The sequence below is a fragment of the Rhizobium sp. PEPV16 genome (assembly GCF_008919455.1).
Lineage (GTDB): Bacteria > Pseudomonadota > Alphaproteobacteria > Rhizobiales > Rhizobiaceae > Rhizobium > Rhizobium leguminosarum_Q.
Window position 1 is genome coordinate 6,465 of record NZ_VSZV01000345.1, and the last position, 42,014, is coordinate 48,478.

Below are 42,014 nucleotides of genomic sequence, written 5' to 3' on the forward strand. Positions count from 1 at the left end.
CGAGTGGGGGAGCCGATTTTGTCGAAGTGAAGGGGACCGGAGCGGAGGCAAAATTGGGGGTACCGATCGTCCTTGGGGCCTTCATGCCGCCATGGCACCCTAGGACGGACTGAGCAGACCCTCCCTCTCCGTATGCCACCGGAAAAGCCGGTAACGGGCTCGATGCCCATTGCCGGCTCGAATAACAACAAGGCTCGCGGCAGAGACATTTTGGGAGCCGGCCCCGTTGCCGGGACCGGCTGCTGTGCGGCTCAGGCCGGGTTGTTCCAGAGGATAACCTTGCGGTTCGGCTCGCCGCCGGGCGCCGGTGCGACGTTGCCGAAGATCACGCCGATCTCCGGCGCTTCCAGCTTCACCGAGAGATATTCCTCGCCGGTCAGGCGGGCGATGCGGTTCCAGCCCGCGCCGATCTCGAAGCCGGTCTTGCGGTGGATGATGCGGTAGTCGGGAGCTTCCTCGCTCGCCTTGTTGGCATTCGGGACGATGGCGATCGGGGCGTTGACTCGGATGGTAGCGAAAATACCTTCGAGGGTGCCATCGCTCTTTGCGGTGAGGATTGCGATCGTGGTAGCCATGGTGGTGTCTCCTTCGGTTGCTCGGGACCATTCCCGATGGCGCCCGAAGAAGGGGCCGAGCCGCAGGCGTCACCGGAGCGCCCGCGCAGGGGAACCCCTTGCGGGTTGACGCTGATGGCGGCCGGCCTCTTAAAAGGCGACATGGAGAACGGGAATGGTCTTGAATAGCAGCCGTCAGCGGAGACAGCAATCCATGCTATCCGATTGCTGCCTCGCGGATGGGCCCTGCCCCGGATGTCTTACACAGCGACAGGTCCTCCTTCCGCATATCTGCGCCGGGCGGCAAGCCATCTTGCACGCCACAGCGGGTTGCGATCCGGCAGGACGGCGGGGAAACTTGGGGCGGCGAGAGGCGGGCTGGTAGGTGTTGAGCGAAGACCAGACGCCGAGCCGCCGTCCGTTGAGGCATCCAACCAGGATGCTAGGCATCTAGCGAACGAAGGACGATGCAACAGGGCTGAGCCGTTCGAAGCTGTCTGCGACGAGGCCGTAGGGTAAGCGATTCTTCGACGCGACCCTAGGAACATCCCGCTCGAAGCACGGTTAGCGAACATCCAGGCAGTGGCGGTGAAAGGTGCTGGGCTCGATTGATGACACCATAAAAAAACGAGGACGGAGGTTCCGGTAGGTCGGCTCAAAGCTGGGCGGGAAGGCAATCGCCGGTCATGCTTTCCTGCGGTAGATGCGCCAATTCGTTGTCTCCCGCACCTCATTGTAATGGCGGGCGATATAGTGAGCAAAAATGTCGCGCATGCCATTCGCCGTCCAGATTTCGATGGGCCATTTGGGATCGAGGATCAGGTCGACGTCGGCAAACATCTCCTCCGCGGGTGGATGATATTCGGGACCGAGCGTCCGTCCCCAGTGGTACCAGACGCTGTCGCCAACGGGCGGCGGGAGCGCCAGGCCGGCCGAGAAGGGGTTGACGAAGTCCAGCACGGCGACAGTCGCTTGGCGAGCGCCCAACTGGGACAGCACGTCCGACGCCTCAGCCAGAGTGCGATTATACTGCACAAAGTAGTCGTACTGACCAGCACTCCATGTCTCGACAAGCCGAATTCTCGAAAATTCTGGCAGCGGCATAGGCTCGCCCTGCCCGGCAATGGCGTAACGGGCATGAATGGCGACAGCCGCGGAATTGCTTATCGCCGCCGGCACAAGCAGATATGCCAGCAGTAGCGGCAAGACGAGGCGAGCCTTCCGGTGCAGTCGGGAAAGCTTGGCCTTCAAAAGAGATTGAGTGATGACAGCAGCGCTCGGCCCCAGCGTCAGGATGCCCGCACGTTGAAAATTTTGTTCAATGAGCAGCACCCCGGTTACGCCGCAAAAAACTATAAAAAAAAGATTGCGGTAGCTTGGTGCGAGGACAAGAAAGATACCAGCGACAAGTGCGTAGACAGTAAGGTCAGCGAGATTATTCAGCAAGACGTGCCCCAGAGCGTCGAGCGTCGCGAGGCCGCCGCTATTCTCGCCCGCAAGGCGCAGATCCGCGAGATAGTTGAGGCCACCGCGCCAGAGAAGTTCGATGGCAAGGACGCTGCTCGCGATTATCCCGAGGGCCAGCGCCGTCCAGCCGATTTGACGTCGGTCGGTCGCCAGGAAGACCAGAAATGCAAGCTCTACGACGCCGTAGGTGATCTTTGTGTAGATCATGAGCAATACGAGGAAGCTTGCACATGCGGCATCCACGGCCTTGCTCCCAGCGCTGAATAGGCGGGGCAAGTACATGACCAAAAGGAGACCGAGCGAAGCCCAGCCCAGTCGATTGTAGAACATAGCAAATGTGAGATCGCCTATCCGTTCTCCCGGATTGGCAGGAGCCGCGACGAGCAAAAGCAGAAAAGCTGCCAAGGGCAAGCCGAGCGCCTTGTGCATGCGGCTGCCGAGGATCTCCGCGGCAACGGCTGCGAACAGCAGGATGACTATGGCCATTCCCACTGGCATCGCGCCGCCCATACTTCCCGAAAGGCCATAGCCGGCAGCGGGAATATAGAAGGTGAGCGCGCCAAGCGACGTATGGAAATCAACGTTCGGAACTTGTCCCGACCAGATGCGATGCGCACCGTCGAGGAAAACATATAGATCGTTGACGTATTTGCTGGTGACCGTCTGGTTCGGCAGAGCGAGAAGAGCTGAAAGTACCAGAGCAAATGAGGCGATGGGGGTCCACCAGAGGTATTGGCGGCCCAGCCCGCCCGTGGCGATGCGCCTTCCTGCTCCGGCATCGACCTCACTGCCTGCGTCACCGCGCCTCGCTTTCCAACGCGGCCTGTGGTCGCTGGTAGATCGTCCATTCCGGCGTTTTCTGCACCATGTCGAAATTCTTCGAAATGAACGGTCCATACAGCTCCTGTAACGGCAGGCTATTGATGCCAGTCTTCGGCACCATCACGATCTTCACGTCGGCGAACAGGGCTTCTGGTGGGATATAAGCCTTCTCATTGATGTTGCGGTTCCAGTGGAACCACGCAGTGTCACCTGAGGGAGGACGTATCCCGAGCCCCGCTGAAAAGGGGTTGACGAAATCGAGCACGAATACCCGCTCGAGCGGAATCGGCAGGGCCTGAAGTAGAGCCCCCCCACTTTCGATACTATCGAGGTAGCGCTGAATGAAATCAGGCTCGCCACCGGGCGGGTCGATTTCCCGGACGTCCTCAAAAAGCGGAGGGCCGAGGGGCTTGCCCACATTCTCCGCCGCAAGTGCCGTGTGGAGAGCGATCGCCTCTCCGTGGTGGACGATGGGCGGCAACAGAAAGAAGATTAGAAGCAGCGGCAGTGCAGCTGCAAGACGAGCAGGCCTCTCCATTTGCGCGCTTTGGTCGCCAGATTGAAAGCGCCGTGCCTTTTCCGCCAGGACGGCCGCTCCGCAATAGAGAGTGATGATACCCCAGCTGTGGGCGTTCTGGTTGATGATTGCCAATCCTGCACCCACGCAGAAGCCACTGTAGAGGAGGTCTCGAAGGCTGCGGATGTGCCAGAAGGCAACCAGCGCAAACACCGTGAAAACCACCAGATCCGACAAATTCTCACGGACATTTTTCAGTATGCTGCGGACGTCATGATCACCACTGACCCGTGCGGCGGCCCGCAGATCCTCTATATGCTGAAGCGTGCCGCGCCAGAAGAACTCGATTACGATCATTGCCAATGCAGTCAGGAGCAGACTGACCAGGATCCAGGAACGTTGCTGCCGGTCCAGCAACAGGAAGATCAGAAAGGCCACGCCGCAAAGTCCGTAGGTCGCCTTCGTGTAGAATTGGACAAGTAGAAGAAAGGCCGTCGCGAGACTGTCTGCAACGTCGTTGCGCGCGTCGGATCTCGGCTTCAGGTACATCACCAGGATGAGCCCGAGAGCGACCCAGCCGATGCGATTATAGAACATCGCGAAAGAAAGAAGCCGGACCGGACTTCCGAGATTGATCGGGACAGCGAGAATAAGAATCAGGAATATGCCCAAGGCGATGGCTGGGGGTGAGCTGAGGCGCGAAAGAAGGATACGGATCATCGCAGGCATGAACGCGACGATCAGGAGCGCCATTCCCATCGGTATCGCGGCGCCGAAATTTCCGGACAGGAGGTATCCCAAGGCAGGGATATAGAAGACCAACGGTCCGAGCGCCGTATGAAAATCACGGTTTGGCACCTGCCCGACAGCGATACGATGCGCTCCATCAATGAAGATCAAAACGTCGTTGATGAAAGCGGTGTTGATGGTCCGTCCAGGAAGGGCAAGCATGGCGGCACAAATTGCCGCTACCACCAGGAGCGCAACTTGTGCGGAAAAAAGGCGGCGCCTCATCTCGACCCCGTCCTTCCCGAGGGCAGGCCTTGATCCGCATCGGCGCGCGGAAAAAGCGGATCAACAAGATGGAACATGCGGACGACGAAGCGGCCAGGGCAATCTCTATCTCCTATCCCCGAGGTTTCGATCACAGCCGCAACCTCTTGAAGATCGGTTCCGGGATGCCTCGGATTATCGCCATGAGCGGATACCAAATCCGCCGGACATAGACGACGTCCCCTCCCTTGCTGCCATCGGCAACGGCGAAGATCCTTTGAGCGACCTCTGCAGGCTCGGCGGTAAGCATGGGTGGAAGCTTCATTCCATCAGTCATCCGCGTTCGGACAAAACCGGGTTTAATGGTGAGGACGCGTACCCCGGCGGTGGATAGTCTGTTCCTGAGACCGGACAAGAACGCCGTCAGGCCAGCTTTCGCGGCGCCATAGACATAGTTTGATCCTCTCCCACGGTCGCCGGCGACCGAACTTATGCCGACGATGGTGCCGGACCCGCGCGCGGCAAAGCGGCTAGCCAGGAGGCCGAGCATCAAAGCCGGTCCTTCGAAGTTTGTCCGCATCACCATGGCGGCGTGTTCGAGTTCCCTTTCGGCGCGGGCCTGCTCGCCGAGTTCGCCGACGACGCAAATGGCCGTGTCGGGCAATGGCGACACGATGCCCAGGAACTCTTCGAAGCGGCCGGTATCAAGAATATCCAGTTCATGGGCGGTGACGGCGGCGGCGGTGCGCGTGACGATGTCATCGGCTTCGCGTTGGACAAGCTCACGCCTGCGTCCGACCAAATGAATGTCCCAGCCCGCCTCGGCATAGACCAAGGCAGTCGCACGACCAATATCCGACGTCGCGCCAATCAGGAGCAGTGTCTTGCCGATGGCTTTCATATGCCAAGCCTTTTTCCCAGCTGGGAACTAAAGTGACGGTCGGCTCCCGTAGTTCGTCGCAGCTCTTTGAACGCCTGCAGTTGGGGGTAACCGGCTTCGAATGTATGACGGGATTGCCTTGCATCCTTGGCGAGATAGAGCCGCCCTCCCGCCGCGACAACCAGCTTGTCAATTTCGTCTAACAGCTGGAACACGTCGGGTGCGACTGGCAGGTCGAGTGCAAGGGTATACCCTGGCGCCGGAAATGACAGAAGGCCTGCGCCACCCCTCAGCCTTTTCAGCACGGCCAGGAATGAGGCTTTCCCAGAAAGAGCGAAACGATCGAGCATACTGCTCAGAACCGCAAGTGCGTTTTCGTCAGGCACCACGCATTGATGCTGCAGGAAGCCGCGCTTGCCGTACAGGCGGTTCCATTCGAGAAGACCGTCAAGCGGGAAGAAGTAGCTGTCCCAGTGGACCAAAGAGACTCGGGCTGCTTTGCGGGCACCCGCCCGATAATAAAGATCGTTGAATGCGGAAACACTCGTTCTGTTGAGCGCCCAACCAGGCAGGTCGACCGGCAGTGAAAAACGGGCTGCCTTGAAGGGAGGCAATAGCGCTGCTTTTGGCATTTGAGCGATGTCGCTCGGGCTGGCGTGCTCGCCGACAAAGATCAGCGAGCGGCCGAGCGAAGCGCCCCGCGAAAGGCAATCAATCCAGGCAACGGAATAGGTTGCGTCGTCTGTTTGCTTCAAGGCTTGCAGCGTATCGCCGAGGTTTTCTGTCACGACCGTCTTTTGAACAATCCAGCCGGTACTGATGGGCCTCAGCCTAAAGGTGGCTTCGGCGATGATGCCCGTCAGGCCCATACCGCCGAGCGTCGCGAAAAAAAGCTCTGAATTCTGGGTTCTGCTGCAGGTGAGGATTTCACCGCTGGCGATAACCAGCTTGATTTCGCGAACGTGGTCGCCGAACCCACCGTCGCGATGATGGTTCTTCCCGTGCACGTCGGAGGCGATCATTCCTCCAACAGTGACGAACTTCGTTCCTGGGACCACGGGGGGAAAATAACCTCGGGGGGTGAACGACCTGAGAATCTCCGACAGCATGACGCCACCTTCGACGGTCAGCGAGGCGTCCACCTGATCGAAGCTTTTCATCCGGCTCAATGCACCGCAGGTCAAAGTGAGATGCTCACCGATCGCGGCGTCGCCATACGAGCGGCCGTTGCCGCGAGCAATCAGACCCGCGCGCGATGACACCGTTCCAGGCAGCGCTTCCGGCAGCCTGCAATCAAGCACTTCACTATCATGGCGTGGATAACGTCCCCATCCCTCGATCATTCAGTCACGCCCCCTCCAACTTGAACACGAATTTTCGGTCGAGCGCGAATTTTGAGACGTAACCGATCGCCAAACCGATCGCCCCGCCCGCATACTTCGCAAGATCCGTTCTCCAGACCGTCCAGAAGACAATTTCGAACCCCCAGAATATGATCGTCGTCAGGACGCTGAACAGGCCGTAAAGGACGATCTTGAGCAATTCGTCACCATGCGACTCGTATCGGTCAAAGAAGATCCACCTTTTGTCGAGGAAGTATTTGAGCCCGAACCCGGCGGCGGTGCCTGCGAGCATTGACGGCATAAGGCTTTGCGACGGGTAGATTTCCACGACAGCCGCCTGAACCGCAAAATTTGCCAACGTCGAGAGAATCGCGAACGCCACATAGCGAACAGCGATGCGGGTCGGAATCCCTTCACGCACGTCATGGGACCGCATCTCGCTACCTCATAGCGCGGCGACAACAAAGGCGCCGGCAACGCCCAGCGTCGCGAGGCTCACCTTATCTTTGATCGCAAATACGACCGGATCGTCATGCATCAGTCCCCTATGGGCCAGCAACAGGATGCGGGCAATCCAGCAAGCCAGGATTGGTCCCACCAGCCATAAAACTCCTGGCCGGGTGTAGAGATCCTGCACGCTGTCGCTTGCAGCGTAGAGCGCATACAATGTGAGGGCATTCATCCCGGCCCCCGCCGCCAATGCGCCGATCATGCCGACGTCTCCATTCTTGTAATCGCGGCTCGTGGAGTCGGGTAAGTTCGCGGCTCGGCGCGAAATGAGCTCCGTATATCGCTTGACGAGTGCAAGCGATAGGAACCAGCTCATCATGAAGGCGAGCAGCCAAGGAGAGGGCCAAACTGAAATCGCCGCTGACCCTCCTACCACGCGTGCGGTGTAAAGAGCTGCAAGGGTCACGACATCGAGGATCATCTTCCGCTTCAGAAAGAACGAATAGGCGGTGGTCAATGTAAAGTATCCGGCGAGCACCAAAATGAAGGCGGGTGAAATCGTCAGGGCGACCATAAACGACAGCAGAAGGAGAAGGGGGATCGCCATGAGCGCGTGTGAGAGCGGGATCTCGCCGCAAGCGAGTGGCCTGCGGCATTTACTGCGATGTCCGCGATCGTCCTGAAGGTCGACCAGGTCATTCAGCACATAGACGCTCGACGCGCAAAGCGAGAAGGCGACCAATGCCAGAGCGGCATTGGCGAGACTATGGACGTCGAAGAGCTGATTTGTCAGCAACGGGATAAAAACAAGCCCGTTTTTGACGTATTGGTGTACCCGCAGCAATCGCGCCCAGGTCCGCCAGGTCGGCTTGTCGTGCGCAAGATGTTCGACATTGTCGCATTGGCGCGACAGTTGCCTCGCGACCCCGGCCGACGTCCGAATTGCGTATGATTTTCCAGCGTGACGCCATACAGGCAGATCTGCGGCGTCGTTGCCAACATAGTCGAAACCGCCATGGCCAAAGGCCGCAACGAGCTTTTCCGCCTTCACCTCGGCGGCGCAGTTTGTCGTCTCGTCCGTTGCAAACCAGCCGTTGAAGACACCTAAATGGTCGGAAACGCGGGAGACAAGGCGCTCGTGCGTCGCGGACGCGAGATAGATCTGACGTCCCTCTTCCCGCGCCGTCTTGATCAAGTTCAAAACCTCGGGATCAAAGGGCAGGATAGCCGGATCGAAATCCGTCGGTGTGGAAAGACGGTGCTTGAGGCATGCCTTTCCTCTGCACGTTGCGAGGGCAAGGTCAACGACGGAAAAAGGGCGGTGCCCGAGTTCCAAAAACGCGGTCTCGATCAGGAGGTCGGATCGGACCAAGGTGCCATCCAGGTCGATGACCAGCGGGCGCAACGAATCCGACCTTTGCGGTGTCGACGAGCCGCCGAGCGTTGACACCGCTCGGCGCAGTGCAATCCACTCGTCCTCCTGGGCCGCCGGCAGAAAATCTCTTCGAAGCTCAAACTCCTGGCGCAATTCGCTCAAAGGATTTCCCTTTTCACTCGGGTCGGTGCAAATCACCGAACGACGGCTACGCCACTTAGTTCCATGGCACCAAACCGCTGGCGTCCTGACGGCTTGCAGGACGTTCCTTGACCTCCAGTTTCAAACTGCAGCGAATCTCCTTGCGCGAAGAATGATCAGTGCTCAACCCGGCACTTGCTCGTTGCCGTGCATGGGCTGGCTGCGCTGAGCGATGTACCCTACCGGACGGAGTTTCGACGGCCGGAACAAACCGCTGATGTACCGGTTGGAGTGCCCTACACGCAAAGACCGGATGAGCGAAGCGATGAACTTGGCACTTGTTTTTGGGACATTGACACTGACCTGCTGGATGGTCGGCGGGGCTATTGCCGTCTTCGGAAATGCAGAGCAATGTCACCCCCACCGTCAGCAGATCAGCGAGTTCGTCACGCTCGGCTTGAACATCCTCGGACTCGTCTGCGCCAGCCTGATGGGAGCCGTTCTGGTCGCGCCGTGACGGCGACGTGATTGAGCTAGCGCGCCTCGAACAGCGGGTTGTGAACTTGCGCGAGATCTACACCCGTCTGGCTCGTGTTCAACTCACTCTACGGATCCTTCTTGCCAACGCACTGGCAATGCTCAGGGTGACCAGCATGGGGCGTATCTTTGCCCCACGGTTCCGAACCTAAGGCTCTATTAGGCTCAAAGGAGCACAAGGCGGCCACTCGGGCCCGCGCGTGGCCCCGGTCTTCAGACGGATGCTGGTTTCAGATTCACAAGCGCCTTAATCGGCAGATGGTCGGACGCGACGCGCGCGAGCGGCGTATCATGCGCTTCGACTTCGGATATGATGCCTTTGCGGTTGGCGATGATGCGGTCGAGCGCCAGAAGCGGCAGGCCGGCAGGAAAGCTTGGCACGGCGGGCGGCAGCTCGCCGAAGGCGGATTGGAAGGTGTTGAGCGAGGACCGGTCGCCGAGCCGCCATTCGTTGAGGTCGCCGAGCAGGATGGTCGGCATCTCGTGCCTGTCGTTGATGAGCTCCACCAATGTGCGGGCCTGCTGTGCTCTGTTATGGCGCAACAGACCAAAATGCGCGGCAATGATGCGCAGCACCCCGCCCTCTTCGAGCTCGATCTCGGCAACCAGCGCGCCGCGCGGCTCCAGCCCCGGCAGCTTGACCTGATGCACGTCATGCACCAGCCCCTTCTTGAAGAGCACGACATTGCCGTGCCAGCCATGCGCCTTCGCCATGCCGGCAACCGGTACCGCGATCAGTCCCGTTTCCCGCTCCAGCCGCCCGAGATCGAGAATGCCGGTGCGCTCGCCAAAGCGCGTGTCGGCCTCCTGCAGCGCGATCACGTCGGCGCCGATTTCGTGGATGACGCGACTGGTGCGCTCCGGATCGAAGCGGCGGTCGGTACCGACGCATTTGTGCACGTTATAGGAGGCGATCAGCGTTCCCGCACTGCGCGGCCTTGCCTCCGTATAGGCCGCGTCGAGCCGCTTTTTCCTGCTCCTGATCGAGGCGAGAATGCTTGCGGGAAGGCTGTCTTTCCTGGCGTGCATCGGGCGGCGCACTTGTTCCGTTGATCAAAAGGGCTACTCATTCGGCAGTATAGGCAGCCGGACGGAACTTGCCATGTCAGAATGCAAAAAATCCGTCAGAGATAGGGCGACCCCAGCCACAGCACCTTCTCCAGCAGCCGCACCGCGAAGGGTCGCGCCTGCAGCCCCTCAAGCGTCACCGGCGTCGCCGATTTCAGGGTTTCCTCGATGTGCTCGTCGATCTCGGCGGCGAAGCCCTCGTTCAGCACTTCGAGATCGACCTCGAAGTTCAGCCGCAGCGAGCGCGGGTCGAGATTGGAAGAGCCGACATAGGCCCAGGTGCCGTCGATCGTCAGCAGCTTCGAATGGCTGAAGCTGCCGGTGGAGCGCCAGATGCGACAGTAGTTCTTGAGGATCTGATCGAATTGCGCCGTCATCGCCCGGTCGACCAGCACGAGGTTGTTGACCGCGGGCACGACGATATCGACTTCGACGCCGCGCCGCGCAGCCGTCACCAGGGCGCTGATGAGTTCACGGTCCGGCAGGAAATAGGGCGACATGATGCGGATCGATTGGCGCGCCACGGAAAAGGCGCCCATCAGCATTTTGTGGTTGGTCTCGACGCTGCGGTCCGGGCCGGAGGCGACGACGCGCATCAGGATGGGGTCGCCGGGGCTGCGCTGCGGCGGTTCGATACGCCAGGGCTCGTCGTTCAACAACTCCTGCGTTGAGAAGCGCCAGTCCTCGGCGGCGAGGTCGAAAAGATCGGCCACGACAGGGCCGGTGACGCTGAAATGCGTGTCGTGGGCAAAGCTCTCGCCCGTCGCCTCCTCGCTGAAGCCCGCCCTGATGTTCATTCCGCCCGTCAGCGCGATTTTCCCATCGACGATCAGGATCTTGCGGTGGGTGCGCAGATTGGCATAGGGCAGCCGCAGCCCCATGATGACGTTGCCGTTGAAGACGGCGACGGTGACGCCGCTCTCACGGAGATGGCCAAGAATGCTCGGCACCGAATAACGCGCGCCGACCGCGTCGATCAGCACCCGGACCTCCACACCACGCCTGACCGCCGCAATCAGCGCATCGGCGATGCGGAGGCCGACCGCATCGCGGTCGAAGATATAGGTTTCCAGCAGGATGCTGCGCGTCGCCTCGTCGATGCTTGATTTCATCGTCGCATAGGCCTCGTCGCCGGTCTCCAGCATGTCGATCGTATTGCCTGAAGTCAGCGGATTGCGCGTTACCCGGTCGCCGAGTGTTTGCAGCGCCGCAAAGCGGCGGCCGAACTGGCTGATCACCGTCTCGGCCTCGGCATCGAAGGTCTCCAACTCGTCGAATTCGGCCGCAAGCAGCAGCGCGTCACGGCGGACGCTTAGCGACTTGCGGCGGATGCGGTTGATGCCGGCAATCGCATAGAGCACCGCGCCGATGATCGGAGACAGGATGATGACGCCGACCCAGCCGATCGCGGCACGCACCTCCTCCTTGGTCATGGCGGCATGGATCGCCGCCGCGGCCCCCATGGCGATCGAGACGACAAAGAGGATATGCGGCCAGTAGGTCGACAGGAGATAGAACATCGCTGGCGAATATAGCCGCGAAACGGCGGCGTTCAATCGCGCCGTCGCTCTCCCATGACGCGAAATTTTTCACCGTGATCATTTTGTATGCCGGGCGCTGCGCGATTTCTGCAGGGAACAAATCACTGCGCTGGTCGATTGATCCCGAGGAGACTGAGGATCGCCATCATGAACATCGTCGCAAATGTCGGTCCGGCCCTCGCGCTCGAAGTCGCGGATGCCGACAGCATCGCCGAACTCCGGCATCAGGCCGAAGGCTGCACCCGTTGTGATCTCTACAGGAATGCCACGCAAATCGTCTTCGGCGAAGGCTCTCTGAAAGCCGAGATCGTCCTTGTCGGCGAGCAGCCGGGCGATCAGGAGGATCTGACCGGCAGGCCCTTTGTCGGTCCCGCCGGCCGGCTGCTCGATCGCTGCCTCGAAGAGGCTGGCCTCGACCGCCGGCGCTGCTATGTCACCAATGCCGTCAAGCACTTCAAGTTCACGCCGCGCGGCAAACGGCGGCTGCATGCAAAACCGAATGCCGGCGAGATCAGACGTTGCGCCTGGTGGCTCGGCGCCGAGCTCAACATCCTGCAGCCGAAGCTCGTCGTGACGCTCGGCGCAAGCGCGCTTTATGCGCTGCTCGGTCCGAAGGTGAAGCTGACGCCGGAGCGCGGCCATATCCTGCATCCGGCAAACCGTCCGCCTGTCCTGGTCACCATCCACCCTTCCTATCTTTTGCGCATCCGCGACGAGGCGGAGCAGCGCCGGCAGCGCCGGGATTTCGTCTCAGATCTGCACAAGGCGGTGGAGTTTCGGTCCCCAGTGAACGCCGATTCTCAACCCTAATATGCTGCGATGCCAAATATTTCCGGTTGCGGCGCGATTTCGCTTGAAAGAGCTCCCCTCCTCTGGAACCATCCAAGCAGTATCGCGTTCGAACGACGGCATCATGTGACTGGAGATCAGCGATGGCAGAAACTCGGGAAGAGTGGATAAAAAAACGTGCATACACCCTCTGGGAAGAAGAGGGTTATCCGACAGGGCGAGAGTCCATCCATTGGGAACAGGCACGATACGAGCGCGAAGCGCTCGAGGGCTCGGCTGCGTCTTCCAAGGGCAAAGAGCTCAAGCCCAAGGCGAAGCGCACTGCGACGGGCGCCAAGACGAATGGCGTGGTCACGCCGGCGCCGAAGCGCACCGCGAGCCGCAAGACCGCGTCCTGAACGCTAGAATACTGAGCATTTCGATTAAAAAGGGCGTCGTCTCGACGCCCTTGATCCCTTTTTGTCATATGCCTGAATTGGTTGTGCGATATTGAATTGCAGGGGTGGGCTTCCATGCGGGGGTGAACAGAGGCCGGATGACGCTGCAAGCTTTGAGGCTTCCAAAAAAATTGAGCCTTGCCCGGATAACCGGGAACAAGAGCATCCCATGGCTGTTTATGGCGAAACTGGGGAAGTTGCTATGAACGACGGCCGTATCGAAATCCTCTCAATCCCGCTTTTCGCAGCCAGCGGCCGCTTTTCGACCGCGATAGTGTGAGGGGATGGAGATGTCGCTCCTCATCATCGCCGCACTGCTCTACCTCGGTCTCGCGTTCGGGTTCATCCTTGTCGTCGACAATCTGGTCGGACTGGTTTTTCGCGATCCGCGCGCGCCGGTGCAGCTAGTCTCCGTCTATATCGGCCGCGCCTTTGCCGCATCGCAAAAACTCTATCGAAAATAACAGCCCGCAGGCGCCGTCCGCAGACTGCTAATACTGTTGAACACCCGGCAGTTAAGGATATTTCGACCGCGCCCTTTCCCTCCCATCGCAAGCCTCTATGTTGACGGTTTGGAAGTGCTGAACCCCGAGGTGGCCGATCACCCCGGCGCGGCTGCGACAAGAAAGCGATCTTGAATGGGAAGCGTCGGGAACGGCTGGCCGAGAGGCGGCGGCGAAATCGGCGAATTGTTACGGCATCCGGCTTTCCACGCCGTCGGGCTCGGTCCGGTCGAAAGCTGGCCTGCCTCTCTCAAGCATATCGCCGAAATGGTGTTGAATTCCCGCCAGCCCAAATTCGTCGCCTGGGGTCCAGATCTCGCTTTTCTCTACAACGACGCCTATGTGCCTGTTTTCCCGGAGCGGCATCCCGATGCCCTCGGACGACCCTTCCGCGAGGTCTGGGCGGATATCTGGGAACAGTTCTCGCCGATCGTCGCCAGCACGCTGGAAGGCAGTTCGCAGCTCTTCAAAGAGCTGCTCATCCCGATGCGCCGCGACGGCCGTACCGAAGACACCTGGTTCACCTTCTCCTACACCCCGCTACGCGACGAGGACGGCAAGGTCGCCGGCATCCTCTGCGCGGCCCTTGATGTCAGCGACCAGGTGTCGGCCAAGCGCGGCGAACAGACCGCGCTGGAAGAACTGCGCGCAAAATCGGAGGCGCTTGCGGTCGTCAACCAGGCGGGTGCGGCGATCACCGCCGAGCCCAGTGTCGAGCGCCTCACCCAGATTGTCGTCGACGCCGGCGTGACGCTGACCGGCGCGGAATTCGGCGCCTTCTTCTACAATGTCGATGATGGCGAGGGCGGCAGCTACATGCTCTATGCGCTCGCCGGCGTCGATCGGAAGAACTTCGAGAAATTCCCGATGCCGCGCAATACCAAGGTCTTCGCACCGACCTTCAACGGCGAAGGCATCGTGCGCTCCGACGACATCCTGCTCGACCCGCGCTACGGGCAGAATGCGCCGCATGCAGGCATGCCGAAGGGGCATCTTCCGGTCAGGAGCTACCTTGCCGTGCCGGTGAAATCACGCGACGGCAGCGTCATCGGCGGCTTGTTCTTCGGTCACGGCCAGCCCGGCCGTTTTTCCCAAGCGGCCGAGGCGAGCCTCGTCAGCCTCGCCGGCCAATCGGCCGTCGCGATCGACAATATCCGGCTCTTCCGCGCCGCCAAAGTCGAAATCGACCAGCGCCGCCACATGGAAGATCAGCTGCGGAAACTCAATGAAATGCTCGAGGTCCGCGTTGCGGCCGAGATTGCCGAACGCCAGCAGGCCGAAGCAGCGCTCCAGCAGTCGCAGAAGATGGAATCAATCGGCAAGCTCACCGGCGGCGTTGCCCATGACTTCAACAATCTGCTGCAGGTGATCTCAGGCAATCTGCAGCTTCTCGGCAAGGATGTGGCAGATAGCGGCCGAGGCAAGGAACGCATTTCCAACGCGCTTGCCGCCGTCGAACGCGGCTCGCGGCTGGCAAGCCAGTTGCTCGCCTTCGGTCGCCGCCAGCCGCTGGAGCCGAAGGTCATCAACATCGGCCGTCTCGTCAACGGCATGGACGACATGCTGCGCCGCGCACTCGGCGAGGAGATCGAAGTCGAGACCATGGTCTCCGGCGGTCTATGGAACACCTTCGCCGATCCGATCCAGATCGAGAACGCACTGCTCAACCTTGCGATCAACTCCCGCGACGCGATGGATGGCGCCGGCAAGCTGACGATCGAGGTCGGCAACGCCTTCCTCGACGATTCCTACAGCCGCATCCATCCTGAAGTGACCGCCGGCCAATATGTGGTGCTCGCCGTGACCGATACCGGCGCCGGTATGACGCAGGAGGTGATGGAGCAGGCCTTCGAGCCCTTCTTCTCGACGAAACCGGAAGGCAAGGGCACCGGTCTCGGCCTGTCGATGGTCTACGGCTTCGTCAAGCAATCCGGCGGCCACGTGAAGATCTACAGCGAGATCGGCGAAGGCACGACCGTCAAGCTCTACCTGACGCGCTCGTTCCGAAGCGAGGATCGGGTTGCGGCCGCCGACAGCGTACCGGCCGCCGGGGGCACGGAAACCATTCTTGTCGCCGAGGACGACGAGGGCGTGCGCGCCACCGTCATCGAGATGCTGTCGGATCTCGGCTACTACGTGTTGAAGGCCAAGGATGCGCAAAGCGCGCTCACCGTGATCGAAAGCGGTGCCCATATCGACCTGCTCTTTACCGATGTCGTCATGCCCGGGCCATTGAGGAGCCCGGAGCTTGCGCGCATGGCGCGCGAGCGCCTGCCTGATATCGCTGTGCTCTACACATCGGGCTATACCGAAAATTCGATCGTCCATGGCGGCCGGCTCGATCCTGGCCTCGAACTGCTCTCCAAGCCCTATACGCGCGAGGAACTCGCCCGCAAGATCCGCCACGTGCTTACTATCAGGACGCAACGCCGCCAAGGGGCGAGCGATGCCGCGGTGACCGTTCACGAACATCCCGAGATCCCCCGTGAAAAGCTGAAGCTGCTGCTCGTGGAAGACGACGCCTTCATCCGCATGGATACTGCCGAGATTCTGCAGGATCTCGGCTATGACGTGATCGAAGCTGACAGCGGCGAAAGGGGCGTGGAAATCCTCGGACACACCATCGTCGACATCATCGTCGCCGATGTCAGCCTGCCCGGCATGTCGGGTCCGGTCTTTGCCGCCAAGGCGCGCGAGGCCTTTCCTTCGGTCGGCCTGGTCTTTGCTACCGGCCACAGCAGTCTGCCGGATCCGGATGCAAACCGTCTCCCCGGTTCAGTGCTGCTGTCGAAACCATTCAGCAGCACGGCGCTCGACCAGGCGGTCAAGAACGCCGTCCAGCAGCGGCCGGGCGCCTAGAGTTTCTCTGTTTTCTTTGCTGCCACCTCTGCTTTTATGCGTCGGCGCCGTCGAACTCGGGATATTTGCGCATCAGGTCCACTTCGCTGGTGCAGCTGTCGTCGCGCGCCGTCAGTTCGATCGAGACCGTGTCGGCAGGACCGAAACGGCCATTATTGTGATAATTGCCATCGTCGTGATGGCTGCCGCCATCGTGATAGACGGGAATACGCGCGCCGCTCTGACTGACCAGCACGGCATCCCGCTCGAAGCCCCTCTGCAGCAGCCAGTCACGCGGCGCCATCAGGCGGATGTCGACCTCGTAGGAACGTCCCTTCCCTTGCTTGAGGCCGACGGTATAGGTGACCGGCGATACCTGGCCGTTCACGTCGATCGCGCCGTTTCCATCGGCTTTGACGATGTGTTTTTCCATGTTCTCGGCTCCTTCTTCTGTGCAGGCCTTTCCCATCGGAAACCTGATAAAACCGGCTTTTGTTCCGAATCCGGGCCTTGCGGACCACGAGCGCGGCCGGAACTTTTGGGCTCCTGATCGGTTCAGTCCCTTTGCAAACCAGAGGAGGCCGAGATGCCGAGAGGTGACAAATCCGACTATACCGACAAGCAGAAGCGCAAGGCCGAGCACATCGAGGAGGGCTACGAGGATCGCGGCGTCTCCGAGAAGGAAGCCGAACGGCGCGCCTGGGCGACCGTCAACAAGGAAAGCGGCGGCGGCAACAAATCCGGTTCCGGCCGCGGCAAGAAGGATACGCATGAATCCTCCGAAAAGGGCGGCGCGGCATCCGCCGCACGCTCGAAGGAGGAACGGTCCGCTTCCGCGAAGAAGGCCGCCGCGACGCGCCAGCGCAACGAACACCACAGCCACCATTAACAACTGATGCGGCAAGCGGAGGCTTTCCGTCAGCCGCATAGGGAGTTTAACCCATGGCCAAATCGAAAAAGAAATGGTCGCAGGACGTCACCGAACACAGCGATGCGATGGACCTGAAGGAAGGCGTGTTCAAATCGGACGATCCGAAGAAGATTGCCCGCTCCGTCAAGCACTCCGCCGAGGAGAGCGATCGCCGCAAGTCGAGTCCCTTCCGCGCCGCCATGTCGATGCTGACCTTCTATATCAACCGCGCCGGCGACCAGCTGACGAAAAAGCGGCGCGGCACCCTTGAAAAGGCCAAGGACGAACTGCGAAAAGACTTCGGTCGTCGACCGAAGGATTGAGCGCTCATGGCATACGAACTTTATTATTGGGACGGCATTCAAGGCCGCGGCGAATTCGTGCGGTTGGCGCTGGAAGAAGCCGGCGCCGACTATATCGACATCACCCGCCAGCCCGGGCGCGGTACCGGCGCCATGTTCGACATCATGAAGAGCGACAGCGAACCGCACATTCCCTTCGCGCCGCCCTTCCTGAAGGACGGCGATCTCATTGTCCCGCATGTCGCCAACATCCTGTTTTATCTCGGCCCGAAGCTCGGCCTGGCGCCTAAGGATGAAGGCCTTCGCCATGTCGTCAACGGCCTGCAGCTGACCGTCACCGATTTCGTCGCCGAAGTGCACGATACGCACCACCCGATCGACATGTCGCTCTTTTACGAGGATCAGAAGCAGGAAGCGAAAGCCCGCTCCGCGGCCTTCATCCGCGACCGCATTCCGAAATTCCTCGGTTATTTTGAGCGTGTGCTGCGGCAGAACCCGATAGGCCCCAACCATCTGGTCGGCGATGCGCTGACCTATGTCGACCTCTCGCTCTTCCAGGTGATCGAGGGCCTGAGCTACGCCTTCCCGCGAGCCATGACAAACCGCAAGGCGGAATATCCCGCCCTGCTGGCTCTGCATGATGCTGTGGCTAAGCGTCCAAACATTGCCCGTTATCTCGCCTCCCCCCGCCGCCTCGCCTTCAATGAGGAAGGGATTTTCAGGCACTATCCAGAGCTCGACGGTGCGGATTAAGAGCCGTTCATTCGAGCGGCACGGCCGCATCGAAGAAATTTCCCCACGGGTCTCTCGCCTGGGTCTTCAACCGTTGCGGCGCGTTGCCGAGCGTGAAAGCGGCGGGACCGCTCACCTCGTTCAATTCTGACCAATCCAGCGGCATGGAAACCGGCGCACCCGATCGTGCCCGCGTCGAATAGGCCGCGACCGCCGTATTGCCGCGGCCGTTGCGCAGATAATCGACGTAGATATGTCCACCGCGTTTTGCCTTCGTCGCCGTTGCCAGATATTTCTCCGGCGCGTCGGCCGACATGCTTTCGGCCAGCGAATGGGCGAAATCCTTCACTTCCGCCCAGCCGGCCTTCGGCGCGAGCGGCGTCACCACATGCAGTCCCTTGCCGCCCGACGTCTTGACGAAGGCAGCCAGGCCGCAGGCTTCCAGCCGCGTCTTCAATTCAAGCGCTGCTGTTATGACAGCGCTCCAGGCCACGTCCTCGCCGGGATCGAGGTCCATGGTGATCATGTCGGGTTTTTCCCAATCGTCGGTCGTTACGCCCCAGGGATGAATTTCGAGCACGGCCGACTGCACCAGCGCCACGAGCCCGTTGAAAACGGCGATGCGCAGCAGCTTTTCGCCGTTCGCATCCTGCGGGTCGGCGATCTCCTCGATATGCGGACTCATGCCCTTCCAGGCATGTTTCTGGAAAAACCGTTGTTGGCCCTTTATCCCGTCCGGCAGACGCAGCAACGCCAACGGCCGGTTGACGACATAAGGCGCCATGAATGGCCACACCGCCGCATAGTAGTCCGCCAGCGCCTGCTTGGTCACGCCCTCGTCCGGCCAGTAGAGCCGGTCGGGATGGGTCAGCGATACATCAGATGCCGGCGGATGTCTGGGGCTCATACTTCGATCTCGCTTGTGAGGAAATCAAGTAGCCTGTTTTCCTCGGCCCGCAAGCCCCGTATCGGCTCGTTACCAGTCTCGATCAGCGGATGATCGTTGCCGGCGAGCGCGATGATCGCGGGATGGATATAGCTCGAGCGCGAGATCGCCGGCGTGTTGTGCAGCGCTTCGGCCGCGGCCTCCGACATCTGCTTTACCGTCGGCCGGCCGCCACTGAGGATCGTCTCGCGCGCCGCTCCGAAGGCGGCCAGCGATCCGGCCCAGGTGCGGAAGGTCTTCGCCGAGATGGGAATTCCCGAGATCTCGGCCAGATAGGCGTTCAACCGGCCGGAATCGATTGGTTTCAGCGCCCCGCTTTCGTCCTTCCAGACGAAGAGCTGGCGGCCGGGCAGGTCGGCTATCTCCTCCAGGATCTTCTGCAGCCTGGGATGCTTGAGGCTGCGCTGGACGCGCTTGCCACCCTTGGCGCGAAATTTCAGCTCTATCTGACCGTCGACGATCTTCAGGTGGCGCTTCAGCAGCGTCGTTGCGCCATAGGTGCCGTTCTCCCTGACATAGGCCTGGTTGCCGACGCGCAAGTGCGCCTCGTCGAGCAGCGTCGTCAAAGCCGCAAGCACGCCGTTGACATCCTCCGCACCGGTGTCGAGATGGCGCAGCACGGTCCGGCGGATCCGAGGCAGCGCCCGGCCGAACTCAATCAGCTGATGGAATTTTCCCGCACTTCGGAAGGATTGCCAATCCTTGTGGTAGCGGTATTGCTTGCGCCCACGTGCATCGAAACCTGTCGCCTGCAAATGGCCGTTGTCGTAGAGGCATATCCAGACATTCTCGTAGGCCGGTGGCAGACCGAGCGCGCGGATGCGCGCCCGCTGCAATTCGTCGGCAAGTGTCGTGCCGTCGGGCATCACATAGCTGAAGCCCTTACCCTTCCTTCGTCTGCGGATGCCTGGTTCAGTATCGCTGACATAGACGAGACCAAGATCGGTGATGGCTTCGGCATTCATGTTCTCTGCGACCCGTTACTTGCTCCTGCGGCCGAATTGAAACCACCACCGGCGCCCGGCCTTGGTCATGTCCTTCAGCGGCTCGGTCTGCCCTTCCGGCGCAAAGACGGCAACGCTCTGGGCATAGACCATGACCGGATTATCCTGATCGCGAACCTTAAAGGCATCCCTCTCCGCCCCGGTGTCGGCAATCCGCGACCATTTCGTCAGTCCGTTTACCTCCGGCACGTGGAATTCGCAGTCGTCGCCGGCATTGAAGATGAGGAAGAGGTCATCCATCGTCTCGGTCTCGGGCGCATTCGCGCTTTTCGAGAGATAGACGCCGAGCACCCGCAGTTCATCATCGTTCCAGGCACCGTCATCCATGAAGCCGCCGTCCGGTCTGTACCAGGCGATCTCGATGCGGCCGTCCTCGCCGGTTTCGCCGGTCAGGAACCGCTCCTGCCGCAGAACGGGATGGGCCTTGCGGAAGGCGACTGCCTGCCGGCAGAAATCGAGGAAAGGATCGTCGAGCCCTGCCCAATCGGTCCAGCCGATTTCGTTGTCCTGGCAATAGGCGTTGTTGTTGCCGTCCTGGCTGTTGCCGAGCTCGTCGCCGGCCAGGATCATCGGCACGCCCTGGGAGAGCATCAGCGTCGCCATCATGTTGCGGCGCCGCCGTGCCCGCGCGGCGTTGATATCGGCATTATCGGTCGCACCCTCGGCGCCCATATTGTCGGAATGATTATCCGAATGTCCGTCCCTGTTATCCTCGCCGTTCGCGTCATTGTGCTTGTCGTCGAAGGAAACCGTGTCCATCAACGTGAAGCCGTCATGGGCCGACAGCAGATTGATCGATGACGTCGCGCCGCGATCCGAGTGGTTGAACTGTACCGCCGAGCCGGTGATGCGTTGCGAGATCTCCGAGACCATGCCGCCATCGCCCTTCCAAAAGCGACGCACGTCGTCACGAAACTTGTCGTTCCACTCACGGAAGGGATGTGGAAAGCCGCCAACCTGATAACCGCCATCGCCTACGTCCCAGGGCTCGGCGATCAGCTTGACACCGGCAAGGATCGGATCCTGGCGAATGGCGCCGAAGAACAGGCCCTGCCGATCGAATTCCATATCCTGGCGGCCGAGCGTGCTGGCAAGGTCGAAACGGAAGCCATCGATATGCATGACGCCGACCCAGTATCGCAAGCTGTCGAGCACCATGCGCATCACCATGGGATTGGCGGCATTCAGCGTGTTTCCGGTCCCCGTGGTATCAAAGGTGTGGCGCGGATCGTCGGGGGAGAGAATGTAATAGCTCGCATTGTCGAGCCCGCGGAAGGACAGAGTCGGTCCTTTCTCGCTGCCTTCGGCGGTGTGGTTATAGACTACGTCCATGATGACTTCGATGCCGGCGGCATGGAACTTCTTCACCATGGTCTTGATTTCGGTGATCTTGTCGCCGGACATGTAACGAGATTGCGGCGCGAAGAAGCCGAGTGTCTGATAGCCCCAATAATTGCGTAGGTTGTTTTCCAGGAGATAACGATCATCGAGGAAATACTGAATCGGCAGCAGCTCGATCGCCGAGATGCCGAGCTTGACGAGATGGTCGATGATCGGATCGCTGCACATGCCGAGAAAGGTACCGCGTAGCCGGTCTGGCACCTTCGGATGGGTCATCGTCAGGCCGCGCACATGTGCCTCGTAGATGATGGTGTCGGGCCAGGGGCGGCGGATCGCCTCTTCACCCGCCCAATCGAAGTCCGGATCCTGCACCACGCCCTTGACCATGAATGGCGCGCTGTCACGCTCGTCGAAAGAAAGGTCGTCCTCGCCGATCTGATAACCGAACAGCGCGTCATCCCATTTAAGCTCGCCCGTCACCTGTTTGGCATAGGGGTCGAGCAGGAGTTTGTTGGGATTGAAGCGATGGCCGGCTTGCGGGTCATAGGGGCCGTGGGCGCGATAACCGTAGACGGTGCCCGGCCCGACGCCGGCGATATAGCCCGACCAGATGTCGCCTTCGCGCTTCGGCAACGGCAGCCGGGCGATCTCGTTCTTTCCGTCAGGCGAGAAGAGGCAGAGCTCCATCTGTTCCGCATGGGCGGAGAATACCGCGAAATGGGTGCCAGAACCCGTATACTCCGCTCCCAGCTCCGGCTTGAGGAAGTCGAGTTCCGAAAATGAAAAGCTCATGGTGCCCCGCTCGCTGAAAAGACCAAGCGGGAAACGTCATGGCGGTTCGAAAGTTCCCTTTTAAAAGGGAAGCAAAGGGTCTTGCTCGCCGATCGAAGCGTTCACGGCATCAGCTGGCCGCCATTGACCTCGATGATCTGGCCGGTGATGTAACCCGACAGCGTCGGCGAGGCGAGGAAGAGATAGGCGCCGACGCAATCCTCCGACGTGCCGACGAAACCCATCGGGATCGACTTGCGCTGCAGCTCCATCTGCTCGTCATTGGTATAACGCTCGTGGAAGGGCGTGGCGATGACACCCGGCGCCACCGCGTTGACGCGGATCCTGTCGGCGACGAATTCCTTGGCATGACCGCGGGTGATCGTCGAGACGAAGCCCTTGGACGCCGCATACAGGATCGCACCATTGCCGCCGCCATTGCGCGCGGCGATCGAGGTGGTGTTGATGATGAAGCCGCCCTGCTTCTTCAACCACGGATGCGCCGCACGCGTGGCCGCCAGAACCGAGCGGGCGTTAAGATCCATGACCGCGGCATAATGCGCGTCGGTATATTCCGAGGTCGGCTTGCGCCCGAGCATGCCGCCGGCATTGTTGATGAGCCCGTCGAGATGGCCGAAGGTCTTTGCCGTCTCGTCGACGACACGCTCGGTCTCCCCTTCCCTCGACACGTCGCCCTGGATCAGATGCACGGTACCGCCGGCAGCCCGGATTTCCTCTGCAAGCTTCTCCGCCGGTTCGCGGCTGGCATTGTAATGCACGCCGACCTTTGCCCCTTGAGCGGCAAAGGCGCGGGCGAGCGCCGCGCCGATCCCGGTCGAGGCGCCGGTGATCAGCACGGCCTTGCCGGACAGGTCCGGCAGCTTGATGGATGCGAGCGATTGCGCAAGTTCGACCATGGCGACGATTGCCTCCCGAAAAACCAAAGACATAGGTGATGAAACGAATAGGAGAAGTCTTATCAGGGGAAATCGAAGAAGGGCAATGCACGAAAGCGGGAGATTTGCGTCGCTCTTAGGGATTGCCGGATAGTCTTCACGCAAGCGGCCATCGTCACCGACGGCCGCCTGAGGTTGCCTGCAAGAACCGAAAAGGGTCTCGTTACGGAGCCACACCAAAGGCCGGCTGCGGCTTTTGGCGGGCGAGAGGCGGAAATGCCAGCGCTATCGCCGCAGCTCCCAGCCCGACCATTGCGGAGCCGATGAACAGCCAGGAATAATTGGCGAATGTGTCGAAGATCCAGCCGCCGATCAGAGGGCCGAAGGCCATGCCGAGGCTGGATAGCATCGTTGCCGCGCCCAGGACCGTACCGATGATGCGTTGGCCGAAATATTCCCGCGCCAACAGCGCATAAAGCGGCATCACGCCGCCATAGGCGCTACCGAAGACGATGGCGAGCGCATAGAATTCGGTCAGCTCGTTGACGAGGAGATAGGTCGCGAGTGCGGCTGCCTGCACCAGCAGGCCGGCGACCAGCACCGGCTTTACGCCGATCCTGTCGGCGAGGCTGCCGTAGAGCAGCCGGCCGCCGAGCCCCGCCAGCCCCTCGACGCTGTAGATGCTGACCGCCGCCATCGGTGCGATGCCGCAGATCGTCGCATAGTTCACCATGTGGAAGATTGGGCCTGAATGGGCCGCACAGCAGGCAAAGAAGGTAAGGCCGAGCACGATGAATTGCGGTGACCGGAAGACTTTCGACAGCTGTGGCCTGGCGCCTTCCGCGGAAAATTCGGTGTGGGCATCTGCGGTCTCGGCAGGCGGACGCCTGACCAGCAGGGCGGCTGGCACCAGCAGGACCCAGGCAGCAATGCCGATGATCAACATGGCCGGCCGCCAGTCACAGGCCGAGATCAGCCAGCGCGCGAAGGGCGAGATCGTCATCGGCGCGACCCCCATGCCGGCGGAGACGAGCGACACGGCAAGGCCGCGGTGCTCGTCGAACCAGGCGGTCGTCGCCGCGATCATCGGCGCGAAGAAGGCGCTGGCGGCCAGTCCCACCAAGACACCGTACGTCAGTTGGAATTGCAGCAGGGTCTCGGCCCGGCTCGCCAGCACCAGCGCCAGGCCGAGCAGCACCGAGCCTATCAGCACGACCGCGCGCGGGCCGAAGCGGTCGCTTGCCGCCCCCCAGAGGAAGCCGCCTAGACCCATGACGATGAAATTCAGCGTCATCGCGCTCGCTATGCCGACGTGCGACCAGCCGGTCGCGGTTGCGATCGGCTCCTGGAAAATCGCCAGCGAGAACATCGCGCCGATCGCCACGCATGACATCAGAGCGCCGACGGCGACGATGACCCAACGATAAGAAACACCCATGGCTTCATAACCTCCATGCCGACAGAGTGATCGCGACGCATGCGGCAAGCATCCGCGCCCGCGATCTTAAGACGTTTGAACCGCCGCGAATTCGACAGCGCATTCACATCTTTTTTCAACCGGCCGTTCAGAGCGTGCGGAACATCACCAATGCGTCGACGTAACCCTGCGTCGGATGAAGGAAGACGCCAGGAAGCCGGCCGACGATATCGAAGCCGAGAGATTGCCACAGCGCGACCGCGCGTTCATTGCTGCTGACGACGAAATTAAACTGCATAGCCCGAAAGCCGCGGACACGGGCATGCTCCAAGGAATGCTCATGCATCAGCCGGGCGAAGCCACGGCCGCTTGCCGCGGCGTCGGTCATGTAACCGCAGTTGCAGACATGCCGTCCGCCGCCTGCCTGATTGGCCTTGATGTAATATGTGCCGAGGATCACGCCATCCTCTTCGGCGACGAATGTCTCGCGGCCCGGTCCCATCCAGTAGGCCAGCGCATCGGCTTCACTCAGATCGCGATCGAGCGCATAGGTTTCGCCGGCGCGGATCGTCGGGCCGATGATCCTCCAGATAGCGCCTTGATCGTCATATTCCGCGGGTCGGATCAACATGCCGGGTTTTTTATCGAAGCAGAGCACAGCATGCAACGCTGCGCGCGCTCAAAGTCTTTCGAGCGCGGCTGACTATATCGTGCCGGTCGCCGATGCACGCTGTCGACAGCGAATACGCGCGGTCTCCACAACCTCCAATGCCATTGTGCCGGCGATGCGGCCTGAGATGCAGAGCGAAGGGGCGAACAGGGCGCAAATGTCAGCAACCAGGATCAAGCACCCCCTCAGACCCTATGGCAGAAACAGGCGTACTGGCAGTTGACCCGCAGGAGGTTCTCATGAACGACATGATCCTTGCCGCCCTTTGCGCGGACAATAACGGCGCTCAGCGTCGCAAGCATGAACATTATACAAGGCATTCTGCCTTTAGCGCGCCCGGCCCCCATTCCGCGCTCCTCGACATGCTGCCGTCCGATCCGGGCGGTGTCGCGCGCACGGCGCAAGCCTTGCTGATCTACGAGCACGCCGCAGAACCATTCTATGGTTACAGGGTTCCCGAAGCGCGCCGCGGCGAAAGCCATATCCGCCCGATGGAGAAGATGCTTGATGCGTTGCTGGCACTTGACGACCGTCCGCTCTCCCTCGCCCGGCCGCCCGAGAAGCGTCTGGTTGGCATCTGCCGCCATTACATGTTGCTTTCCGTCGCAATCCTTCGCCAGCACGGAGTTCCCGCCCGAGGCCGCGGAGGCTTCGGCGCCTACTTTAACCCAGGCAAGTTCGAAGATCATTGGGTCTGTGAATACTGGAAAGCGGGTGATGGGCGCTGGGCCCTGCTGGACAGTCAGCTCGACGAAGTTTTTATCCGCAATCTCGAAATTGGTTTCGACATCCATGACGTCCCGCGCACCCAGTTCCTGACCGCGTCCGAGGCCTGGCGCAGATGCCGCAGCGGAGAACTCGATCCGAACCTGTTCGGCATCGAGTTTGAGCAGCTTCGTGGTCTGTGGTTCATTGCCGGCAACCTGATCCGAGATCTCGCCACCATCAACGGTCGCGAAGTCCTGCCATGGGACGTTTGGGGAGCACAACCGGCATCAAATGCAACGCTTTCGCATTCCGAACTGGATTTCTTTGACGAGTTAGCTCTGCTTACGGCCGATCCGGATGCAAATTTCGACGCGTTGAGCCGGCGTTTTTCCGAAGATACCAAACTGCGGCTCCCCCAAACCGTCTTCAACTCATTGCGACGGCGTCAGGAAAGAGTGTTCGAGGGCTGAGGCGCTACACGGATTATCGGCCCCTTGCAGACCCGTCGGAAAGGCACCAGCTTTCCTGCTGCCCATGGCGCATCGGCGCGCAACCGACATCGATTTTCCGATGATGGGATTTTGCGTCTGATATGATGTGCACGACTCTGTAGCACCTTGATCTGGAGACCGGGAGCCTCTCAATATCTGGCGCCCAATTTGCGCTCAAACCCTGTGGAGTGCGATCGCAATCCCCTGCCCGACACCGATGCACATGGTCGACAGCGAATAACGTCCGCCGGTTTCGGCAAGCTCCAGCGCCGCCGTGCCGGTGATGCGGACGCCCGACATGCCCAAGGGATGGCCGAGCGCGATCGCGCCGCCATTGCGGTTCACCCGCGCGTCATCGTCGGCGATCCCGAGCGCGCGCAGCACGGCCAGCCCCTGACTGGCAAAGGCCTCGTTGAGTTCGATCACGTCGAACTGCTCGGCGGTCATGCCGAGCCGTGTCATCAGCTTGCGCGAGGCCGGGATCGGCCCGACACCCATCACTCTTGGCGGAACGGCGGCAGCCGCGCCGCCGAGGATGCGGGCGATCGGCGTCAGGCCGTATTTCCGTGCCGCCGCTTCGGAAGCGACGATCAGTGCGGCCGCGCCGTCATTGACGCCGGAGGCATTGCCGGCCGTCACCGTGCCGCCTTCCTTTTTGAAAGGCGTGGCGAGTTTCGCCAGCGTTTCGATCGTCGTTGCGCGCGGATGCTCGTCCTTGTCGACGATAACAGGATCGCCCTTGCGCTGCGGGATGGTCACCGGGGTGATCTCCTTCGCCAGCCGTCCGTTTGCCTGGGCGGCGGCCGCCTTCGCCTGGCTTCGCACCGCAAACGCATCCTGGTCTTCGCGGCTGACATGATAGTCTTCGGCGACATTCTCGCCGGTCTCCGGCATGGAATCGACGCCGTATTGCTTCTTCATCAGCGGGTTGACGAAACGCCAGCCGATCGTCGTGTCATGGATTTCGGCCGCACGTGAAAAGGCCGTCTCGGCCTTCGGCATGACGAAGGGCGCGCGTGACATGCTTTCGACGCCGCCAGCGATCATCAGCTCGGCCTCGCCGGAACGGACGGCGCGCGCGGCCGTGATCACCGCATCCATGCCCGAGCCGCAGAGCCGGTTGATCGTCGTGCCGGGTACCGCGATCGGCAGGCCGGCCAGCAGAGCCGACATGCGCGCGACATTGCGGTTGTCCTCGCCCGCCTGGTTGGCGCAGCCGAAGATCACATCGTCGACAGCGTCCCAATCGACGGCGGCATTTCGTTCCATCAATGCCTTCAGCGGGATTGCGCCGAGATCGTCGGCCCGCACCTGGGACAGCGAGCCGGCGAAGCGGCCGATCGGCGTTCTGATATAGTCGCAGATAAAGGCTTCGGTCATGGCTTTTCCTCAGAGTTGCGGGACGACGAGGTCGGCAACCGGCCTGTCGACTTGCAGCGGCGCGCCGGTCATCGCCTGCAATTCCTCCTGCGACATCGCAGCCAACTTCTCGCGCAGGACGAAGCGTCCCTTGACGATGTCGATGACGGCATGGCTGGTATAGACGCGGGTGATGCAGGCGACGCCGGTCAGCGGGAAGGTGCATTTTTCCACCAGCTTCGGCTCGCCTGTCTTGGTGACGTGCTCGGTAATGACGCAGACCTGCTTGGCGCCGTGCACCAGGTCCATGGCGCCGCCGACGGCCGGCACGCCTTTGCTGCCCACCCGCCAGTTGGCGAGATCGCCATTCTCCGCAACCTGATAGGCGCCAAGGATCGCGACGTCGAGATGGCCGCCGCGCACCATGGCGAAGCTGTCGGCGTGATGGAAGAAGGCAGCACCCGGCTTCAGCGTCACCGCCTTCTTGCCGGCGTTGATCAGATCCCAGTCCTCTTCGCCTGCCGCCGGCGGCTCGCCGAAATTCAGGATACCGTTTTCGGTGTGGAAGATCGCCTGGCGGCCAGGCGGCTGATACCGGGCGACCATTTCGGGAAAGCCGATGCCGAGGTTCACATAGGCGCCGTCGGCGATGTCCTGGGCGGCGCGCCAGGCGATCTGCGCATTGGAAAGCTTGATGTCTTCGCGAGTGTTGATGGAGCTGTGATCAATGGTCATACGTAGGCCACTCCGGCTCGAATGAGCTCTTCTTCCTGCTGGGGACGGGGGACAGCGACGACGCGGTCGACGAAAATGCCTGGCGTCACCACCTGCTCGGGATCGATGCCGCCGGCCGGCACGATGGATGAGACCTGGACGATGGTCTTCGCCGCCGCCATGCACATCAGCGGATTGAAGTTGCGGCCGGCCTTGTTGTAGGTGAGATTGCCCTGGATATCGCCGATCGCAGCCTTGACGATCGCGAAGTCGGCCTTCAGCCAGCGCTCCTGCACGTAATGGCGGCCATCGAATTCGGCGATGACCTTGCCGTCGGCCAGTTCGGTGCCGTAGGCGGTCGGCGTATAAAAGGCCGGGATGCCGGCCCCGCCGGCGCGGATGCGCTCGGCAAGCGTTCCCTGCGGCACCAGTTCGAGCTCGATTTCGCCAGCCAGATATTTATCCGTGAAGGCGCGCGGATCCGACGAACGCGGGAAAGAGCAGATCATCTTTCTGACCATACCGGCATCGATCATCGCAGCGATACCGATGCGCCCGTTGCCGGCATTGTTGTTGATCACGGTGAGGTTCTTTGAGCCCTTGTCGATCAAGGCATGAATGAGCTCGATCGGCGCGCCCGAGCCACCAAAACCACCGATCATGACGGTCGCGCCATCGCCGATCTCAGAGACGGCTTCCGCCGTGCTCCCGACTGTCTTGTCCATGCGGGACCTCTCCTTGGCTAGATGCGGCCGGGAACTCTCCCATCCCGTCCTTAGCCGTAGACATAAAGCGCGGCATCTCAGGCGGCAATGTATTTTGTGCGCTATTTGACATTTGTTCGTATACCGCACATATTGGAATGAATCTCATTGGAGACCGGACCCATGCGCGAAACGGATTTCGTCAGCGGCTTTGCCCGCGGCCTGAAGGTCATCGAAGCTTTCGGCGAAACGCGGCAGCGGCTTTCGATCGCCGAGGCATCGAAGCTGACGGAGCTTGACCGCGCCACCGTGCGCCGCTCGCTGCTGACGCTCGCCGAGCTCGGTTATGCCGATTATGACGGCAAGTTCTTCATGCTGACGCCAAAGATCCTGCGCCTTGGCCATGCCTATCTCGCAGCGACGCCGTTGCCGGCGCTGTTGCAGCCGCATCTCGATCATCTCTCGGAAAAGGCCGGCCAGAGCGCTTCGGCCTCGGTACTCGACGGCACAGACATCGTCTATATCGCCCGCGCCTCGCAGCGCCGCGTCATGTCGATCAACCTCACCCCCGGCAGCCGCCTGCCCGCCTACTGCGCCTCCATGGGTCGAGTGCTGCTTGCAGCCCTTAGCGAGAGCGAAGCACGTGCCATCCTTGCCCGCAGCGAGCTGAAGCAAAACACAGCGAATACGAAGACCGATCCGGACGAGCTGATCACCGAGTTCCGCCGGGTCCGCACTGAGGGTTACGCCATCATCGATCAGGAGCTGGAGATCGGCCTCTGCTCCATTGCTGTGCCTGTCGACAACGACCGGGGCGAAACGGTCGCGGCGATCAACATCGGCGCGCCGGCCGCCCTCGTCCCGGCCGCGGAGATGAAGGAGCGCTATCTGCCGCTGCTAAAGGAAACGCAGGCCGCCCTGCGGCCGCTGCTGAGGCGGTGACGGTAAGCCTGAATCTGGGCGGACGCAGCGAATATTGGGGCCTGCTCCGCACACCGACGCTACGCAATGTCGCGCTTAAGAAGAGCTTCTTCCACAACGGCTAATACCGGTCGCTGCGCGGCATCGTCTTCTATGCGACGCGCGACAGCGATCCCGGTCGCTGGCATCCGAAAATTCAGATGGCACGGTTCGGAAGTATGACGACTTGCCGCAAGTTGGAACAATCTCACTCAGGGCCCCGCCTTCGGCAGGAAGCCGACGACGCACGCACCTACCCTCACCGATCCCGAGATCGACGGCATCGTCGCGTTCCTTGCTTGAGAATATGCAATCAATGATTTATATGCTATCATTGATGAATGGAGGCAATGATGGCCAGCATGACGATTCGCAATCTCGATGATGCGTTGAAGCAGCGGCTGCGCGTTCGCGCCGCCACGCATGGCCGGTCAATGGAAGACGAAGCACGCGATATTCTGCGTACGGCACTTGCGACTACCGAGCCGGTGGCGCGCAATCTCGCCGATACTATTCGCGCCCGCCTGCAATCGGTCGGAGGGGTGGAGCTCGAAATTCCGCCCCGGCAGCCGATCCGGGACGCGCCGGACTTTGACGCGTGATCGTTCTCGATACCAACGTCATTTCGGAACTGCTCACGCCGGCGCCGAATGTGGCTGTAATCGAATGGCTCGGGGCACAACATCCACTATCGGTATTCACGACCGCGATTACCGAAGCGGAAATTCTATATGGCTTGCGCCTCCTTCCTCACGGTCGACGCCGGAGTGATCTCGAGGCAGCAGTCCTGCCGATATTCAATGAGGACATGAGTGGCCGTGTCCTGCCATTCGACCGTGACGCGGCAGACGTCTACGCCATCATTGCCACCGATCGCCGCAAGGCTGGCAGGCCGATCAGCCAGTTCGATGCGCAGATCGCAGCCATCGCCATCTCGCGCGGCGCTTCACTCGCAACGCGCAATGTGTCCGATTTCGAGGGAATCGGCTTGCAGATCATCAATCCGTGGAGGGATCTCTAAGTCCCTCGCGTCGCAGAATTCTAAACCATCTAAGCCAGCCACGACCTAAGCATTCCCACTTGATGTATCATAATTTCCGATATACATCATTTCATCGGAAATACTGGGGGAATGATGGAACGCTCGTTTTTGACGATTGCCGCCGGCGAGAATAATGATGCGATACGCGCGCTTTCGGCGCCGGCGCGGCTTGAAATGCTCAAGCTGCTTTGCGCCAAAGGGCCGATGAATATCAACGATATCGCGCGTGCTCTTTCTCTCCCTCAATCGACTGTCGCCACCGGGATCCAGATTTTGGAAGACGCCCGGCTTGTCGATTCCCAGCTGACGAAGGCCCGCAAGGGAAACCAGAAGATCTGCTCGGCGATCTACAGCGAAATTCTGATCAGCTTCGAGGAAAGTGCCGCCCAAAGGGCCAACAACATCATCGAAGTCGAGATGCCGGTCGGGCTCTACACCAGTTGTGACGTCCATGCCCCCTGTGGTCTTTGCTCCACCGAGAGCGTCATCGGTCCTCTCGATGTTCCGGATTATTTCCTCGATCCGCAGCGCATGCAAGCCGGGCTCATCTGGTTTGGCAGGGGCTATGTAGAATATAAATTCCCCAACAACGCCAAGGTGTTGAACAAGGACATCCGGGCGATCGAGTTTTCGCTGGAGCTGTCGTCGGAAGTGCCCGGCACCAATCCGGACTGGCCTTCCGATATAACCCTCTGGGTCAATGGAATGGCGATCGGAACCTGGACCTCGCCCGGCGACTATGGCGATAAGCGCGGCGGGTTCACGCCGGCCTGGTGGAAGCTCGAAGGCTCGCAATATGGAATGATGAAGACCTGGCGGATTTCCACGCGCGGCACCTTCATCGACGGTGTCGCCGCATCGAATGTCACGCTCAGCGACCTCGCGCTTGCCCAGCACTCCTCAATCCGGCTCCGTGTCGGTATCGCAGAAAATGCCGGCCATACCGGCGGCGTGAATATTTTCGGGCGCGGCTTCGGAAATCACGGGCGCGATATCATCATGCGGCTGCACGTTTGAAAAATGAAAATCGGAAATCTTGATTTGAATATCGCGATTCTCTCCGGTTCCAGCGGCCGATAAAATCTTCCAAGTAAATGGAATCAAACAATTTTTTCTGAAAAAGATATTAGTATGATTAAAGTCGCAACTTGGTTGACAGAACAACATTCCTGATATCAAGTTAGAGCCAAGAAAACAAAATATCTGATATATAAACGGGAGGATCCGTTGAAGACGAACGTTGTGGTTCACCGCGATTTCCGCATCGCGACCATTGATTCCAGGCTCTACAGTTCATTTCTCGAGCATCTCGGCAGGGCGATCTATGGGGGCATTTATGAGCCCGGACACCCGACCGCCGATGAGGACGGATTCCGGCGAGATGTCCTCGATCTCGTCCGTGATCTCGACACGCCATACTGCCGTTATCCCGGCGGCAACTTCGTCTCCGCCTATAATTGGGAAGACGGCGTCGGCCCGCGTGGCGAGCGCACGGTGCGCCTCGACCTTGCCTGGCGCACCCGCGAAGCCAACCAGATCGGCGTCAATGAATTCGTCGACTGGTGCAAGAAGGCGAATACCAAGCCGATGCTCGCCGTCAATCTCGGATCACGCGGCCTGGATGCCGCCCGCAATTTCCTCGAATATTGCAATCATCCCGGCGGCACCTACTGGTCGGATCTGCGCCGCAAGCACGGCTGGTCCAATCCCCACGATGTCAAACTGTGGTGCCTCGGCAACGAGATGGATGGTCCCTGGCAGGTCGGCCACAAGTCGGCCTATGAATATGGCCGGCTGGCGGATGAGACGGCGAAGGCCATGCGCGGCTTCGACAAGTCGCTTGAACTCGTGGTCTGCGGCTCGTCCAATTCCGACATGAAGACCTATCCCGAGTGGGAAGCGCAGGTCCTCGAGCAGTGCTATGACAGCGCCGACCATATCTCGCTGCATATGTATTTTGCCAACCGCGAGAAAAATACGCTCAACTATCTCGCCCGCGCGACAAAGCTCGACCGCTACATCACCACGATCGGCGGCGTGATCGACTACATCAAGGCAAAAAAACGCTCGAAGAAGACGATCGGCATTTCCTTCGACGAATGGAATGTCTGGTATCATTCCAACCAGCAGGATAAGGAGATCCTGGCGCGCGACGAGTGGCCGGATGCGCCGCATCTCCTGGAAGATATCTATAATTTCGAGGACGTGCTGCAGGTCGGCGGCATCTTGAACACCTTCATCCGCCGCTCCGACCGCGTGCGCATCGCCTGCATCGCGCAGCTCGTCAACGTCATTGCCCCGATCATGACCGAGGACGGCGGTGCGGCGTGGCGCCAGACCATCTATTACCCGTTCTATTACGCCTCCAGATATGGCCGTGGAACGGCGCTGCAGCTGGTCGTCGATGGCCCGACCTATGACAGCGACGAGGAGAACGACGTCCCCTATCTCGACGTATCGGCAGTCCATTCCGAGGATGGCAAGACGCTGACCTTCTTTGCCGTCAACCGCCATCCGAGCACGGCGCTCGATCTCGATGTGCGGCTGGAAGGCTTCGGAAGCGCCCGGGTGGTCGAGCAGGTGGAAATGACCCACGGGGACCTGGAAGCCGTCAACACGGCAGCGCGGCCGCAGACGGTCGCCCCCGTCAATGTCGAGAGTGGAAAGATCGAGGATGGACGGCTGCGGGCGGCGCTGAAACCGTTCTCCTACAACGTCATCCAGCTGTCGGTATGACAGCCACCGCCGGGTAGCCCATTGAGGCGCCCCCGGCTGAGATATTCGGCTCGCTGCGAGGAGGCAGGGAGCCGTAGGGATGGTTCACCGAGGTCCTGGACCTGACTGTTCAAGTCCTGAGGCTTCTGCGAACCGACAACCGCGACATGCCCATGCGTGCCTTTACGGCCGTGGCATGATCGCTTCAAGGGAGGAGTTCATGCAAAAGTGGAAGAGGTTTGCATTCGGCTTCGTGCTGGCCACGTTCGGCCTGACCGCAGTGGCCGGAGCCCAAGAATACACCTCCTTGCCGCGCAAGGAGACGCTCATCGTCGAAAATCCGGAAGGGACGATTAAAAATCCCGGCTGGTTCAACATCTGGGTCAATGGCGGCGGCGGTGTATCGACCGGCCTGCAGCAGCTGACCATGGATACGCTCTGGTATATCGACCCCGAACAAGGACTTGGCGGCGCGACCTGGGATAATTCGCTGGCTGCCGACAAGCCGCAATATAATGCCGACTTCACCGAGATGACCGTGAAACTGCGCAAGGGGCTCTTCTGGAGCGACGGCGTGGAGTTCACGGCAGACGACGTGGTCTATACCGTCAAGACGCAGATGGATCATCCCGGCATGGTCTGGAGTGCTGCTTTCTCGGTGCAGGTGGCAAGCGTCGAGGCGACCGACCCCTCGACTGTGGTGTTCAAGCTGAAGAAGCCCAATTCGCGCTTCCACGCCATCTTCACCGTTCGCTGGAACGGCGCCTGGATCATGCCCAAGCATGTCTTCGAGAAAGTCGAAGATCCGCTTCGTTATGATTTCGCCAATCCTGTCTCGCTCGGCGCCTATAAGCTCAAGTCCTACGACCCCCAGGGCAAGTGGTATACCTGGGAGAAGCGTGACGACTGGCAGCGGACCTCGCTTGCCCGCTTCGGCGAGCCGGCCCCGAAATACGTGACCTACACCGATCCCGGCCCGCCGGATAAGCGGACGATCGCTCAGCTCGAGCACAATCTCGATATCATTCACGACAACACGCCGGAGGGCATGTTCACCCTCAAGGAAAAATCCAAGACGGTCGAAACCTGGTTCCCGGGCTTCCCCTTCGCCCATCCGGACCCGACGCTTCCGGCCGTGATCTTCAACACCCAGAATCCGCCCTTCGACAATGCCGATGTACGCTGGGCGCTTGCCCTGCTGATCGACATCAAGGCCGTGGATATGGCGAGCTACCGCGGGGCGGCGACGCTTTCGGCGCTCGGCGTGCCGCCGACGGCGGCCACGATGAAAGACTATCAGGCGCCGATGCAGGATTGGCTGAAGAATTTCGAGATCGATACCGGCAAGAGCAAGATCAAGCCTTATGACCCGACGGTCGGGCAACAGATCGCCGATATCCTGCGTAAGCAGCCGAAGTTCAAGGACCAGATCCCGAGCGATCCTGAGGCAATCAGCGGTGCCTTCGGCTACGGCTGGTGGAAACCGGATCCGAAGGCTGCCGGCGAACTGCTGGAGAAGGCAGGCTTCAAGAAATCCGGCGGCAAATGGCTGACCCCTGATGGACAGCCCTTCAAGATCCGGATGACGGTGGAAGGCGACACGCGCTCGGTCTTCACCCGCGCCGGAACCCTGATCGCACAGCAATGGGCGGCCTTCGGCATCGACGCCAAAGCCGTGCCGGCCGCGAAACTTTGGCAGACGGCGCTACAGCCCGGCGATTTCCAGGTGGCGATCGCCTGGAGCGTCGAAACCTGGGGCGGCGACCCCGATCTCTCCTTCTTCCTCGACAGCTGGCATTCGCAGTTCGTGGCCAAGAAGGGTGACAACCAGCCGCCGCGCAACTGGCAGCGCTGGAGCAATCCGGAGCTCGACAAGATCATCGAAAGCATTCGCGGCATCAGCGCCGACGATCCCAAGGGCGTCGAGCTCGGCAAGGATTATCTGAAGCTGGTCGCCCGCGAAATGCCGACGATCCCGTTGATGTCGTATAACGTCTTTACCTCGATGGATACGACCTATTGGACCGGCTATCCGACGATCGCCGATCCCTATACCGATCCGGTGCCGAATTGGGCCAACTCCAGGCTGATGATGGTCAAGCTGAAGCCGGCACAACCGAAATAATCCTCCCAACGCCGGCGCGAGTGTTGCGCGCCGGCCCCCTAATCGACGGGCATGTGGCATGTCCGTCGATCCTTTCCACTTGATGAAGGGAACCAGAGAGGAACCACCGCCCTATGACGTCCTATCTGATCTTTGTGCTGAAGCGGTTCGGTCAGTTTCTGCTTGTCGTATTCCTTGGCGTGACCATCACATTCTTCGTCACCCACCTGACCCCGATCGATCCGGTCGAAGAGAGCATAGGCGCCATCACCCAGATGGGGCAGTCCGATCCCAACGCGATCGAGCTGATGCGCCAGTCGCTTCGCGAGCTTTACGGCATGGAGGGCTCGATCTGGCAGCAATATCTGAATTTCTGGCTGCGGCTTGCTACCGGTGATCTCGGTCCCTCGCTCTCGGCCTTTCCCACACCCGTTTCCACCATCATCCTGCGGTCCCTGCCCTGGACCATCGGTCTGATGACGGTCTCGACGCTGATTACCTTCGTGCTCGGCAATGCGATCGGTGCACTCGCCGGCTATTACCGCAAGGACATGGTGCTGAAGGCCGTCAGCCTTGTCTTCATCGCCCTACTTCCCATTCCCTATTACATTCTGGCATTCGTGCTGCTGATTGTGTTCGGCTATCTCTGGCCGGTGCTGCCAATCAATGGCGGCTACGAGATGAACGCCAATCTGGACCTCTCCTTTGCCCTCGTCTTCGATATCCTGAAACACTCGATCCTGCCGGCCTTGTCGCTGATCCTGGTCGGCGCCGGCAGCTGGCTGATCGGCATGCGCGCGCTCGTTTCCAACATCATCACCGAGGATTACGTCGTCTTCGCCGAGCTTGGCGGCGTTCCGAAGCGGAAGATCCTGCGCTCCTATATCGCCCGCAATGCCATGGTGCCGCAGTTCACCGGGCTTGCCATGTCGCTCGGCGCGATCTTCAACGGCACGGTCATCACCGAAATCGTCTTCGGCTATCCGGGCATCGGCAATCTGCTGATCCAAGCGGTGCATGCCGGCGATTACAGCCTGGTGCTCGGCCTCAGCGCATTGTCGATCGTCGGCGTCGCCGCCGCGGTGTTCATCATCGACATTCTGAGCCCGCTGATCGATCCGCGCATCAAGGTGGAATAGAGCATGTTTACGATTGTCCGCGACCTCGCGCGCCAGAATATGGAATTCCTCAGCGGCCTGCTGCTCTTTGCCGTCATCGTTGGATTGATAGTGCTGTCTTACTTCTCGCCTTACAGCGCGACCGACATCTATCTTCTGCCGCCCGATATGCCGCCGGACGGCGAGTATTGGCTCGGCACGACGTCGCGCGGCCAGGACGTTTTCTGGCAGCTGACGACCGCGCTCAGAAACACCCTGTTTTTCGGTATCGGCGTCGCCTTCATCTCACGCATCATCTCGCTGGTCGTCGGCCTCGTCGCCGGTTATGCCGGCGGCGCGGTCGACCGGGTGCTGATGGCCATCAACGACAGCGTCATGGTCATCCCGCAATTTCCGCTGCTGATCCTCTTCTATTTCGTGCTGAAGGACAGCATGACCTGGACGGCGCTGATCTTCATCATGGCCTTGCTCGGCTGGTCCTATGACGCACGCCTCATCCGATCGGTGGCAATCAGCCTGAAGACCAGATCCTTCACCACCCAGAGCGTCTATTCCGGCATGAGCATGCGCAAGATCCTCGTCGAGGAGCATCTGCCCTATGTTCTGCCGATCGTCTTTGCCACCACCATGAACAACATGATCTGGTCGATCGGCATGGAAATCACCCTGTCGGTGCTCGGCTTCACCGATATCGAGACGCCGACCATGGGCATGATGATCTATTGGGCCAATGCCCATTCGGCGCTGATATCAGGCATCTGGTGGTGGGTGGCCGCCCCCGTCGCCGTCATCGTCGTCCTCTTCCTGGCGCTCTTCCTGCTGTCCATGTCGATGAACGAATACAATGATCCGCGCAGCCGGCTGAACCGGATGGGAAGTTAGAATGGATCCTTTGGTCGAAATTGAGAATCTGAAAGCCTATTACCGTGCCTTTCTCTTCGGCGTCGATCGCGAGGTGCGCGCCGTCGACGATATCAGCCTAACCATCGCCCGCGGCGAGGTCTATGGCGTTGCCGGTGAATCGAGCAGCGGCAAGACGACCTTGATCAAGACCATCGCCGGCGCGATCCGGCCGCCGCTGCGGGTCGTGTCGGGAAAAGTGACATTTCATTTCGACGGCGGCACCCAGGATATCTACGCGATGAAGCCGGAAGATCGGCTGGCGCTGCGCTGGAAGCATCTCTCCTATATTATGCAGGGCTCGATGAATGTGCTCAATCCGGTGCGCCGGATCCGGCATTCCTTCACCGATTTCGCCTTTCGCCACATGAAGGTCAGCGGCCCGGTCTTTTTGGAAAGAGTCGCCACCCATCTGCAGCGGCTGAAGCTCGATCCGCACCTGCTCGACGCCTATCCCCACGAACTGTCAGGCGGCATGCGCCAGCGCATGACCATCGCGCTGGCCACCATCCTGACGCCCGAATTCATCATCGCCGACGAACCGACGACCGCGCTCGACGTGATCGTTCAGCGCGACGTGCTCTCGATGATCCGCGAAATCCAGCGCGAGATGGGCTCGTCCTTCCTGTTCGTCACCCATGACATGGGGGTTCACGCGACGGTCTCCGACCGCATCGGCATCGTCTATGCCGGCCGTCTCGTCGAGGAAGCGCCGACCCCCAAGCTCTTCAACATGCCGCTCCACCCCTATACGCAGCACCTGGTCGGCAGCCTGCCGCGCATCGGCGACGCGACGGCCCGCCCTTCGCTGGAGGGTCGTCCGCCGAACCTCGCCATGCCCCCGGAGGGCTGCCGGTTTCACCCGCGCTGTCCGAAGCGCATGGAGATCTGCTCGCAGAAAGTTCCGCCGCTTGTCACCGTGGAGCCGCAGCGGCGCGTGGCGTGTTTTGCCGTTACGGGAGATCAGGTTTGAGCGCTCTTCTTAGCCTCTCGCATGTCACGAAAGTCTACCGCCAGGGCGGCATGCTCGGCCGGCGCCTGATCACGGCGGTCAAGGACGTCAGCTTCGAACTGGGAGCGGAGCCGGAGATCCTCTCGATCGTCGGCGAATCCGGTTCGGGAAAATCGACGATCGCTGCGATGATCCTCGGGCAAACCGCACCGACGGAAGGCGAGCTTCAATTCAGCGGCAGGACCGTCGCCATCCATAGCAGATCTGAGCGCACGGCTTTCATGAAAGAGGTCCAGCCGGTTCTGCAGAACCCCTTCGAAGCCTTCAATCCACTGAAACGTGTCGATCGTTATCTCTTCGAAACCGCCCGCAATTTTTCCTTCTCGGGAAAACGGCCGGACCGGCAGCAGGCGGAGAAGATGGCCGACGCCGCGCTCGTTCATGTCGGCCTGACCCTTGAAGAAGTGAAAGGCCGGTTTCCCCACGAATTGTCGGGCGGCCAGCTTCAGCGCGTCGCCATCGCCCGGGCGCTGATCCCCCAACCCCGCCTCCTGGTGGCCGATGAACCGGTTTCCATGGTCGATGCATCGCTGCGCATGGCCATCGTCAATCTCTTTGGCCGGTTGAAAAACGAGCTGGGCCTTTCAATCGTCTACATCACCCACGACCTCGCCACCGCCTATTACATCAGCGACAACATCATCATCATGCGCAAAGGCGAGATCGTCGAGCGCGGACAGGCGCGGGCCGTGTTGGATGATCCGCAGCATGAGTACTCGCGGGCACTGAAGGATGCGGTCCTGGCGGCGGACTTTAGTGCGGCGACGTAAGTGCTGCGGGGAAGCTGCAGCAATCAAACTGCGTCCTTCACTTGGCGCGGTCTGGACGACGAGAGAAACCCGGCTCGTTCACTCAAGTTAACCGACGGACAGCGACCGGAAAGCCAGCACCGCTCGTTAGCAACCATGTTGTCCAGCGGTGGAAATTTGAAGAGTGGCTGAGAAACGGGCCGCCTTGATTGGAGCCGAACCGCTGCCCACCTCCGCCGAACCGGACCAGCGCACAGCATGGTGCTCAACGTCCGTAGGATCGGTTTTCCTCCCACCATTCTAAGTTCACATTCCGTCTAATTTAAAGTCTAAACGCGGCCAATTTAAAGTTCATGCCCACGCCTCTCGATCGTCGGAAAAATGCGGTTCGGCAAAATCGACGATCGCGGCAATGATCCGCGGCCAGTGCGCACAAACGGAAGGCGAGCTTCAATTCAGCGGCAGGACCGTCGCCATCCATACAAATCAGAGCGCAAGGGTTTTATGAAGAAGTCCAGCGGGTTCTGCAGACCACTTCGAAGACACGCTTGTGGGCCGAGCCAGACTTCTACATCCCAAACCCCAAGGTCTTGCCGCACTTCAATGATCGCTGCAACCCCATCTGCTGGGTGGGTTCTGCACGATGAATACGGTCGGCAAGACGGACGACCTGTTGGATACGCTCGACGTCACCAGCCTGACGAAGCCCGGCTCGCTCAGTTTCTCCGCGAGATCCACAGGCGCGGACCGAAGCGCCTTTCGATCGCACCGACGATATCCTTTGCCTCGGCGCGGCGAGCGACGGCCCACGGGAACATCCATGCCGACGGCGAGCTGCTTCTCATCGCCGGCCAGCGGCCGATTATTGCGACAAAGTTGCGCTGTTATGTGACCCGGAATTTGCCGGATCGTTTGCCAGGCAGGAGAGACGAGCCTGACAATTCACATCACCCAGATGAATCGATCAGCCGTGACTGATTCACAAATGTCGTTGGACGCCGCCGCCTGCTCTTTGCGATCCTCCCGGCATGACACTTCAGCCCTATCACCTCTACATCGAACGCAGAGAGCCCGACAAAAACATGGCACGCTTTTATGCGCTGTCGATCGAGGCAAACCTATTCGGCGAGACCTCGCTCGTCCGCAGTTGGGGACGGATCGGCAGCCGCGGGCAGCAGAAGATCCATGTCTTCGATACCGAATTAAAAGCGGTTGATCTCCTGCTTATCCTATTGCGCAAGAAGCGCTCGCGAGGCTATCGGCCGCGGTAAGGTGCGTCTCTCATGGCCAGCCAAAGAGGAGGCGGCTCACGCCGCCTCCTCCTCTTCGAGTTCCGGCTGCAAGGAATGTAGGTAGTCGACGGCGCGCTGCGCATGTGCTGCCGCCGAGAAGATGGCGCGCTTGTCGTTGCCCAGAACCTTCAGCCAGCCATCTAGATAGCTTGCGTGGTCGGGGCGTGGTTCGAGCTCTGGGACAATGCCGAGATCGGCGCAGAGAAACGAGCTGCCGAGTTCGGCGATAAGCTCTTCGCGGGCCCGATCGCTCCGGTCTTTCGCGTAGCGGCTTAGATCGCGATTAAGCCGTCGCGGTGCGCCGGTCCAATGCGTCATCTCGTGGCTGAGGACGGCGACATAGGCGGCGTCGTCCCGGAAGGCATCCAGGCATGGCATCTGGATGTAATCCCGGTGAGCGGCATAATAGGCAGCCGTTCCTCCGTGCCGGATCAGCGCGCCGGTATTGGCAAAGAAGCGGCCGGCATTGCCGATGCGGCTCATCGGATCCTGGACAGGTACGACGTCGTCAAAGCGGCCGTTGAGACCGGCGATCTGATCGGTGTTGAAGACAGTGTAAGCTTTGAGGAACGGGATATCCTGTTCGATCTCGGTGCCCGTCTCGGTCGTCTCGGTGCGGATGAACGAACTGGCGAAGACGACAGTTGTGCCGGTTTCGCCCTTGCGAACGGCGCCGCCGAGTTCGATTGCCTGGCGAAACGTCATCCATCTTGATGAGACAAAGCCACGGGCGATGGCTTCGGACCAGAGGAGCAGGACGTTGATCCCGGTGTAGGGTTGGCCGTTGTGGCGCAGTGGGCGGCTGACTTCGGCTGTCGCATGTCCCGTCGTCCAGGGTTTGGTCCATGGCCGTACGCCCTGTTCGAGATCGGCGATGATCCTGGCGGTGATGCGGCTGTAGA

Annotated in this window: 40 protein-coding genes and 3 pseudogenes; 23 read left to right on the top strand and 20 right to left on the bottom strand. The window is 60.5% G+C overall.

Annotation, left to right across the window (positions count from 1 at the left end; translation table 11 throughout):
- Positions 1-251 precede the first annotated feature (251 nt).
- The 7 genes from FY112_RS27910 to FY112_RS27940 all read right to left on the bottom strand — a co-directional run bounded on the left by FY112_RS27910 (position 252) and on the right by FY112_RS27940 (position 8,563).
- The gene (locus FY112_RS27910) at positions 252-575 is read right to left on the bottom strand and encodes a DUF736 family protein (protein ID WP_017957964.1); all 324 of its coding nucleotides are present in this window, start codon (positions 573-575) and stop codon (positions 252-254) included.
- 663 nt (positions 576-1,238) lie between these two features.
- On the bottom strand, positions 1,239-2,918 hold the full coding sequence (locus FY112_RS27915; protein WP_246700763.1) for a hypothetical protein: 1,680 nt from the start codon (positions 2,916-2,918) through the stop codon (positions 1,239-1,241).
- Positions 2,818-4,374: a hypothetical protein gene (locus tag FY112_RS27920; protein WP_151519786.1), complete on the bottom strand. Its 1,557-nt coding sequence runs from the start codon at positions 4,372-4,374 to the stop codon at positions 2,818-2,820. Before FY112_RS27920 ends, FY112_RS27915 begins: the two co-directional genes overlap by 101 nt.
- Positions 4,375-4,504: 130 nt before the next feature.
- Positions 4,505-5,254, bottom strand: coding sequence for an SDR family oxidoreductase (locus FY112_RS27925; RefSeq protein WP_017957961.1), 750 nt, complete (start codon positions 5,252-5,254; stop codon positions 4,505-4,507).
- The gene (locus tag FY112_RS27930) at positions 5,251-6,576 is read right to left on the bottom strand and encodes an FAD-binding oxidoreductase (protein ID WP_181018290.1); all 1,326 of its coding nucleotides are present in this window, start codon (positions 6,574-6,576) and stop codon (positions 5,251-5,253) included. The genes FY112_RS27925 and FY112_RS27930 overlap by 4 nt, the downstream gene beginning before the upstream one ends.
- 4 nt (positions 6,577-6,580) lie before the next feature.
- Positions 6,581-7,012 (bottom strand): GtrA family protein, encoded by a 432-nt coding sequence (locus FY112_RS27935; RefSeq protein ID WP_017957959.1) that lies wholly within the window; start codon positions 7,010-7,012, stop codon positions 6,581-6,583.
- A 9-nt stretch (positions 7,013-7,021) separates the two neighbouring features.
- Positions 7,022-8,563: a UbiA family prenyltransferase gene (locus FY112_RS27940; protein ID WP_094088385.1), complete on the bottom strand. Its 1,542-nt coding sequence runs from the start codon at positions 8,561-8,563 to the stop codon at positions 7,022-7,024.
- Positions 8,564-8,855: 292 nt separating this feature from the next.
- On the opposite strand from FY112_RS27940, the gene FY112_RS27945 reads away from it, so the two are divergent.
- Entirely contained in the window at positions 8,856-9,059 is a 204-nt protein-coding gene (locus FY112_RS27945) for a hypothetical protein (protein ID WP_026158382.1), read from the top strand.
- 233 nt (positions 9,060-9,292) lie between these two features.
- Here the strand turns inward: FY112_RS27945 and FY112_RS27950 are convergent, their stop codons facing one another.
- Both FY112_RS27950 and FY112_RS27955 read right to left on the bottom strand, forming a co-directional pair.
- Positions 9,293-10,108: an endonuclease/exonuclease/phosphatase family protein gene (locus FY112_RS27950; RefSeq protein WP_017957956.1), complete on the bottom strand. Its 816-nt coding sequence runs from the start codon at positions 10,106-10,108 to the stop codon at positions 9,293-9,295.
- Between the two features lie 95 nt (positions 10,109-10,203).
- Positions 10,204-11,667, bottom strand: coding sequence for a phosphatidylserine/phosphatidylglycerophosphate/cardiolipin synthase family protein (locus FY112_RS27955; RefSeq protein ID WP_026158381.1), 1,464 nt, complete (start codon positions 11,665-11,667; stop codon positions 10,204-10,206).
- A gap of 168 nt (positions 11,668-11,835) precedes the next feature.
- Between FY112_RS27955 and FY112_RS27960 the strand changes: the two genes are divergently transcribed.
- From FY112_RS27960 to FY112_RS27975, 5 genes and pseudogenes are all read left to right on the top strand, one after another.
- Entirely contained in the window at positions 11,836-12,498 is a 663-nt protein-coding gene (locus tag FY112_RS27960) for a UdgX family uracil-DNA binding protein (RefSeq protein ID WP_131623150.1), read from the top strand.
- A gap of 122 nt (positions 12,499-12,620) precedes the next feature.
- Positions 12,621-12,875, top strand: coding sequence for a DUF2934 domain-containing protein (locus tag FY112_RS27965; RefSeq protein ID WP_026160325.1), 255 nt, complete (start codon positions 12,621-12,623; stop codon positions 12,873-12,875).
- Positions 12,876-13,012: 137 nt separating this feature from the next.
- Positions 13,013-13,194 (top strand): annotated as a pseudogene (locus FY112_RS38105) (hypothetical protein).
- 10 nt (positions 13,195-13,204) lie between these two features.
- On the top strand, positions 13,205-13,378 hold the full coding sequence (locus FY112_RS36960) for a hypothetical protein (RefSeq protein WP_165504590.1): 174 nt from the start codon (positions 13,205-13,207) through the stop codon (positions 13,376-13,378).
- Between the two features lie 174 nt (positions 13,379-13,552).
- Positions 13,553-16,276, top strand: a complete 2,724-nt coding sequence (locus FY112_RS27975; RefSeq protein ID WP_131623148.1) for a response regulator — start codon at positions 13,553-13,555, stop codon at positions 16,274-16,276.
- Between the two features lie 34 nt (positions 16,277-16,310).
- Here the strand turns inward: FY112_RS27975 and FY112_RS27980 are convergent, their stop codons facing one another.
- Complete coding sequence (locus tag FY112_RS27980) at positions 16,311-16,688, bottom strand: hypothetical protein (RefSeq protein WP_151519787.1); 378 nt, start codon at positions 16,686-16,688, stop codon at positions 16,311-16,313.
- 153 nt (positions 16,689-16,841) lie between these two features.
- Between FY112_RS27980 and FY112_RS27985 the strand changes: the two genes are divergently transcribed.
- From FY112_RS27985 to FY112_RS27995, 3 genes are read left to right on the top strand one after another with little or no spacing between them, the layout of a single operon-like run.
- Positions 16,842-17,144 (top strand): hypothetical protein, encoded by a 303-nt coding sequence (locus FY112_RS27985; RefSeq protein ID WP_017957950.1) that lies wholly within the window; start codon positions 16,842-16,844, stop codon positions 17,142-17,144.
- A 53-nt stretch (positions 17,145-17,197) separates the two neighbouring features.
- Positions 17,198-17,488, top strand: coding sequence for a DUF3175 domain-containing protein (locus FY112_RS27990; RefSeq protein ID WP_017957949.1), 291 nt, complete (start codon positions 17,198-17,200; stop codon positions 17,486-17,488).
- A 6-nt stretch (positions 17,489-17,494) separates the two neighbouring features.
- Complete coding sequence (locus tag FY112_RS27995) at positions 17,495-18,220, top strand: glutathione S-transferase (protein WP_151519788.1); 726 nt, start codon at positions 17,495-17,497, stop codon at positions 18,218-18,220.
- 7 nt (positions 18,221-18,227) lie between these two features.
- Here FY112_RS27995 and ligD read toward each other — a convergent pair whose 3' ends face one another.
- The 6 genes from ligD to FY112_RS28025 form a co-directional block, all read right to left on the bottom strand.
- Complete coding sequence (gene ligD / locus FY112_RS28000) at positions 18,228-19,106, bottom strand: non-homologous end-joining DNA ligase (protein WP_094088389.1); 879 nt, start codon at positions 19,104-19,106, stop codon at positions 18,228-18,230.
- Complete coding sequence (locus tag FY112_RS28005) at positions 19,103-20,110, bottom strand: DNA topoisomerase IB (protein WP_017957946.1); 1,008 nt, start codon at positions 20,108-20,110, stop codon at positions 19,103-19,105. Before FY112_RS28005 ends, ligD begins: the two co-directional genes overlap by 4 nt.
- A gap of 15 nt (positions 20,111-20,125) precedes the next feature.
- Entirely contained in the window at positions 20,126-22,282 is a 2,157-nt protein-coding gene (gene glgX / locus FY112_RS28010; protein WP_151519789.1) for a glycogen debranching protein GlgX, read from the bottom strand.
- Between the two features lie 101 nt (positions 22,283-22,383).
- Positions 22,384-23,178, bottom strand: coding sequence for an SDR family oxidoreductase (locus tag FY112_RS28015; protein ID WP_026265610.1), 795 nt, complete (start codon positions 23,176-23,178; stop codon positions 22,384-22,386).
- 202 nt (positions 23,179-23,380) lie between these two features.
- On the bottom strand, positions 23,381-24,595 hold the full coding sequence (locus FY112_RS28020) for an MFS transporter (RefSeq protein ID WP_151519790.1): 1,215 nt from the start codon (positions 24,593-24,595) through the stop codon (positions 23,381-23,383).
- Between the two features lie 127 nt (positions 24,596-24,722).
- The gene (locus tag FY112_RS28025) at positions 24,723-25,205 is read right to left on the bottom strand and encodes a GNAT family N-acetyltransferase (protein WP_017957942.1); all 483 of its coding nucleotides are present in this window, start codon (positions 25,203-25,205) and stop codon (positions 24,723-24,725) included.
- Between the two features lie 278 nt (positions 25,206-25,483).
- On the opposite strand from FY112_RS28025, the gene FY112_RS28030 reads away from it, so the two are divergent.
- Positions 25,484-26,422, top strand: a complete 939-nt coding sequence (locus tag FY112_RS28030) for a transglutaminase domain-containing protein (RefSeq protein WP_151519791.1) — start codon at positions 25,484-25,486, stop codon at positions 26,420-26,422.
- Positions 26,423-26,617: 195 nt separating this feature from the next.
- Here FY112_RS28030 and pcaF read toward each other — a convergent pair whose 3' ends face one another.
- The 3 genes from pcaF to FY112_RS28045 are packed head-to-tail and all read right to left on the bottom strand — an operon-like array spanning position 26,618 to position 29,241.
- Positions 26,618-27,823: a 3-oxoadipyl-CoA thiolase gene (gene pcaF, locus FY112_RS28035; protein WP_151519792.1), complete on the bottom strand. Its 1,206-nt coding sequence runs from the start codon at positions 27,821-27,823 to the stop codon at positions 26,618-26,620.
- A 9-nt stretch (positions 27,824-27,832) separates the two neighbouring features.
- Entirely contained in the window at positions 27,833-28,537 is a 705-nt protein-coding gene (locus FY112_RS28040) for a CoA transferase subunit B (RefSeq protein WP_151519793.1), read from the bottom strand.
- On the bottom strand, positions 28,534-29,241 hold the full coding sequence (locus tag FY112_RS28045) for a 3-oxoacid CoA-transferase subunit A (protein ID WP_017957938.1): 708 nt from the start codon (positions 29,239-29,241) through the stop codon (positions 28,534-28,536). Before FY112_RS28045 ends, FY112_RS28040 begins: the two co-directional genes overlap by 4 nt.
- 162 nt (positions 29,242-29,403) lie before the next feature.
- Here FY112_RS28045 and FY112_RS28050 point away from each other — a divergent pair, with 162 nt between their 5' ends.
- The 13 genes and pseudogenes from FY112_RS28050 (at position 29,404) to FY112_RS28115 (ending at position 41,091) form a co-directional block, all read left to right on the top strand.
- The gene (locus FY112_RS28050; protein WP_151519794.1) at positions 29,404-30,162 is read left to right on the top strand and encodes an IclR family transcriptional regulator C-terminal domain-containing protein; all 759 of its coding nucleotides are present in this window, start codon (positions 29,404-29,406) and stop codon (positions 30,160-30,162) included.
- Positions 30,163-30,182: 20 nt separating this feature from the next.
- Positions 30,183-30,483: pseudogene (locus tag FY112_RS38110) on the top strand (cytochrome-c peroxidase); the annotation flags it as partial.
- 50 nt (positions 30,484-30,533) lie between these two features.
- Positions 30,534-30,782 (top strand): plasmid stabilization protein, encoded by a 249-nt coding sequence (locus FY112_RS28060; RefSeq protein WP_151519825.1) that lies wholly within the window; start codon positions 30,534-30,536, stop codon positions 30,780-30,782.
- Positions 30,779-31,201 carry a type II toxin-antitoxin system VapC family toxin gene (locus tag FY112_RS28065; RefSeq protein WP_151519795.1) on the top strand — a complete coding sequence of 141 codons (423 nt, stop codon included), beginning with the start codon at positions 30,779-30,781 and terminating at the stop codon, positions 31,199-31,201. The genes FY112_RS28060 and FY112_RS28065 overlap by 4 nt, the downstream gene beginning before the upstream one ends.
- A 111-nt stretch (positions 31,202-31,312) precedes the next feature.
- Positions 31,313-32,239 carry an ArsR family transcriptional regulator gene (locus tag FY112_RS28070; protein WP_181018291.1) on the top strand — a complete coding sequence of 309 codons (927 nt, stop codon included), beginning with the start codon at positions 31,313-31,315 and terminating at the stop codon, positions 32,237-32,239.
- Between the two features lie 210 nt (positions 32,240-32,449).
- On the top strand, positions 32,450-33,958 hold the full coding sequence (locus tag FY112_RS28075) for an alpha-N-arabinofuranosidase (protein ID WP_151519796.1): 1,509 nt from the start codon (positions 32,450-32,452) through the stop codon (positions 33,956-33,958).
- Between the two features lie 199 nt (positions 33,959-34,157).
- Positions 34,158-36,062: an ABC transporter substrate-binding protein gene (locus FY112_RS28080; RefSeq protein WP_151519797.1), complete on the top strand. Its 1,905-nt coding sequence runs from the start codon at positions 34,158-34,160 to the stop codon at positions 36,060-36,062.
- Positions 36,063-36,175: 113 nt separating this feature from the next.
- Positions 36,176-37,180 (top strand): ABC transporter permease, encoded by a 1,005-nt coding sequence (locus FY112_RS28085; protein WP_017957932.1) that lies wholly within the window; start codon positions 36,176-36,178, stop codon positions 37,178-37,180.
- Between the two features lie 3 nt (positions 37,181-37,183).
- The gene (locus tag FY112_RS28090; protein ID WP_151519798.1) at positions 37,184-38,041 is read left to right on the top strand and encodes an ABC transporter permease; all 858 of its coding nucleotides are present in this window, start codon (positions 37,184-37,186) and stop codon (positions 38,039-38,041) included.
- Between the two features lies 1 nt (position 38,042).
- The gene (locus tag FY112_RS28095) at positions 38,043-39,032 is read left to right on the top strand and encodes an ABC transporter ATP-binding protein (RefSeq protein WP_131720451.1); all 990 of its coding nucleotides are present in this window, start codon (positions 38,043-38,045) and stop codon (positions 39,030-39,032) included.
- Positions 39,029-39,841: an ABC transporter ATP-binding protein gene (locus tag FY112_RS28100; protein ID WP_151519799.1), complete on the top strand. Its 813-nt coding sequence runs from the start codon at positions 39,029-39,031 to the stop codon at positions 39,839-39,841. Before FY112_RS28095 ends, FY112_RS28100 begins: the two co-directional genes overlap by 4 nt.
- Before the next feature lie 342 nt (positions 39,842-40,183).
- Positions 40,184-40,333: pseudogene (locus tag FY112_RS38635) on the top strand (ABC transporter ATP-binding protein); the annotation flags it as partial.
- 515 nt (positions 40,334-40,848) lie between these two features.
- Positions 40,849-41,091: a WGR domain-containing protein gene (locus tag FY112_RS28115; RefSeq protein WP_017957927.1), complete on the top strand. Its 243-nt coding sequence runs from the start codon at positions 40,849-40,851 to the stop codon at positions 41,089-41,091.
- A gap of 36 nt (positions 41,092-41,127) precedes the next feature.
- Here FY112_RS28115 and FY112_RS28120 read toward each other — a convergent pair whose 3' ends face one another.
- Positions 41,128-42,003 carry a zincin-like metallopeptidase domain-containing protein gene (locus tag FY112_RS28120; RefSeq protein ID WP_151519827.1) on the bottom strand — a complete coding sequence of 292 codons (876 nt, stop codon included), beginning with the start codon at positions 42,001-42,003 and terminating at the stop codon, positions 41,128-41,130.
- Positions 42,004-42,014: the final 11 nt, after the last annotated feature.

Excerpts from the sequence above, each read along its gene's own strand:
- FY112_RS28080 (WP_151519797.1), top strand. The coding sequence starts at position 34,158 with ATGCAAAAGTGGAAGAGGTTTGCATTCGGCTTCGTGCTGGCCACGTTC.
- FY112_RS27990 (WP_017957949.1), top strand. The coding sequence starts at position 17,198 with ATGGCCAAATCGAAAAAGAAATGGTCGCAGGACGTCACCGAACACAGC.
- FY112_RS28070 (WP_181018291.1), top strand. The coding sequence starts at position 31,313 with ATGATGGAACGCTCGTTTTTGACGATTGCCGCCGGCGAGAATAATGAT.
- FY112_RS28040 (WP_151519793.1), bottom strand. The coding sequence starts at position 28,537 with ATGACCATTGATCACAGCTCCATCAACACTCGCGAAGACATCAAGCTT.
- FY112_RS28115 (WP_017957927.1), top strand. The coding sequence starts at position 40,849 with ATGACACTTCAGCCCTATCACCTCTACATCGAACGCAGAGAGCCCGAC.
- FY112_RS28095 (WP_131720451.1), top strand. The coding sequence starts at position 38,043 with ATGGATCCTTTGGTCGAAATTGAGAATCTGAAAGCCTATTACCGTGCC.
- FY112_RS27950 (WP_017957956.1), bottom strand. The coding sequence starts at position 10,108 with ATGCACGCCAGGAAAGACAGCCTTCCCGCAAGCATTCTCGCCTCGATC.
- FY112_RS27930 (WP_181018290.1), bottom strand. The coding sequence starts at position 6,576 with ATGATCGAGGGATGGGGACGTTATCCACGCCATGATAGTGAAGTGCTT.
- FY112_RS28005 (WP_017957946.1), bottom strand. The coding sequence starts at position 20,110 with ATGAATGCCGAAGCCATCACCGATCTTGGTCTCGTCTATGTCAGCGAT.
- FY112_RS27925 (WP_017957961.1), bottom strand. The coding sequence starts at position 5,254 with ATGAAAGCCATCGGCAAGACACTGCTCCTGATTGGCGCGACGTCGGAT.
- FY112_RS27955 (WP_026158381.1), bottom strand. The coding sequence starts at position 11,667 with ATGTTCTATCTCCTGTCGACCTACTGGCCGCATATCCTCTTTGTCGTC.
- FY112_RS27945 (WP_026158382.1), top strand. The coding sequence starts at position 8,856 with ATGAGCGAAGCGATGAACTTGGCACTTGTTTTTGGGACATTGACACTG.
- glgX (WP_151519789.1), bottom strand. The coding sequence starts at position 22,282 with ATGAGCTTTTCATTTTCGGAACTCGACTTCCTCAAGCCGGAGCTGGGA.
- FY112_RS28045 (WP_017957938.1), bottom strand. The coding sequence starts at position 29,241 with ATGGACAAGACAGTCGGGAGCACGGCGGAAGCCGTCTCTGAGATCGGC.
- FY112_RS28020 (WP_151519790.1), bottom strand. The coding sequence starts at position 24,595 with ATGGGTGTTTCTTATCGTTGGGTCATCGTCGCCGTCGGCGCTCTGATG.
- FY112_RS27980 (WP_151519787.1), bottom strand. The coding sequence starts at position 16,688 with ATGGAAAAACACATCGTCAAAGCCGATGGAAACGGCGCGATCGACGTG.
- FY112_RS27915 (WP_246700763.1), bottom strand. The coding sequence starts at position 2,918 with ATGGACCGTTCATTTCGAAGAATTTCGACATGGTGCAGAAAACGCCGG.
- FY112_RS27985 (WP_017957950.1), top strand. The coding sequence starts at position 16,842 with ATGCCGAGAGGTGACAAATCCGACTATACCGACAAGCAGAAGCGCAAG.
- FY112_RS28030 (WP_151519791.1), top strand. The coding sequence starts at position 25,484 with ATGAACGACATGATCCTTGCCGCCCTTTGCGCGGACAATAACGGCGCT.
- FY112_RS28015 (WP_026265610.1), bottom strand. The coding sequence starts at position 23,178 with ATGGTCGAACTTGCGCAATCGCTCGCATCCATCAAGCTGCCGGACCTG.
- FY112_RS28060 (WP_151519825.1), top strand. The coding sequence starts at position 30,534 with ATGGCCAGCATGACGATTCGCAATCTCGATGATGCGTTGAAGCAGCGG.
- FY112_RS27965 (WP_026160325.1), top strand. The coding sequence starts at position 12,621 with ATGGCAGAAACTCGGGAAGAGTGGATAAAAAAACGTGCATACACCCTC.
- FY112_RS27920 (WP_151519786.1), bottom strand. The coding sequence starts at position 4,374 with ATGAGGCGCCGCCTTTTTTCCGCACAAGTTGCGCTCCTGGTGGTAGCG.
- ligD (WP_094088389.1), bottom strand. The coding sequence starts at position 19,106 with ATGAGCCCCAGACATCCGCCGGCATCTGATGTATCGCTGACCCATCCC.
- FY112_RS28090 (WP_151519798.1), top strand. The coding sequence starts at position 37,184 with ATGTTTACGATTGTCCGCGACCTCGCGCGCCAGAATATGGAATTCCTC.
- FY112_RS28050 (WP_151519794.1), top strand. The coding sequence starts at position 29,404 with ATGCGCGAAACGGATTTCGTCAGCGGCTTTGCCCGCGGCCTGAAGGTC.
- FY112_RS27960 (WP_131623150.1), top strand. The coding sequence starts at position 11,836 with ATGAACATCGTCGCAAATGTCGGTCCGGCCCTCGCGCTCGAAGTCGCG.
- pcaF (WP_151519792.1), bottom strand. The coding sequence starts at position 27,823 with ATGACCGAAGCCTTTATCTGCGACTATATCAGAACGCCGATCGGCCGC.
- FY112_RS28025 (WP_017957942.1), bottom strand. The coding sequence starts at position 25,205 with ATGTTGATCCGACCCGCGGAATATGACGATCAAGGCGCTATCTGGAGG.
- FY112_RS27975 (WP_131623148.1), top strand. The coding sequence starts at position 13,553 with ATGGGAAGCGTCGGGAACGGCTGGCCGAGAGGCGGCGGCGAAATCGGC.
- FY112_RS27935 (WP_017957959.1), bottom strand. The coding sequence starts at position 7,012 with ATGCGGTCCCATGACGTGCGTGAAGGGATTCCGACCCGCATCGCTGTT.
- FY112_RS27995 (WP_151519788.1), top strand. The coding sequence starts at position 17,495 with ATGGCATACGAACTTTATTATTGGGACGGCATTCAAGGCCGCGGCGAA.
- FY112_RS27910 (WP_017957964.1), bottom strand. The coding sequence starts at position 575 with ATGGCTACCACGATCGCAATCCTCACCGCAAAGAGCGATGGCACCCTC.
- FY112_RS36960 (WP_165504590.1), top strand. The coding sequence starts at position 13,205 with ATGTCGCTCCTCATCATCGCCGCACTGCTCTACCTCGGTCTCGCGTTC.
- FY112_RS28085 (WP_017957932.1), top strand. The coding sequence starts at position 36,176 with ATGACGTCCTATCTGATCTTTGTGCTGAAGCGGTTCGGTCAGTTTCTG.